General features: G+C 69.6%; 53 protein-coding genes (1 of these 53 running past the window's edge). 38 read left to right on the top strand and 15 right to left on the bottom strand.

Features of this window, described 5'->3' with window-relative positions:
• Positions 1-45: 45 nt before the first annotated feature.
• The 5 genes from ACFWBQ_RS00945 (at position 46) to ACFWBQ_RS00925 (ending at position 3,155) form a co-directional block, all read left to right on the top strand.
• A complete protein-coding gene (locus ACFWBQ_RS00945; RefSeq protein WP_385482539.1) occupies positions 46-906 on the top strand; it encodes a helix-turn-helix domain-containing protein in 861 nt (286 codons plus the stop codon).
• Complete coding sequence (locus tag ACFWBQ_RS00940; protein WP_030573999.1) at positions 906-1,142, top strand: DUF397 domain-containing protein; 237 nt, start codon at positions 906-908, stop codon at positions 1,140-1,142. The genes ACFWBQ_RS00945 and ACFWBQ_RS00940 overlap by 1 nt, the downstream gene beginning before the upstream one ends.
• A gap of 64 nt (positions 1,143-1,206) precedes the next feature.
• Positions 1,207-2,016: an SAM-dependent methyltransferase gene (locus tag ACFWBQ_RS00935; protein ID WP_385482536.1), complete on the top strand. Its 810-nt coding sequence runs from the start codon at positions 1,207-1,209 to the stop codon at positions 2,014-2,016.
• Positions 2,017-2,076: 60 nt separating this feature from the next.
• Positions 2,077-2,526 carry a YchJ family protein gene (locus tag ACFWBQ_RS00930; protein WP_385482534.1) on the top strand — a complete coding sequence of 150 codons (450 nt, stop codon included), beginning with the start codon at positions 2,077-2,079 and terminating at the stop codon, positions 2,524-2,526.
• Positions 2,527-2,597: 71 nt separating this feature from the next.
• Positions 2,598-3,155, top strand: coding sequence for a GNAT family N-acetyltransferase (locus tag ACFWBQ_RS00925; RefSeq protein ID WP_385483128.1), 558 nt, complete (start codon positions 2,598-2,600; stop codon positions 3,153-3,155).
• Positions 3,156-3,174: 19 nt separating this feature from the next.
• Here the strand turns inward: ACFWBQ_RS00925 and ACFWBQ_RS00920 are convergent, their stop codons facing one another.
• Both ACFWBQ_RS00920 and ACFWBQ_RS00915 read right to left on the bottom strand, forming a co-directional pair.
• Positions 3,175-5,247, bottom strand: a complete 2,073-nt coding sequence (locus tag ACFWBQ_RS00920) for an MDR family MFS transporter (RefSeq protein ID WP_385482532.1) — start codon at positions 5,245-5,247, stop codon at positions 3,175-3,177.
• 55 nt (positions 5,248-5,302) lie between these two features.
• On the bottom strand, positions 5,303-6,139 hold the full coding sequence (locus ACFWBQ_RS00915) for a hypothetical protein (RefSeq protein ID WP_385482530.1): 837 nt from the start codon (positions 6,137-6,139) through the stop codon (positions 5,303-5,305).
• 106 nt (positions 6,140-6,245) lie between these two features.
• On the opposite strand from ACFWBQ_RS00915, the gene ACFWBQ_RS00910 reads away from it, so the two are divergent.
• The gene (locus tag ACFWBQ_RS00910; RefSeq protein ID WP_385482528.1) at positions 6,246-7,472 is read left to right on the top strand and encodes a cytochrome P450; all 1,227 of its coding nucleotides are present in this window, start codon (positions 6,246-6,248) and stop codon (positions 7,470-7,472) included.
• Positions 7,473-7,625: 153 nt separating this feature from the next.
• On the opposite strand, the gene ACFWBQ_RS00905 is transcribed toward ACFWBQ_RS00910, so the two are convergent.
• The 4 genes from ACFWBQ_RS00905 to ACFWBQ_RS00890 form a co-directional block, all read right to left on the bottom strand.
• Positions 7,626-8,840, bottom strand: a complete 1,215-nt coding sequence (locus ACFWBQ_RS00905; RefSeq protein ID WP_385482526.1) for an acyl-CoA dehydrogenase family protein — start codon at positions 8,838-8,840, stop codon at positions 7,626-7,628.
• 4 nt (positions 8,841-8,844) lie between these two features.
• Positions 8,845-9,318, bottom strand: coding sequence for an SCP2 sterol-binding domain-containing protein (locus tag ACFWBQ_RS00900; protein WP_385482525.1), 474 nt, complete (start codon positions 9,316-9,318; stop codon positions 8,845-8,847).
• A gap of 69 nt (positions 9,319-9,387) precedes the next feature.
• On the bottom strand, positions 9,388-9,651 hold the full coding sequence (locus ACFWBQ_RS00895; protein WP_385482522.1) for a hypothetical protein: 264 nt from the start codon (positions 9,649-9,651) through the stop codon (positions 9,388-9,390).
• 207 nt (positions 9,652-9,858) lie between these two features.
• Positions 9,859-11,073 (bottom strand): helix-turn-helix domain-containing protein, encoded by a 1,215-nt coding sequence (locus tag ACFWBQ_RS00890; protein WP_385482519.1) that lies wholly within the window; start codon positions 11,071-11,073, stop codon positions 9,859-9,861.
• A 672-nt stretch (positions 11,074-11,745) separates the two neighbouring features.
• Here ACFWBQ_RS00890 and ACFWBQ_RS00885 point away from each other — a divergent pair.
• From ACFWBQ_RS00885 to ACFWBQ_RS00805, 17 genes are all read left to right on the top strand, one after another.
• Positions 11,746-12,381 (top strand): hypothetical protein, encoded by a 636-nt coding sequence (locus tag ACFWBQ_RS00885; RefSeq protein ID WP_385482516.1) that lies wholly within the window; start codon positions 11,746-11,748, stop codon positions 12,379-12,381.
• Between the two features lie 134 nt (positions 12,382-12,515).
• Positions 12,516-14,033 (top strand): DUF6801 domain-containing protein, encoded by a 1,518-nt coding sequence (locus ACFWBQ_RS00880; protein ID WP_385482513.1) that lies wholly within the window; start codon positions 12,516-12,518, stop codon positions 14,031-14,033.
• A gap of 83 nt (positions 14,034-14,116) precedes the next feature.
• Complete coding sequence (locus ACFWBQ_RS00875) at positions 14,117-15,061, top strand: hypothetical protein (protein WP_385482510.1); 945 nt, start codon at positions 14,117-14,119, stop codon at positions 15,059-15,061.
• 713 nt (positions 15,062-15,774) lie between these two features.
• A complete protein-coding gene (locus ACFWBQ_RS00870; protein WP_385482507.1) occupies positions 15,775-16,758 on the top strand; it encodes an ABC transporter ATP-binding protein in 984 nt (327 codons plus the stop codon).
• Complete coding sequence (locus ACFWBQ_RS00865) at positions 16,755-17,609, top strand: MlaE family ABC transporter permease (protein WP_385482504.1); 855 nt, start codon at positions 16,755-16,757, stop codon at positions 17,607-17,609. The genes ACFWBQ_RS00870 and ACFWBQ_RS00865 overlap by 4 nt, the downstream gene beginning before the upstream one ends.
• A gap of 9 nt (positions 17,610-17,618) precedes the next feature.
• Positions 17,619-18,416, top strand: a complete 798-nt coding sequence (locus tag ACFWBQ_RS00860; RefSeq protein ID WP_329214935.1) for an ABC transporter permease — start codon at positions 17,619-17,621, stop codon at positions 18,414-18,416.
• Positions 18,416-19,723, top strand: a complete 1,308-nt coding sequence (locus ACFWBQ_RS00855; protein WP_385482502.1) for an MCE family protein — start codon at positions 18,416-18,418, stop codon at positions 19,721-19,723. The genes ACFWBQ_RS00860 and ACFWBQ_RS00855 overlap by 1 nt, the downstream gene beginning before the upstream one ends.
• A complete protein-coding gene (locus ACFWBQ_RS00850) occupies positions 19,720-20,751 on the top strand; it encodes an MCE family protein (protein ID WP_385482498.1) in 1,032 nt (343 codons plus the stop codon). Before ACFWBQ_RS00855 ends, ACFWBQ_RS00850 begins: the two co-directional genes overlap by 4 nt.
• Entirely contained in the window at positions 20,748-21,764 is a 1,017-nt protein-coding gene (locus tag ACFWBQ_RS00845) for an MCE family protein (protein ID WP_385482495.1), read from the top strand. The genes ACFWBQ_RS00850 and ACFWBQ_RS00845 overlap by 4 nt, the downstream gene beginning before the upstream one ends.
• A 1-nt stretch (position 21,765) precedes the next feature.
• Positions 21,766-22,887: an MCE family protein gene (locus ACFWBQ_RS00840; RefSeq protein WP_385482492.1), complete on the top strand. Its 1,122-nt coding sequence runs from the start codon at positions 21,766-21,768 to the stop codon at positions 22,885-22,887.
• Positions 22,884-24,026: an MCE family protein gene (locus ACFWBQ_RS00835; RefSeq protein ID WP_385482490.1), complete on the top strand. Its 1,143-nt coding sequence runs from the start codon at positions 22,884-22,886 to the stop codon at positions 24,024-24,026. Before ACFWBQ_RS00840 ends, ACFWBQ_RS00835 begins: the two co-directional genes overlap by 4 nt.
• On the top strand, positions 24,023-25,294 hold the full coding sequence (locus tag ACFWBQ_RS00830; RefSeq protein WP_385482487.1) for an MCE family protein: 1,272 nt from the start codon (positions 24,023-24,025) through the stop codon (positions 25,292-25,294). The genes ACFWBQ_RS00835 and ACFWBQ_RS00830 overlap by 4 nt, the downstream gene beginning before the upstream one ends.
• On the top strand, positions 25,291-25,812 hold the full coding sequence (locus ACFWBQ_RS00825) for a hypothetical protein (protein ID WP_385482484.1): 522 nt from the start codon (positions 25,291-25,293) through the stop codon (positions 25,810-25,812). The genes ACFWBQ_RS00830 and ACFWBQ_RS00825 overlap by 4 nt, the downstream gene beginning before the upstream one ends.
• Positions 25,809-26,411: a hypothetical protein gene (locus tag ACFWBQ_RS00820; RefSeq protein WP_385482481.1), complete on the top strand. Its 603-nt coding sequence runs from the start codon at positions 25,809-25,811 to the stop codon at positions 26,409-26,411. Before ACFWBQ_RS00825 ends, ACFWBQ_RS00820 begins: the two co-directional genes overlap by 4 nt.
• 13 nt (positions 26,412-26,424) lie before the next feature.
• Positions 26,425-26,955: a nuclear transport factor 2 family protein gene (locus ACFWBQ_RS00815; RefSeq protein ID WP_385482478.1), complete on the top strand. Its 531-nt coding sequence runs from the start codon at positions 26,425-26,427 to the stop codon at positions 26,953-26,955.
• 43 nt (positions 26,956-26,998) lie between these two features.
• Positions 26,999-27,763, top strand: coding sequence for a hypothetical protein (locus ACFWBQ_RS00810; protein ID WP_385482475.1), 765 nt, complete (start codon positions 26,999-27,001; stop codon positions 27,761-27,763).
• 22 nt (positions 27,764-27,785) lie between these two features.
• A complete protein-coding gene (locus tag ACFWBQ_RS00805; protein WP_385482472.1) occupies positions 27,786-28,997 on the top strand; it encodes a lytic transglycosylase domain-containing protein in 1,212 nt (403 codons plus the stop codon).
• A gap of 4 nt (positions 28,998-29,001) precedes the next feature.
• Here the strand turns inward: ACFWBQ_RS00805 and ACFWBQ_RS00800 are convergent, their stop codons facing one another.
• Entirely contained in the window at positions 29,002-30,063 is a 1,062-nt protein-coding gene (locus ACFWBQ_RS00800; protein WP_385482469.1) for an ATP-dependent DNA ligase, read from the bottom strand.
• Between the two features lie 88 nt (positions 30,064-30,151).
• Here ACFWBQ_RS00800 and ligD point away from each other — a divergent pair, with 88 nt between their 5' ends.
• Entirely contained in the window at positions 30,152-31,162 is a 1,011-nt protein-coding gene (ligD, locus tag ACFWBQ_RS00795; protein ID WP_385483126.1) for a non-homologous end-joining DNA ligase, read from the top strand.
• A complete protein-coding gene (locus ACFWBQ_RS00790) occupies positions 31,159-32,229 on the top strand; it encodes an ABC transporter permease (protein WP_385482467.1) in 1,071 nt (356 codons plus the stop codon). The genes ligD and ACFWBQ_RS00790 overlap by 4 nt, the downstream gene beginning before the upstream one ends.
• A 13-nt stretch (positions 32,230-32,242) precedes the next feature.
• Here ACFWBQ_RS00790 and ACFWBQ_RS00785 read toward each other — a convergent pair whose 3' ends face one another.
• Entirely contained in the window at positions 32,243-34,480 is a 2,238-nt protein-coding gene (locus ACFWBQ_RS00785; protein ID WP_385482464.1) for an OmpL47-type beta-barrel domain-containing protein, read from the bottom strand.
• Positions 34,477-36,975, bottom strand: a complete 2,499-nt coding sequence (locus tag ACFWBQ_RS00780) for a ThuA domain-containing protein (protein WP_385482461.1) — start codon at positions 36,973-36,975, stop codon at positions 34,477-34,479. The genes ACFWBQ_RS00785 and ACFWBQ_RS00780 overlap by 4 nt, the downstream gene beginning before the upstream one ends.
• Before the next feature lie 221 nt (positions 36,976-37,196).
• Between ACFWBQ_RS00780 and ACFWBQ_RS00775 the strand changes: the two genes are divergently transcribed.
• The gene (locus ACFWBQ_RS00775; RefSeq protein WP_385482458.1) at positions 37,197-38,186 is read left to right on the top strand and encodes a multicopper oxidase domain-containing protein; all 990 of its coding nucleotides are present in this window, start codon (positions 37,197-37,199) and stop codon (positions 38,184-38,186) included.
• Positions 38,187-38,196: 10 nt separating this feature from the next.
• Here ACFWBQ_RS00775 and ACFWBQ_RS00770 read toward each other — a convergent pair whose 3' ends face one another.
• Together ACFWBQ_RS00770 and ACFWBQ_RS00765 are read right to left on the bottom strand one after the other, a co-directional pair.
• The gene (locus tag ACFWBQ_RS00770; protein WP_385482455.1) at positions 38,197-40,374 is read right to left on the bottom strand and encodes a DEAD/DEAH box helicase; all 2,178 of its coding nucleotides are present in this window, start codon (positions 40,372-40,374) and stop codon (positions 38,197-38,199) included.
• Between the two features lie 96 nt (positions 40,375-40,470).
• Positions 40,471-41,253 carry an IclR family transcriptional regulator gene (locus tag ACFWBQ_RS00765; RefSeq protein WP_385482452.1) on the bottom strand — a complete coding sequence of 261 codons (783 nt, stop codon included), beginning with the start codon at positions 41,251-41,253 and terminating at the stop codon, positions 40,471-40,473.
• Between the two features lie 197 nt (positions 41,254-41,450).
• Here ACFWBQ_RS00765 and ACFWBQ_RS00760 point away from each other — a divergent pair, with 197 nt between their 5' ends.
• The 9 genes from ACFWBQ_RS00760 (at position 41,451) to ACFWBQ_RS00720 (ending at position 48,687) form a co-directional block, all read left to right on the top strand.
• Positions 41,451-41,561 (top strand): putative leader peptide, encoded by a 111-nt coding sequence (locus ACFWBQ_RS00760; protein WP_385482449.1) that lies wholly within the window; start codon positions 41,451-41,453, stop codon positions 41,559-41,561.
• A gap of 177 nt (positions 41,562-41,738) precedes the next feature.
• The gene (locus ACFWBQ_RS00755) at positions 41,739-42,782 is read left to right on the top strand and encodes an ABC transporter substrate-binding protein (RefSeq protein WP_385482447.1); all 1,044 of its coding nucleotides are present in this window, start codon (positions 41,739-41,741) and stop codon (positions 42,780-42,782) included.
• Positions 42,779-43,792 (top strand): NrtA/SsuA/CpmA family ABC transporter substrate-binding protein, encoded by a 1,014-nt coding sequence (locus tag ACFWBQ_RS00750; RefSeq protein ID WP_385482445.1) that lies wholly within the window; start codon positions 42,779-42,781, stop codon positions 43,790-43,792. The genes ACFWBQ_RS00755 and ACFWBQ_RS00750 overlap by 4 nt, the downstream gene beginning before the upstream one ends.
• Positions 43,789-44,628, top strand: a complete 840-nt coding sequence (locus tag ACFWBQ_RS00745; RefSeq protein WP_385482442.1) for an ABC transporter permease — start codon at positions 43,789-43,791, stop codon at positions 44,626-44,628. The genes ACFWBQ_RS00750 and ACFWBQ_RS00745 overlap by 4 nt, the downstream gene beginning before the upstream one ends.
• Positions 44,625-45,401 carry an ABC transporter ATP-binding protein gene (locus ACFWBQ_RS00740; RefSeq protein ID WP_385482439.1) on the top strand — a complete coding sequence of 259 codons (777 nt, stop codon included), beginning with the start codon at positions 44,625-44,627 and terminating at the stop codon, positions 45,399-45,401. Before ACFWBQ_RS00745 ends, ACFWBQ_RS00740 begins: the two co-directional genes overlap by 4 nt.
• Positions 45,402-46,301, top strand: a complete 900-nt coding sequence (locus ACFWBQ_RS00735) for an ABC transporter substrate-binding protein (RefSeq protein WP_385482437.1) — start codon at positions 45,402-45,404, stop codon at positions 46,299-46,301. It abuts the gene before it with no gap.
• 5 nt (positions 46,302-46,306) lie between these two features.
• Entirely contained in the window at positions 46,307-47,380 is a 1,074-nt protein-coding gene (locus ACFWBQ_RS00730) for an LLM class flavin-dependent oxidoreductase (protein ID WP_385482434.1), read from the top strand.
• Positions 47,381-47,570: 190 nt separating this feature from the next.
• The gene (locus ACFWBQ_RS00725; protein WP_385482431.1) at positions 47,571-48,368 is read left to right on the top strand and encodes a VOC family protein; all 798 of its coding nucleotides are present in this window, start codon (positions 47,571-47,573) and stop codon (positions 48,366-48,368) included.
• A 64-nt stretch (positions 48,369-48,432) separates the two neighbouring features.
• Positions 48,433-48,687, top strand: a complete 255-nt coding sequence (locus tag ACFWBQ_RS00720; protein ID WP_385482428.1) for a WhiB family transcriptional regulator — start codon at positions 48,433-48,435, stop codon at positions 48,685-48,687.
• 53 nt (positions 48,688-48,740) lie between these two features.
• Here the strand turns inward: ACFWBQ_RS00720 and ACFWBQ_RS00715 are convergent, their stop codons facing one another.
• Complete coding sequence (locus ACFWBQ_RS00715) at positions 48,741-49,628, bottom strand: chitosanase (RefSeq protein WP_385483124.1); 888 nt, start codon at positions 49,626-49,628, stop codon at positions 48,741-48,743.
• 73 nt (positions 49,629-49,701) lie between these two features.
• Here ACFWBQ_RS00715 and ACFWBQ_RS00710 point away from each other — a divergent pair, with 73 nt between their 5' ends.
• Complete coding sequence (locus tag ACFWBQ_RS00710) at positions 49,702-53,091, top strand: hypothetical protein (RefSeq protein ID WP_385482425.1); 3,390 nt, start codon at positions 49,702-49,704, stop codon at positions 53,089-53,091.
• Between the two features lie 24 nt (positions 53,092-53,115).
• Here the strand turns inward: ACFWBQ_RS00710 and ACFWBQ_RS00705 are convergent, their stop codons facing one another.
• Together ACFWBQ_RS00705 and ACFWBQ_RS00700 are read right to left on the bottom strand one after the other, a co-directional pair.
• Complete coding sequence (locus tag ACFWBQ_RS00705; RefSeq protein ID WP_385482422.1) at positions 53,116-54,090, bottom strand: acyl-ACP desaturase; 975 nt, start codon at positions 54,088-54,090, stop codon at positions 53,116-53,118.
• 401 nt (positions 54,091-54,491) lie between these two features.
• Positions 54,492-54,905, bottom strand: a complete 414-nt coding sequence (locus ACFWBQ_RS00700; RefSeq protein ID WP_385482419.1) for an SsgA family sporulation/cell division regulator — start codon at positions 54,903-54,905, stop codon at positions 54,492-54,494.
• 212 nt (positions 54,906-55,117) lie between these two features.
• Here ACFWBQ_RS00700 and ACFWBQ_RS00695 point away from each other — a divergent pair, with 212 nt between their 5' ends.
• Complete coding sequence (locus ACFWBQ_RS00695) at positions 55,118-56,179, top strand: oxidoreductase (RefSeq protein ID WP_385482417.1); 1,062 nt, start codon at positions 55,118-55,120, stop codon at positions 56,177-56,179.
• On the opposite strand, the gene ACFWBQ_RS00690 is transcribed toward ACFWBQ_RS00695, so the two are convergent.
• Positions 56,172-56,486 carry a YciI family protein gene (locus ACFWBQ_RS00690; protein ID WP_385482414.1) on the bottom strand — a complete coding sequence of 105 codons (315 nt, stop codon included), beginning with the start codon at positions 56,484-56,486 and terminating at the stop codon, positions 56,172-56,174. The two genes, ACFWBQ_RS00695 and ACFWBQ_RS00690, sit on opposite strands and share 8 nt — an antisense overlap.
• Positions 56,487-56,536: 50 nt before the next feature.
• Here ACFWBQ_RS00690 and ACFWBQ_RS00685 point away from each other — a divergent pair, with 50 nt between their 5' ends.
• Positions 56,537-56,894, top strand: the 5' portion of a protein-coding gene (locus ACFWBQ_RS00685; RefSeq protein WP_385482411.1) for an endonuclease V. Its footprint extends 320 nt past the window's final position; the window shows 358 of its 678 coding nt (coding positions 1-358); it begins with the start codon at positions 56,537-56,539; its stop codon lies beyond the right edge, outside the window.

Here is a 56,894-nt window from a genome sequence, read left to right as displayed (position 1 = left end):
AGCGCGTGGCACACTGCTCGCAAACAGCGCATCGGGAGGTCTGAAGTGAGCGAACCGCGGTCCGCCCCGACCGTGGGTCAGGTCGTTCTCGGCAAGCGCCTGCAGGATCTGCGGGAGCGCGTCGGCCTGAGCCGCGACCAGGCTGCCAAGGTGCTCCGTGTCGCTCCCGGAACGATACGCAGGATGGAGACGGCCGAGGTCGGGCTGAAGATTCCCTACGTCCAGCTCCTCCTGAAGGCCTACGGGATCGCGGAGGAGGAGACCGACGCTTTCGTCGAGCTCGCGGAGGAGGCCAACAGGCCGGGCTGGTGGCAGCGCTTCCACGACGTGCTGCCCGACTGGTTCAGCATGTACGTCAGCCTGGAGGGCGCCGCGAGCCTCCTGCGCACCTACGAGCCGCACTTCGTCCCCGGTCTGCTCCAGACCGAGGACTACGCGCGCTCCGTGATGCGCACCGGAGCGGTCGGCCAGACCAGGCCCGAGGACATCGAACGCCATGTGGCGCTGCGGATGGAGCGGCAGTCGCTGCTCACCAGGGAGGACGCGCCGAAGCTGTGGGTGGTCATGGACGAGACGGTCCTGCGCCGTCCCGTCGGCAGTCCCGAAGCCATGCGGGGCCAGGTCGACCGGCTGCTCGAGGCCACGGCCCTGCCCAATGTGACGCTGCAGATCGCGGAGTTCGCAACCGGCCACCACCCGGGCACCTACGGCCCGTTCGTCCTCTTCCGCTTCGCAGTCCCCGAACTGCCCGACATGGTCTACAGCGAGTACCTGACCGGCGCCGTCTATTTCGACGCGCGCCCCGAGGTGGCTTCCTACCTCGAGGTCATGGACCGCATGGCGGCTCAGGCCGCAACTGCACAACGCACGAAGGAAATCCTCAGGGACTTCCGCAAGGAGCTGTGATGAACCACATATACAACGGTATGCCGGCCGCCGACCTCGGCTCCGAGGGCTGGTACAAGCCGTGGAGCGGTGGTAACGGGGGCAACTGCATCGAGGCCATGAAACTGGCCGACGGCAGAGTGGCGGTCCGCCAGTCGGCGGACCCCGACGGCCCCGCGCTCATCTACTCCAACGGCGAGATCGCCGCCTTCATCCAGGGAGCCAAGGCAGGGCAGGCCGACTTCCTGCTCACCTGACACATCGCCACATCGGCTTGTCCCATACGCTGTTCGCCGAATCCGCCGACCAACGGAGCGCGCTATGACCGGGCACGAATCCCAAGCCGTCGAGATCGACACCAGCAAGCCGCATCCCGCGCGAATGTACGACTGGTTCCTCGGCGGCAAGGACAACTACCCGGTCGACGAACAGATGGCCAAGCAACTGCTCGCGCTGGACTCCCGTGGCCGCGACATGGCGCGGGTCAACCGGGCCTTCATGCACCGCGCCACCCGCTGGCTCGCCGAGAACGGCGTACACCAGTTCCTCGACATCGGCTCGGGCATACCCACCGAACCGAACCTCCACCAGATCGCCCAGCAGGCTGCCCCGGACGCGCGCGTCGTCTACTGCGACAACGATCCGATCGTGCTCGCGCACGCGGCGGCCCTGCTGCGCTCCACCCCCGAGGGTGCCACCGAATATATCCAGGCCGACGCCCGTCGGCCCGAGACCATCCTGGAAGAGGCCGGCAAGGTCCTCGACTTCACCGAACCGGTTGCCCTGTCGCTTCTCGCGCTGCTGCACTTCCTGGACGACGAGGACGGCGCCGCCGAGCTCGTCGACCGGCTCGTGGAACAACTCCCCTCCGGCAGTTACCTGGTGCTCTCGCACACCACAGGTGACTTCAACCCGGAGGGCGCGGCTCAGGCGCGTGCCATGTACAAGGCACGGGGTATGACCCTGCGGCCCCGCTCGCGCACCGAACTCACCGAGTTCTTCCACGGGCTCGAGCTCGTCGAGCCTGGCGTCTCGCTCTCCGCCGACTGGCATCCGGAGCTCGGCGAGGTCATCGACGTCCCCGGCGACGAGCCGATCCCCGGCTACGCGGGTGTGGCGCGCAAGCCCTGACCGCCGGGCCCCGTCGCCCCGCCCCGGCGAGCACACCGGTCCGCGGGTCACAATGGAGGCATGTCACCACGCCCCTCACGTCCGCGGCGAACGGCCGCCTCCGGAGCGAGTGCCCCGGAGATCACCTCCGCATCCCCGTGCCCGTGCGGTCTGCGGGCCACCTACGGGGACTGCTGCGGCCGCCTGCACGCGGGCACGGCCGACGCCGTGCACTGCGAGGAGCTGATGCGCAGCAGGTACGCGGCCTTCGTCGTCCGGGACGCCGCGTACCTGCTGCGCACCTGGCACCCGGACACCCGCCCGCCCGTCGTCGACTTCGACCCGGCGATGCGCTGGGTGGGCCTGGACATCCTGGACACGACCGGAGGCAGCGCGTTCCACCCCACGGGCACGGTCACCTTCCGCGCGCACTACACGCACGACGGCAGTCCCGGCTCGCTCCACGAGCAGAGCAGTTTCGTCCGTCACGAAGGGCTGTGGGTCTACTCGGCGGGGGTCTTCGTCGACTGAGAAACCGTTGTACGCGGCCGTGCCGCCGCCCGTACGATCCGCGCACGAGCGAGGACACGGCGGATCCGGACATCGAACGAGCACGCTGCTGGCGAGGCCGGAACATCGCGTACACCCCGCTGGAGATCGAGGACGCCGAGCTGATCCAGCGCTGGCGCTCCGACCCGGTGGCCGCACACGAGACGGGTGTCCGGCCCCCTTCGCTCCATGGACTCCGCGAGCGCATCGAGCGCCACCTCGACGACGACACGCGTGACGACTTCCTGGTCCTCCTCCCGGACGGCACCCCGATCGGCCTCATAGCCCTGCAGGATCAGCAGCCGGCCGAGGGCACCGTCGAGGCCTACCTGATGCCGGCCCCCGAGCACCGTGCCAAGGGCCACGGCGTGGCCGCCCTCGACGCCCTCACCGACCTGGCTTTCGGTGAACTGCCGATGCACCGTGTCGAAGCGTTCACCCACACCGACAACACCGCGGCCCTCTCCGTACTCACCGCGGCGGGTTTCGTCCACGAGGGGGTATGCCGTTCGTCCTGCCTGCACCGCGGCCGTCGCCACGACATCGCGGCCCTCGCGCTGCTCCGCTCCGAGTGGGAGGTCCGTGACCGCCCCCGGTCCTGGGACCTGTGACCAGGACCTCTCGTCCGGATCAGACCGGGGCCCCGGTCCGTTCCTTCGGTGCCAGCTCATGCGTCAGATCCTCCGCGAGCAGCCGCTTGGCGATCACGTCGACCGCTGCCCGCAGCTGCCCGTCGTCGGGCCGGGCACCGTCCTCGGCCAGGCGTTCGTTGAGCCAGCGCCCCCAGGCGTCGGAAATGGTCGCAGCCTCCCGCCGGCCTGCCGCCGTGTGGGTGAAGAGGTGGCCGTCCCCGGTCAGATAACCCTCCTCGATCATCCGGTCGAAGACCGGCACCAGCACTTCGGGAGGGATCCGGTGCCGGGTCGCGATCAGACGGAGTCCCGCGTGGCCGACCATCCGGGTGAAGAGGTCGACCTGCATCACCGCCCAGGCTCCCGCCAGGTCCAGGCGTGTGTCGGAGGCGGCGACGATCCGCCGGGTCGTGTCCGGACCTGCCTCGTGCAGGATCCTGCCCACGGCGTACTCGAGCAGCTTCGCCGAGTCCCCGGTGCTCGGCTGGGCGAAGCCTTCGCCCATGTCGGTCGAGCCGGCCCGCGCGCTGTCGCGCAGCTTCACCTGCTTCAGGAAGAGCGACACGACGAATCCGATCAGGGCGACCGGGACCGTCCAGAGGAAGACCGTGTGCAGTGTGTCCGCGTACGCCTGTGCCAGAGGAGCCGACTGTTCGGCGGGCAGCGCGTGCAGGGCCTGGGGGCTCTCCGCCGCCCGTGCCAGTACCGCGGGGTCACCGCCCGCCCGCGCGGACTCGGCGATTCCCTCCGTCAGATTCGGTCTCAGCGCGTTGGCGTAGATCGTGCCGAACACCGCGGTACCGAATGAGCTGCCGAGGGTACGGAAGAAGGTGACGCCCGAGGTGGCCGTACCCAGATCCGAGTAGTCGACGGTGTTCTGCACCGCGATCGTCAGCACCTGCATCGACAGGCCGATGCCGAGCCCCAGCACCAGCATGTACAGCGACTCCCGCCAGACCCCGCTGTCCGGGCCCATCCGGGAGAGCAGGAAGAGACCGACTGCCATGACGAGCGAGCCGACGATGGGGAAGATCCGGTAGTGGCCGGTCTTGCTGACCACGTTGCCGCTGAAGATCGAGGCAGTGAGCAGACCGACCACCATCGGCAGGGTCCGCACCCCTGACAGTGTGGCCGAGTCCCCGTCCACGTACTGCAGATACGTCGGCAGGAAGATCATCGCGCCGAGCATCGCGAAGCCCACGATGAAGCTCAGGATGGAGCAGACCGTGAACACCGGGTTTTGGAACAGCCGCATCGGCAGCATCGGCTCCTTCGCGCGCACCTCCACCACACAGAACAGGGCCAGCGCGAGGAGACCCACGGCGAACAGGGCGATGATGACTGGGGAACCCCACGCGTACTCGTTGCCGCCCCAGCTCGTCGCCAGGATCAGCGCGCTGGCGCCGACCGCGACCAGGGCGATGCCCAGGTAGTCGATGACCGGCCGTCCGGCCGCCCTCACCGCCGGGATGTTGCGGGCGGCGGCGATGACGACCACGATCGCGATCGGCACATTGACGTAGAACGCCCAGCGCCAGGTCAGGTGGTCGGTGAACAGCCCGCCCAGCAGCGGTCCGACGACCGTGGCCACGCCGAAGACCGCTCCGATCGCCCCCTGGTACTTGCCCCGGTCGCGCAGCGGGATGACATCGGCGATCAGCGCCATCGACGTGACCATGAGACCGCCCGCGCCGATCCCCTGCAGGCCGCGCCAGATGATCAGCAGCAGCATGTTCGACGCCAGGCCGCAGAGGAACGAGCCGGTGATGAAGATGACCGCCGAAATCTGGAAGATCAGTTTCCGGCCGAACATGTCACCGAACTTGCCTACCAGGACCGTCGCCACGGTCTCCGCCAGCAGATAGGCGGTGACGACCCACGACATGTGTGCCGCGCCGCCGAGGTCCGAGACGATCGTGGGAAGTGCCGTCCCCACGATCGTCTGGTCCAGGGCCGCCAGCAGAATCCCGAGCACGATCGTCGCAAAGACGATGTTCCTGCGGCGGGGGTCGAGCACGGGGGGAACGGCGGCACTCTGCGCGGCGGGGGCGGTCTCGCTGGCAGTGGTCACGCTTGCACCTTCACACCGGTCCCCGCCCCACGCATGCGGGCGCAGTCCGGACGGGTCAGGCGAGCAGTTCCCGAACAGAGGTCTTCATCCTGGCCACGAACGCTTCCCGGACCGGCTCCGTGACACGGTCGAGCGAGAGATACGGATTGAGGTCCTCCAGCTCGACGAGCAGCAGCTCGCCCTCCGCCGTCCGGCAGGCGTCGACCCGCTGGATGCCGTGCGTGAGGGTGTTCCACTCGACGAAGCGACGCGCGAAGTCGAGATCCGCCGGGCTCGGGGTGTACGGCTCCAGCACCCAGCGCCGCTCCGGGTGCGGCGCGTTGAGCGCGTACTGGAAGTCCCGGTCGACGAAGTAGAAGGACACTTCGTAGCGGAAGTCGATCCTCGGCTGGACGAGCAGCGAGCCGTCGGTTCCCGCGGGCAGCACCGGGTCCTGCGTGAACCGCAGCCCCACCGAGTCCGCCCCCAGCTTCGGCTTGACCACGTACTCGGCGGCCCGGGGCAGCAGCCCGAGATCCTCCGCACGGTCCACGGTGGGGATCACCGGAAAACCGGCACGGCTCAGATCGACCAGATACTGCTTGCCGGCCATGTCCGCGCGCCCGTCCAGCGTGTTGTAGACCCGGGTCTGCCGTTCCCGCGCGCGGGCACAGAACGCGTCGTACGCCTCCTGGTAGTGCAGTACCGGGCCGCTGTTGCGCACGACCACCGCATCGAACCCGTCCAGCAGCGTCTCCGCGTCCCGGGGGTGACAGAGCGCGACATCGAACTCCTCGCGGAGCCTGGACGTCAGGAAGATGTCCTCGTCGCAGTAGCGGCGTCCGCGCGCCTCGTAGGCGAGATCGGTGACGAACAGGACGGACGCGCGTGGCCCGCCGGATGCGGTGTACATGACGTTCCCCCGGGGGGTGTGGATCGGACAGCCGGTCAATAGCCTTGTCGGCGAAGCTCGTTCATGACCCCGGAACGCAATGATGTCTGCCCCACAGGAGTCACACGTGTCCCAAGCGTCGCCACTGCCCGATATTCTCTCTCCCGCCTTCGCCGCCGACCCCTACGGGGCCTACCGCACCATGCGCGAGAGTGCTCCCCTGATCCGGCACGAGGCCACGAGCAGTTACCTCGTCTCCCGGTACGAGGATGTCGAGCGGGTCTTCAAGGACAAGGCCCAGGAGTTCACCACCGAGAACTACGACTGGCAGATCGAACCCGTCCACGGCCGGACGATTCTCCAGCTCAGCGGCCGGGAACACGCCGTACGCCGGGCCCTGGTCGCCCCCGCATTCCGCGGCGCGGACCTCCAGGAGAAGTTCCTGCCCGTCATCGAGCGCAACGCCCGCGAGCTGATCGACGGGTTCCGGGACAGCGGCGAGGCCGACCTCGTGGAGGCGTTCGCCACGCGCTTCCCCGTCCTGGTGATCGCCGACATGCTCGGCCTGGACAGGACGGACCACGAGCGCTTCCACGGCTGGTACACCACCGTCATCGCCTTCCTCGGCAACCTCGCGGGCGATCCCGCGGTCGCGGCGGCCGGCGAGCGGACCCGTCAGGAGTTCGCCGCCTACATGATCCCGGTCATCCAGGAGCGCAGGGAGTCACCCGGCGACGATCTGCTGTCCGTCCTCTGCGCCGCCGAGGTCGACGGCGTCCGGATGAGCGACGAGGACATCAAGGCCTTCTGCAGCCTGCTCCTCGCGGCGGGCGGGGAGACCACCGACAAGGCCATCGCTTCGATCTTCGCCAATCTGCTGGCCCACCCCGAGCAGCTGGCCGCAGTGCGCGAGGACCGTTCCCTCATCGACCGGGCCTTCGCCGAGACCCTGCGCTACACCCCGCCGGTCCACATGATCATGCGCCAGACGGCGCACGAGGTGGAGCTGACCGGCGGCACCGTTCCCGCAGGAGCCACCGTCACCTGCCTGATCGGGGCGGCCAACCGTGACGCGGACCGTTACCGCGAACCGGACCGCTTCGACATCTTCCGCACCGACCTGACCAGCACCACAGCGTTCTCGGCCGCGGCAGACCACCTGGCGTTCGCACTCGGCCGGCACTTCTGCGTGGGTGCGCTGCTGGCCAGGGCGGAGGTGGAGACCGGCGTGAACCAACTGCTCGACGCCATGCCGGACCTCCGGCTCGCCGACGGGTTCGTCCCGGCCGAGCAGGGGGTCTTCACCAGGGGCCCGGGTTCGCTCCCGGTACGGTTCACCCCGGTCGGTGCCTGAGCCGGGACGGCTCGGCCGATGTGAGTACCCCGCGCGTCTGCCGCACCCTCACCGCACTCGGACGCCCGCTGTGAGCCGTGTCGTGCAGGGGACGCGCGTGACCGATGATGCCGGGCGGCCCGACAGGGCGCCCGGCATCGCGGTGACAGGGCCTCAGCGGATGTGGCGACCGGAGATGGCCCGTGCGATGACGAGGCGCTGGATCTCGCTGGTTCCCTCGAAGATCGTGTAGATCTTGGCGTCGCGGTACATCCGCTCCACCGGGTGCTCCCTGCTGTATCCGGCGCCACCGAGTATCTGGACGGCCTTCTCCGTGGCGGACACGGCGAGTTCGCCCGCGCGCAGCTTGGACATGGAGCCCTGGCCGGCATCGAAGGTCCGGTCGTTGCGGGCCATCCAGGCGGCCTGCCAGATCAGCAGACGTACGGACTCGATCTCGGTACGGATATCGGCGAGCGCGAACGCGATCGACTGGTTCTCGATGATCGGCCGGCCGAACGCCTCCCGCTGTCCCGCGTACTCCAGCGCGTACTCGAACGCGGCCCGCGCGATGCCCAGCGCCTGGGCGCCCACGGTGGGACGGCTGACCTCGAAGGTCGCCATCGCCGCCTGTCCCTTGGCGCCCGCGCCCTCGCGGGCACGGGCGAGCCGGGCGTCCAGCTTCTCCTTGCCACCCAGCAGACAGTGGCCCGGCACGCGCACGTCGTCGAGGAAGACGTCCGCGGTGTGTGACGCGCGCAGGCCGAGCTTCTTGATGGTGCGGCCCGCTTCCAGACCCCTGGTGCCGGGCGGCACGATGAACGCCGCCTGTCCGCGGGCACCGAGCGCGGGGTCGACGGAGGCGACGACCACATGGATCTCGGCGATCCCGCCATTGGTGATCCACGCCTTCTGGCCGGAGAGCACCCATTCGTCCTTGGCCTCGTCGTAACGGGCTTTCGTGGCCATCGCGGAGACGTCGGAACCGGCCTGTGGCTCGGAGACGCAGAATGCCGCGACCTTCGGGTCGTCCTCGTCGCCGAAACACTGAGGGACCCACTCGGCGAGCTGGTCAGGTGTGCCGGAGGCGAAGATCCCGGCGACCGCGAGGGAGGTGCCGAAGAGCGCCATGCCGATCCCGGCGTCGCCCCAGAACAGCTCCTCGTTGGCGATCTGGAGGGAGAGGCCGCTGGGATCCCCGTACATGTCCGCCAGCGATTCGAATCCGTACAGACCGATCCGGGCGGCTTCCTGGATGACGGGCCACGGGGTCTCCTCCCGGGCGTCCCATTCGGCCGCCGCGGGGCGCACCACCTGGGCGGCGAAGCCGTGCACCCAGTTACGCAGATCCTGCTGTTCCTCGGTGAGGGCGAGGGAGAAATAGCTCATCGGCTCAGGCCTTCGGGATGTCGAAGTAGCGGGTGAGCCCCGAAGCCAGGCCGACGTCACCGGCGATCCTGAGTTTGCGCATCATGAACATCGTCACGGGGTTGCCGTTGCCGGAGACGAGCTTGAGGAAGTCCGCATCGCCCAGCACCAGGGTCGTACGCGGCTCTCCGTCGGAGCGGCCGTCGCTCACGGTGCACCGGCCGTCGGCTATGGAGGTCTCGTAGACCTCGTCGGTCTCGCCGGTGATCTTCCAGCGGATCAGGGCCTTGAGCGGTCCGGCCGCCTCGGGCCGGAACTGCTGTCGCATCCGGCCGAAGACCTCGCTCAGCACACGGGTGCGCAGTTCTCCGTGCATGACCTCGCCGAGCTGCTTGGCGGACAGGCCCTTGATGATCCGCGCGAACTCCTCGGGGGAGACGGCTGCGAAGTCCAGCCCGGCCAGGTCGTCGGTGAGGTTGCCGCTGGTGTTGTCGGCCACGCCAGTTCCTTACTCCGGAGTAAACTTACTTTTGAGTAAGGTAAGGGTGTCGTCGCCTCTTCGCAAGGACTACCAGGCGCCGCCCGGCAGCACCGCGAGCCGGGGGTGGTGGGCGGCGAGTACCTTGTTGGCCCGCGCCAGCTCGGACAGCGCCTGCTCGCGGTCGGCCTGGTCCTCGATCCCCAGGCGAGGTCCACGGAACCTGCGGACCTCGCGGGCGGCGCAGTCGGCGTCGAACTCCGCCTGCAGGATGCGCGGCGGGATGCAGGACCCGATCAGTGCGGCGACCCGGTCCGGGATCGGTACAGGGACGAGTAGGTGCGAGGCGGTCATGGGGTCCCTCTCGGTTGGTCGGCCAGGAGGCGGTGCTCGTCGGCTGCCGGGTGGGCTGCCGACTCCTCCATATGTACGGGACGCAGTTCCGCGTTTCTCGTTGAGAACGTCTCCGTGTCGCAACCGTTTGGGACTGACCGTCTATTTCGCTTTACCTGCAGGTAAGTTGACTCGCCGGGAAGGCTGTGAGCAGGGCTCTTCGCGGCGTCAGGTGAGGGTCTCCTCACCGCGCGAGCGCAACTGCAGTGCGCGCAGTACGGCTTCGGTGGAGAACCTGCTCCGGGGGTCGATCAGCTGCTCGCCGAAGATGGACTCCAGATTGCGCATGCGGTAGCGGACCGTCTGCGGATGGACGTCCAGGAGCTCGCCCATCTGTGCCGCGGTGCCCCGGGTGTCGAGCCAGATCCGCAGGGTCTCGACCAGCCGCTCGCGCCGGGTGGTGCTGATCCCGGAGACCGGCGCCAGTTCGCGCCGGGCGAGCTGGTCGAGGAGGGCGGGGTCGGAGAGGAGCCACAGAGTGATGAGGTGGTCCTCGCACGGGACGGTCGGTGTGTCGTCGATGATGCCCGAGTCGATGAGCTCGACGACGCGGCGGGCCCACCGGATCGAGTCGCACGCGAAAGCCGTCGGCACGGTCAGCCCGATGACGGCGCGAGCACCGGTCAGCGCACGCTCGAGCATCTGGCGTCGCGCGTCGTCCAGCGGCCCCGGGACCAGTAAGTGCGGCTGCGGGTCACCGAGATCGGCCAGCACGTCACGGGCGAGGTCGGCCAGGTCCACGCCGGCGGGCGCGCGAACGGCGATCAGCGTCACCTGTTCCGGCAGCGCCCAGCCGGTCTGCTCGCACAGCTCCGAGATGGCGGTCCGCGGCACCGGGCGGCCGGCCAGGATCAGGTGCAGGAGCCGGCGGCGCATGGCTTCGCTCTGCTGGTCGGACTGGGCCTGCACCTCCACGTAGCCCTCGCGGGACAGCGACTCCAGCTCGTCGACGTAGGCGAACAGCGCGTCGGCGAAGCTGAGCATCAGGGTCGGGGAGAAGTTGTAGCTCCGGCCGACCTTCTTCGCCCGGCGCAGAGCGATGCGCGCGCCCAGCCGGTAGGCGCCCTGGAGGGTGTCCATCGTGCGGCCCTCGTACGCCTCGAACCGCCCGAATCTTCGGCACATGTCGTCGCGGAGTGTGGTCGAGGAGGAAGGCTCGGCGACCAGGTCGACGAACGAGGACAGGCTCTGTTCCACTCCGACCCGGATCGTCTTGCCGTTGGGTCCGTTCAGCAGTCGCGCGTACTCGGGATATGCCCGAGTGACCTCCATGCCTATCTCTTTGATCAGGCTGGGCAGTTCGGGTCGCATGATCGCGGCGAACTCCTGAGGGAGCGGTCCCAGCGGATCACCGGTGTCCGACGGCTGTATGAGTCTCGGCATGACTGTCCCCTTGCTCTCCGGTGCACGCGTGGGTGGGGCAATGGGGGAAGCGCTCCCACGGACCGAACCGGTGTATACCGACGTCGGCGACGAAGTTAGACCAAGTAAGCCGACGTGCACACCACTTGAACGGGATCGTCATGCAAGGGGCACTTACTTTCGCCTCATTGTGGGGCTGCGGTGCAGGTGGGGGCGGCATTGCTCACTTCCGGACAATATTTTCGGACGCGTGCTCTCCCGAGGACAGGAAAGTAACCCTGGGTAACGAGCGGCAATGGAGGCTGCGCGGCGGGAGTTGATAGCGCCGACGACGCCCGGTGAGGGATATGTGCCGCCCTGTACGTGCCCGCCGGAGCGGCCGCCGGGGGGAGGGTCACGGCGGTGCCCCGTCCCCCGGCGGCGGATATTGCGCACCAAGTGATAAGCGGTCCATGCCGATTAGTGACCTGCGGACGAGGAAAAAGAATGGCCCGAGGCAATTTCGGCGCCGGGATTGTGTTCTAAGTTTCCCGCAAGTAACGTCACGCCCTGTCACAGAATGTATGTGGCTGACTCAACAGCACGGCCCCCCACGCAACTCGGTTCACTGCCGCGCTTCCTGTGCCTATGCAGGATCTGTCGCGCGAATCCCCGCAACAGTGCACTCGCATTGTCGAATCGGAGGAACTAACTGTGCGTAACACCCTCAAAAAGCTTGCCGTCACCACCGGCGTCGCTTCCGCCGCCCTCGCGCTCGGCGCGACTCAGGCTATGGCCTTCCCCGCCACCACATGGACGGTCACGTCCAACCCCGCTGCGTTCACGGCCTCGTCGACCAGCGTGATCCTCTCGGTGAACAGCATTCCGATGACGTGTACGACAGCGGCCGCGAGCGGCAGCGCGTTCAGCGCCACGGGCAACCCGGCCAACATCGCCAGCATCACCGCGGCGACCTTCGGAACCACCGCCGCCCCCTGCACGAGCAGCGTCGGTCCCGTCACGCCGGTCACCACGATGCCCTGGGGTATCTGGGCGGAGGACTACGACACCGCCGCGGGCAAGACCGTCGGCCACATCAAGAACATCAAGGCGAAGCTCAAGGTCCTCACCTGCGAGTTCACCGTGGAGGGCTCGGTCTACGCGTCCTACGTCAACAGCACCAAGAAGCTCACCGCCACGAGCACCAAGATCCTCTCGTCCCAGGCGACGCAGGGGCTGAAGGTGACCACCGTGACCACAGGGTGCACGGGTCTCATCGGCGTCGGCATGGTCCCGACGTTCAACGCCGTCTACTCGGTGAACGGCATCACCAGCATCGTCGGCACCTGAGGTCAGTGCGGCACCTCTGATGACGGCCGGTTGCACGGCGGGGGCCCCCGCCGTGCAACCGCACCACCGATGGAAGGGATCCACGAGGGATGACGACGCGCGGCAGATGGAGGCGGGGTCACGGGCGAGCGGCCGTGCGGGGCGGGGCCGTTCTGGCCGGGGTCCTCGTCGCGGGGATGATCCCGGGTGCGCAGGCATCCGCGGGCAACCGCGAAATCGATGTCGAGCTGGCCTATGCCTGTGCCTTTCCCTCAGGGGTGAGGAAGATCGAGGCGCGGATCTCGGCCGTCGCCCCCGAGGGAGGCCGTGCCGGCGAAGCCGTGCAGATCAGTGAAGTGACCACGGAGTTGACCCTGCCCGCCGACGCCGTGGCGGATCTGATGACGGCTGCTGAAAGTACCGATTCCACGCCCGCGGCCGAACCTGCGGTTGGTGGCGTGGTCGCCGATGGAGTGGAGAGCGTCGCGGCGGAGACCCGCCTGACGGTCGACGTGACGCAGGAAGACCATTCCGCGGAGGCCGTGTGGATCGGCACCACCGAGGGCCTGGTCGCCGTCCCCGCTACGGGGGACCTCACGCTCCCCGCCTCCGGCGCGGTCCCCTCGGTGACAGCTTCCGCCGCCGGAGGTCTGACCTTCACCGCCGAGCAGTTGGCCGTGAAACTGACTCCGGTCGGTGCGGACGGAGCCCTGGCCAGCCCTCTGCCTCTGGACCTGACCTGCACCCCGGTGGCCGACCAGGATCAACTGTTGGCGAGCGTGGAGATAGGCGCCGGCGCCGAGGAGACCGCGCCCTGGCCGTCGGAGCCGGGTGAGCAAGAGGGCGAGGACGGCGACGGAACCGATCTGGCGGCGCCGAGGGTAGGGGCCCGAGAGGCCGCGCCCGCCGCCGAGGCACCGGAGTGCGTGGGTGACAGGGAAAACTGGGCTCATCTGGTCGCCTACATCACGGGGTACGCGAACGTCACCAAGCTCAAGGGTGCGGCGAAGTTCCCGGTGGCCTGCGCGAAGATCCTGCAGGGGCCGCAGAAAATCGTGCCACCCGAGGAAACCGCGGACGGACTGGCGCATCTGATCCAGGACTCCACCGCCATGGTCGACCACCTCGGCCGACCGCAGCTGCCGCCCGCCACCGCGACCTTCCTGACCTTCGGCTTCATGCCCACCACGGCCACGATGGAAATGACGCAACAGCCGGTGGAGAAAGGTGCCGACGGTCTCCCGATCTACAACGTGCATTCGGATTTGACCCTCAACGGCCTCGACACCTTCGGGTCGACCGTCATCACCATGGACTTCTCACTTCGCCTCTTTGACGTCAAGGTCAATGGAGTGGGATTGGACGTCGGTCCCAACTGCCGTACGAGTAAGCCGTTCCGGCTCACTCTGTTGGGGAAGGTATTCATGAAGGACTTCATATTCACGGGGTACACCCTCACGGGAGGGGGCCCACTCACCTCGTCGGTCACTGTGCCGCCGTTCTCCGGCTGTGGAGTCGGGGAAGACCTCGACGATCTCTTCACCGCCTCCATTTCCGGGGAATCCGGATATGTGAAGCAGATCCAGGGTCCGCCCTGCGCGGCCCAGGTGTACGACGAGAGCGTGTGCACCGAAGACCGGCAGCCTCTGAAGGTTCCTGTGGCGGAACGCTGACAGTCCCTCCGCCGTACAGCACTTCACCCGGCCCTATGTCGATTCAAGAAATTCCGTGAAGCTGACCAAGAATTGAGGAAGCAATGAGATCTGTCCCGAAGAGATGGCGCGCCGGACTTGCCGTCAGCGCGATCGCGGTCGCCCTTCCGCTGAGTACCACACCCGCCTCGGCGGCGTCCGCCACGGCGACTCTCAACGGGGACTGGGCACCCTTCTCCCGCTGTCCGGTCGACGCCCCTGCCATGCTCGCAGCCGACGGGCAGGACCTGGTCGCATCCTGTGTGTCCTCCTACTCGCCCGGCGGTTCCATCAAGCTCGGCAAGACCGATGTCACCACCGGCTTCAACGACTTGCAGTTCGGAGTCGTCCAGAACACGGGGGCCGAGACCTTCACCGTCGTTCCGCCGGCGGGCGGCGCGCTGGTGGGTGCCCCGGCGGAGATCCCCGGTGGTCTGCTCGGGCTGATGTGTGACGACACCCCGGTGATCTCCATCATCTGCGGCCAGATCACGAACGCGAGCCTGAACAGGATCACGGCCACGGTCGAGTCTGCAGGCACGCCCACGGAGTTCAACCTCATGGCGGGACTCACCACGGACATGCAGATTGTGAAGCTGCCGATCCGGATCCACCTGCAGAACCCGCTCCTCGGCTCCAACTGCTACATCGGATCGGCTGCCGACCCGATCGTCCTGCGCCCGCAGAACATTTCCGCCCCGAACGTCGCCGTACAGCGGTTCGACGGGAACGGCACGCGCAACGAGGAGGGGGACATGCTCAGGTTCGCCCTCACCGGGAACCAGCAGGGCGACAGCACCTTCTCCGTGCCGAAGGCGACCGGCTGTGGTCTGGCCGGGAGTCTCAGCTGGGCCGTGAACCTGAAGACCGGCCTGCCGTCGGCCACGGGGAACAACCGCCTGGTGCTGAACAACGCGTCGACCCACAGTGCCGCTCTCACCGCCCCCGGCCTGTTCCTGCCCAACGCCGGCAAGGTGCTCGCGCAGAACTGGCACTCGGCGGTCAAGTAGTAGATCACCCCAGCGCCCGGACTGCAGCACTCCGCCTTTTGTCAGGTCCCGCGTAATTGCCGCACGACGCTTCCCCACGCCCGCTCCGGTCGGATCATTCCTGATCGGGGCGGGCTTCGGCATGCCGATAAGACCGATGCCGATGCCGGCGCCGCATCCGGAAGGCCTCACTTTTCGACAGGTTTGGCAGGCCGACTACTCAGTCGTCAACAAGAAATCGGCGATATGAATTCAGGGTGCAGAAACTTCATGAACCCCTATTGCGCAGTCAGGTTACTGGCCCGTAGCGTCCCATCTGAGCGGCGCGGGAACGCCTCCGTACCTGCTTGTTCGGCGTACGTGGAGTCCTGGTCGCGCCCCCTTGACCGGGACTCCTCCGGGAGTTCCTCCGGCAGCGGACCGTCCCGACGGGACGAGGTTCTCCCGCCATCGGGGTCTCGTGGTTCCGGCCCCCTCGGAGCCGCGGGGTCCCGGTGCACCCGGAGAGCTTGCTCAGAATCCGACAAACCCGGGAAGCGGGTTTGTCACCTGGTGACAAGTGATCCATCCAGAGATCGAAGTCCGACGATTTCCGCTGCTCAACGGCTTGTCCTGGCGGTTTCGGCGGACATAACGTGCGCCTCCTGGTGCATGCGTGACGAGCCGCCATTGGATTTCTCAGAGCCGGAGCGATGACAGATGACTTCGTTCACCGACATGTCGAAGGAGGGCCGATGGGAATCGAAGTAGTTGTCGAGGGCCTGACGAAATCCTTCGGTAAGCAGAACATCTGGCAGGACGTCACCCTCACGCTGCCGGCCGGAGAAGTGAGCGTGATGCTCGGTCCGTCCGGAACGGGAAAGACCGTTTTCCTCAAATCCATCATCGGTCTGCTGAAGCCGGAACAGGGCCGCGTCCTCATCAACGGCGTCGACATGGTCAACAGCTCCGAGCGCGAGATCATGGAGACCCGTAAGCTTTTCGGCCTCATGTTCCAGGACGGCGCTCTCTTCGGGTCCATGTCGCTCTTCGACAACATCGCTTTCCCCCTGCGTGAACACACCCGCAGGAAGGAATCCGAAATCCGCCGCATCGTCATGGAGCGGATCGACATCGTCGGACTGCTCGGCGCGGAGGGAAAGCTCCCCGGCGAGATCTCCGGTGGCATGCGCAAGCGGGCGGGCCTCGCCCGCGCCCTCGTCCTGGACCCGCAGATCATCCTCTGCGACGAGCCGGACTCCGGACTCGACCCGGTCCGCACCGCGTACCTCTCCCAACTGCTCATCGATCTCAACGCCCAGATCGACGCGACGATGCTGATCGTCACTCACAACCTCGACATCGCGGCCACCGTGCCCGACAACATGGGCATGCTCTTCTGCCGCAACCTCGTCACTTTCGGTCCGCGCGAGGTCCTGCTCACCAGCGACGTACCCGTCGTCTCCCAGTTCCTCTCCGGACGCCGTGAAGGCCCCATCGGCATGTCCGAGGAGAAGGACGCGGCCACCCTCGCCGCGGAACAGATGAACGGCTACGACTACGCCCCCGGGCCGCGCACCGTCGTACCGCAGCTGGAGCCCTCACCCGGAATGCCCGTGCGGCAGGGCGCGCTGCGCCGCCGGGAGCGGGTCATCTCCATGATGGGCCAGCTGCCGGAGGCCGCCCGTACAGCCATCCTGAACAGCTACACGCCGACCGCGGGCGGTGCGCGCCCATGACGGCACCGCTGCCCGTGCGGCCGCCCGAGCCGCCCACATCGACACCGGCCCATGAGGACAAGGCACCGCAGCAGAGACAGCCGACGCGGCTGCTCGCACCCCTGCGCGAGACCGGAAAGCTGTTCGCGCTCGCCGTCGCGGTATCCCGTGCGATCTTCCGCCGGCCCTTCCAGGTGCGGGAGTTCATCGAGCAGTTCTGGTTCGTCGCCAGCGTCACGATTCTGCCCGCCGCTCTCGTCTCCATCCCGTTCGGCGCGGTCATCGCCCTCCAGGTCGGCTCGCTCACCGAGCAGCTCGGCGCCCAGTCCTTCACCGGCGGCGCCAGCGTCCTCGCCGTCATCCAGCAGGCCAGCCCGCTCATCGTGGCGCTGCTGATCGCCGGGGCCGCAGGGTCCGCCATCTGCGCCGACCTCGGCTCCCGCAAGATCCGCGAGGAACTCGACGCGATGGAGGTCATGGGCGTCTCACCCGTCCAGCGGCTCGTCGTCCCGCGGGTCCTCGCCACCATGTTCGTCGCCGTACTGCTCAACGGACTGGTCTCCGTCGTCGGCACGCTCGGCGGCTACTTCTTCAACGTGATCATGCAGGACGGCACACCGGGTGCCTACCTCGCCAGCTTCTCCGCCCTCGCCCAGCTGCCCGACCTGTACATCGGCGAACTCAAGGCACTGATATTCGGCTTCATCGCGGGCATCGTCGCCGCCTACCGAGGGCTCAACCCGCGCGGCGGCCCCAAAGGGGTCGGTGACGCGGTCAACCAGTCCGTCGTCATCACCTTCATGCTCCTGTTCTTCGTGAACATGGTCCTCACGGCGATCTACCTCCAGATCGTCCCTCCGAAGGGGGGCTGACCGGTGTCGATGCTCAGCTGGCTCGATCGGTCGGGTGACCAGCTCACCTTCTACGTACGGGCTCTCATCTGGATCCCCAGGACCCTGCGGCGCTATCTCAAGGAGGTGCAGCGGCTCCTCGCCGAGGTCGCCTTCGGCAGCGGCGGCCTGGGTGTCATCGGCGGCACCATCGGGGTGATGATCGCGATGACCCTCGCCACCGGTTCGGTCGTCGGTCTCCAGGGCTACGCGGCCCTCGACCAGATCGGCACCTCGGCGTTCACCGGCTTCATCTCCGCGTACTTCAACACCCGTGAGATCGCCCCGCTCGTGGCCGGGCTGGCCCTCTCCGCCACCGTCGGCGCGGGCTTCACCGCCCAGCTCGGTGCGATGCGGATCAACGAGGAGGTCGACGCCCTCGAAGCGATGGGTGTGCGGTCCATGCCCTACCTCGTCACCACCCGGATCATCGCCGGGGTCGTCGCGATCATCCCGCTGTACGCGATCGGGCTGCTCTCCTCCTACCTCGCCTCCCGCTACATCACGGTTCTGTTCAACGGGCAGTCCGCGGGCACCTACGACCACTACTTCAATCTGTTCCTCTCGCCGGACGACGTGCTCCTGTCGGTGCTCAAGGTGCTGATCTTCAGCGTGCTGGTGATCCTCGCCCACTGCTACTACGGCTTCCACGCCACCGGCGGCCCCGCCGGAGTCGGCGTGGCCGTGGGCCGGTCGGTGCGCAACGCCATCGTGCTGATCAGCGTCACCGACTTCTTCCTCTCGCTCGCCATCTGGGGCGCGACGACAACGGTGAAGGTGGCCGGCTGATGCATTCGCCCAAGGCGTATACGGTGCGCCGCAGAATCGCCGGCGTGGCCTTCGTGCTCGTGCCCGCCCTGCTCGTGTGGGTGTCGGTCTCGGTGTACGAGAAGGACTTCAGCGACGACGCCACCGTGACCGTACGCACCGGGAGCGTCGGCAACGAGATGCACGACAACGCCGATGTGAAGCTGCGCGGTGTCGTGATCGGACAGGTACGCGACATCGCGGCCGAGGGCGACGGGGCGCGCCTCACCCTCGCCATCAAGCCCGACAGGCTCGGGCAGATACCCGCCGACGTCACCGCCCAGATGCTGCCGACCACCCTCTTCGGAGAACGGTTCGTCGCCCTCGTGCCACCGCGCGTCCCGTCCGCGCAGACCCTGCAGGCGGGTTCCGTGATTCCGCAGGACCGCTCCAGCAACGCCATCGAGCTGGAGGAAGTCCTCGACAACGTCCTGCCGATGCTGACCGCGGTCAAGCCGGAGAAGCTCGCCGCCACGCTCAACGCCGTCTCGCAGGCACTCGAGGGACGCGGTGACAAGCTCGGCGACACGCTGGTCACGCTCGACGCCCACCTCAAGGAGTTCAACCCCCAGCTGCCCACGCTCAACGCGGACATCAAGGAGCTCGTCAAGGTGAGCGCCATCTACGCGGACGCCGCCCCCGACGTCCTGGACGCGCTCACCGACTTCACCACCACCAGCGGCACCATCGCCGAACAGCAGGCGGAACTCGCCGATCTGTACGGCTCCACCACCGCGTCCGCCCAGGACGTCACGTCCTTCCTGCGGCGGAACAAGGACAACCTCATCCGGCTCTCCGCCTCGGGCCGGCCGACGCTGGAACTCCTCGCCGAGTACGCGGACGCGTTCCCCTGCACCCTGCGCACGATGGCGGGATTCGTCCCCGCCATGGACAAGGCGCTGGGCAAGGGCACCGACCAGCCCGGCCTCCACGTCACTGTCAAGGCCGTGAAGTCGAAGGGAAAGTACGTGGCAGGCAAGGACACCCCGGTCTACAGCGCGACCGGCGGCCCGCACTGCTACTCGGTGCCGTACGTCGGCACAGCGGCCCCGACCGCCGACGCCCGTCGGGCCGCCGGCACGGACACCGGCCAGGCAGAAGGCGAGGAGGAGGCCACAGCGCCTGCCGCCACCGACAGCGGGCTGGGCATGCCCAACTCCCCGCAGGAGAGCCGCCTCGTCAACGAACTCGTCGCCCCCTCATTGAAAGTCCAGCCGCAGTCCCTGCCCGACTGGAGCAGCGTGCTCATCGGTCCGGCCTTCCGCGGTGCGGAGGTGAAGCTCAAGTGAAGCGCCGCTCCCTCGCGGGACCGCTCGCGAAATCCATCGTCTTCGTCGTGGTGACCGTCCTGGCCACCACCGTCCTCGCCCTCTCCATCGCCAACACGGGCGTCGGCGACACGACGACGTACAGGGCGAGGTTCACGGACGCCACCGGACTCGTCGTCGGTGACAGCGTCCGGATCGCCGGAGTCAAGGTCGGACAGGTCGAATCGATCGAGGTGGCCGACAAACGGCTGGCCGAGGTCGGCTTCGCCGTCCGCAAGGGCCGAAAGCTGCCCGCCTCGGTGACCGCGTCGATCAAGTACCTCAACATGGTCGGCCAGCGCTACATCGACCTGGACCAGGGCGCCGGACCCGTAGGCAGGAGTTTCGCCGCGGGGGCGACCATCCCGCTCTCCCGTACGACCCCGGCGCTCGACCTCACCCAGCTCTTCAACGGATTCCAGCCCCTCTTCGAAGGGCTGTCCCCACCGGACGTCAACCAGCTGGCGGGCTCCATCGTCCAGGTGCTCCAGGGCGAGGGCGGCACCGTCGACAGCATCCTCTCCCACGTCGGATCGCTGACCGGCACCGTCGCGGCCAAGGACAAGGTGATCGGCGAGGTGATCAAGAACCTCAACACGGTCCTGAAGACCGTCAACGACCGTGAGGCGGGCTTCAACGACCTCGTCGTCACCCTCCAGAGGCTCGTCACCGGGTTCTCCGGCGACCGCAAGCCGCTCGGCGAAGCGGTCACGGCCATGGGCGCGCTGACGACCGTCACCGCCGGTCTCCTCGAGGACGGACGCAAGCCGCTCAAGGAGGACATCAAGCAACTGGGCCGCCTCACGGGCCAGTTGGAGAAGGGTACGCCGCAGATCGAGAGCTTCCTCGCGAAGACCCCCGCCAAGATGGAGGCGATCACCCGTCTCACGTCGTACGGATCGTGGCTCAACCTCTACCTGTGCGAGGCCAAGGTCTCCGGAGTGAGCACCGAGGACGGCAGCGCCCCGCCCACCGGCATCGAGATCACCCGACCGAGGTGCCTGGCATGAGAATCAAGCCCGTACGGGAACGCAACCCCGTGGCCGTCAGCATCGTCGGACTCCTCGTCCTGTCCCTCCTGGGCCTGGCCGCCTACCGCGCCGACGCGCTGCCCTTCATCGGCGGCGGAACCACCTACAGCGCCGACTTCACCGAGTCGGCCGGACTCGACAGCGGCGACGAGGTGCGGATCGCCGGCGTCAAGGTCGGAGAGGTCACCGGCGTTTCGCTCGACGGCGCCAAGGTGAAGGTCGACTTCAAGGTGAAGGACGCCTGGATCGGCAACTCCTCCACCGTCGGGATCGCCATCAAGACCCTCCTCGGGGAGAAGTACCTCGCCGTCGACCCGCTCGGCAACGCCCCGCAGGACCCCGGTTCCCGCATCACCGCGAGCCGCACCACCTCCCCGTACGACGTCACCCAGGCGTTCAACGGACTCGGCGAGACCATCGGGGAGATCGACACCGCCCAGCTCGCCCAGAGCTTCGAGACGATCTCCGAGACCTTCAAGGACTCCCCGCCCGACGTACGCAGCGCGGCGAGCGGGCTCTCCGCACTCTCCAGGACCGTCTCCGAACGCGACGCCCAGCTCGCCACCCTCCTCAAGGGCAGCAAGCAGCTCACCAAGACGCTCGCCGACAAGAAGAGCAGCTTCGAAACCCTGCTGGAGGACGGCAACCTGCTCCTCGGCGAGATCCAGGCCCGCCGTGACTCCATCCATCTGCTGCTCACCGGAACCCGGAACCTCGGCACCCAGCTCACCGGGCTCGTCACGGACAACAACAAGCAGCTGAAACCCACCCTGGACTCGCTCGGCCGGGTCACCGCCGTCCTGGTGAAGAACCGCAAGAGCCTCGACAAGGTGCTCTCGATGGCCGGCTCCTACAACCGCCTCGTCGGCAACACACTCGGCAACGGCCGCTGGTTCGACAACTACGTGTGCGGAGTCGTGCCGAAGGAATACCTGCCCGTCGACACGCTCCCCAAGGACGACTGCATGCCGCCGAAGCAAGGGGGCCGCTGACATGAGACCCACACGCATCATCGGTATCGGCGCCGGACTCGCCGTCGTCGTCGTGGCCGCCACCTCGGGTGTGATGGCGATGGACGAAGCGGGAAGGACGACGGTCACCGCGTATTTCGACCAGGCCACCGGGGTGTACCCCGGATCGGACCTGCGGATCCTGGGCGTGAAGGTCGGCACCGTCGAATCCGTGAAGCCGCGGGGCAAGGAGGTCGCGGTCACCCTGCGGATCGACGAGGGCATCAAGGTCCCCAAGGAGGCCCACGCCGTCGTCGTCGCCCCCAGCCTGGTCGCCGACCGCTACGTCCAGCTCGCGCCCGCGTACAGCGGAGGGGCGCAGATCGAGGACCACGCCGTGCTGCCCGCCGCGAACAACGCGACACCCATCGAGGTCGACCAGCTGTACGAGTCGATCACGGAGCTCTCCACAGCACTTGGCCCGGACGGGGCCAACGCCGACGGAGCGCTGGCCGGACTGCTGGAGACCGGGGCGAAGAACCTCGACGGCAACGGAAAGGCCATCGGGGACTCCATCGAGCAGTTCGGCAAAGCGACGAAGACGCTCGACCGGAGCAGTGGGAACCTCTTCGACACCCTCTCCTACCTGCAGACCTTCACCACGATGCTGAAGGAGAACGACGGCAACGTGCGTGCCGCCGAGCAGCAGCTCAACTCCGTCACCGGATTCCTCGCCGACGACAAGAAGAACCTCAGCGCGGCGCTGAGGGAGCTCGGCAAGGCGCTGGGCCAGGTCAAGGGCTTCATCCAGAAGCACCGCGGCGCACTCAAGGAGAACGTGGACCTCCTGGTGCCGCTCACCCAGACCCTGGTCGACCAGCGCGCCTCGCTCGCGGAGTCCCTCGACACGCTGCCGCTCGCGGCAACCAACGTACTCAACGCCTACGACCCGGCGAACCGCACCCTCAACGGCCGTACGAACCTCAACGAGCTGTCCATGGGCGGCCCGCTCACCGAGGCCGAGGCGGCAGGCCTGGAGGGGCTGGCACCGGTGGACGCCACCCGGCAGAAGGCGCTGCCCGTGCTGCCGCTGCCCGCGATCGGCACCGTCTACGGCACCCCGGGGAAGACCGGGACGGACAAGAAGGAGGAGGCGAACCGATGAGCCGTGCCCTGCGCAGACCCGGAGCCCGCGCGACCACGGGCCTCGCCGCCCTGCTCGCCGTCGGTGTCGGCCTCGCACTCGTCGTCACCGGCGTCGACATGCCCTCGTTCACGGGCATCGACCAGGTACCGCTGCCCGGCGGCGCCGACCTCGGCGACCATCCGTACGAGATCACCGCCGAGTTCGGGGACGTCCTCAGCCTCGCGCCGCAGTCCTCGGTCAAGGTCAACGACGTCGCGGTCGGCAGGGTCACCAAGATCTCCCTCACCCCCGGCGGCTGGACCGCGAGAGTCACGATGCGGGTCAACGGGAAGATCAAGATGCCCGCCAACGCGTACGCCCACCTCGAACAGTCGAGCCTCCTCGGCGAGAAGTACATCCAGCTCTCACCGCCCGCCGCCGGCACGGCCGAGGGCGCACTGGCGGACGGCGACCGGATCCCGCTCACGCGCACCAACCGCAACCCGGAGGTCGAAGAGGTCTTCGGCGCACTGTCGATGCTCCTCAACGGCGGGGGCATCAACCAGCTCAAGACCATCACCACCGAGCTCAACAAGGCGCTGGCCGGACAGGAACCCCAGATCCGTTCGATGCTCAGCCGCGTCGACACGCTCGTCACCAACCTGGACGACCACAAGGAAGACATCACCGAGGCGCTCGACGGCGTCAACCGCCTCGCCGCCACCCTCGCCACCCGCAAACAGGACGTCGGCACCGTACTGACCGGGCTGAGCCCCGGAATGAAGGTCCTGGAGAATCAACGCGGTTCGCTCCTGACCATGCTGCGCTCGCTCGACACGCTCTCCACCGTCGCCGTCGGGACGATCAACAAGAGCAAGGCCGACACGATCGCGGACCTCAAGGCGATCGCCCCCACCCTCCGGGCCCTCGCCGACTCGGGCCAGGACCTGCCCGACTCCCTCCAGGTGCTGCTCACCTACCCGTTCACCGACGAGGTGCTGCGCGGAGTGAAGGGCGACTACCTCAACGTCTACCTGGATGTGACGGCCATGCCCGGTACCCAGATCATTCCGGCGCTCACCCCGGACGGCACCGCGCCACCGGCCCGGCAGGAGGCTGCGCTGCCCCTGCCCCTTCCTTCGATCACGACACCGGGGACGGAGGGCACCAGCCGATGATCACCCTCGCCGTCCGGCTCAAGAACATCGCCTTCCTCATCATCGCGGTACTCGTCCTCGGCTACCTCGGTGTGCGGTACGCCGACCTCGGCCACTACCTCGGCCTGCGCAGCTACTACACCGTGACGGTCCAACTGCCGCAGACCGGCGGCCTGTACACCCACTCCAACGTCTCCTACCGGGGCGTGTCCGTCGGCAGGGTCGGCCCGATCGAACTGACCGACGACGGTGTCGAGGCCGAGCTGCGCATCGAGAACGACGCACCGCGCATCCCGGACAGCCTGGAGGCCGTCGTCGCCAACCTCTCCGCCGTGGGCGAGCAGTACATCGACCTGCGGCCCACCCGTGAGGACGGTCCCTTCCTGGAGAACGGCTCGGTCATCGACCAGGCCGACACGACCATCCCGGCTCCCGTCACCAACGTCCTCACCAGCGTCAACGACCTGACGGCATCCGTCGACGCGGAAGCGCTGCGCACCGTCGTCGACGAATTCGGTGCGGCCTTCAACGGGCGCGGCGACGACCTCCAGGTCCTGCTGGACACAGGCAGCGAGTTCGTCGAAGCGGCGGACGAGGCCCTGCCGACCACCACGAAGCTCATGGCCGACGGCGAGACCGTGCTGCGTACCCAGGCCGAACAGGGCGACGCCCTCAAGGGCTTCGCCTCCGGTGCCGAGGAACTCGCCGCCGAACTCAAGGGATCGGACGGCGACCTGCGCCGGCTGATCTCCAGCGCGCCCGACGCGACCGCGCAGATCAGCGGGCTGCTGCGTGACGTGGAACCCGGCTTCGGCGTCGTCGTCGCCAACCTCCTCACCACCTCCGAGGTCGCCGTCACCCGGCAGCGCGGACTGGAGGAACTCCTGGTGAGAGTCCCCGCGGTCGCCGCGGCGGGAGCGAGTGCGGTCGACGAGGACGGTGCCCGGTTCGGTATGTCGGTCACCTTCTTCGAACCGCTGCCCTGCACCGCCGGATACGGCTCCACGACCTACCGCGAGGGCACCGACCTCTCACCGGCCCCCGCCGTCAACACCAAGGCCCGCTGCGCCTCTTCGCCCGGTACCGGGATCAATGTCCGAGGCAGTGCCAACGCCCCCAGGGGCGGCCCCGTGCCCGTGCCCGTGCCGGCCGTTCCCGGCCCGCTCCTCACCGGAGCCGGCACCGGCAGCGAGGGGGACCGGCTCCCGGGCGCGTTCGGCACCACCGGCGACACGTCGCCGGCGCCCCAGGGCATGGCCGGCCTGCTGGGCCTCGGAGGTGGCCGGTGAACGCCCGGACGAAGAGCCTGAGCGGCTGGGCCGTGCTCCTGGCCGCCGTACTGATCTGCGCGCTCGGCGGCTGGTCGTACGCGCAGGCGCGGGGCGACGACACCCTGTCGTACGCGAAGAGCCGCGACGCCGCACTCGACGACGGGAAGCGGCACCTCACCCGGCTGAACACCATGGACGGCAAGGACGGCACGACCGTCGCCTCGGGGCTCGACGCATGGCTCGCCTCCTCGACGGGGCCGCTGCACGACGGGCTGAGGAGCAGCCGCAAGAAGGACGCGAGCGAACTCGCCAAGTCCGGTGCCACGGCTCGCGGGAAGGTCACCGACGCCGCGCTCACGGCGCTCGACGAACGATCCGGGACCGCCGCAATGATCGCGACCGTCGACGTCGAGGTCACCCCGCGCACCGGGAAGGGCGGCACGGAGCGCAAACGCTTCGAGGCGAGCCTCGCCCGGACCGGCGACGGCTGGAAGGTCAAGGCACTCGAGGCGATACCCGTCGGGAGCGGAACATGAAGCAGACCGGAGGGACCACGGTGCCGATCAGCACCATCGACACCGATCCGGATACGGGTACGGCGGAGCCCGGGGCGGACGAGAGGGCCGCGCCGAACCGCCGGCGTCCGGCCCGCACCGTCGCCGCAGTCCTGGTCGTCGCCCTGCTCGTGGCCGGCGGCGCGTTCTTCGTCGCCGGGCAGCAACTCCGCGACACCCCCGCCACATCCAACCGCGCGCTGACCGACACGGCGGCGACCACCCGGGTCGCGGGCGATGTCAGCAACGCGCTGGGCAAGGTCTTCTCGTACAGCCCGCAGGCCACCGCCGTGACGAAGGAGTCGGCGAAGCAACTGCTGGCAGGCAAGGCGCTCCAGCAGTACGCGGCACTGTTCGGCCAGGTCGAGAAGCAGGCCGCCGACCAGAAGCTGACGCTCACCACCCACGTCGTACGGGCCGGAGTGACCCGGCTCAGCGGCAGCAGCGCCCACCTGCTCGTCTTTCTCGACCAGGTGTACGAGCGCGAGGGGAAGGCCGCCACCACCGCGGCAGCCCAGCTGTCCGTCACCGCCGAACTGCGGGACGGACGCTGGCAGATCGTCGAGATCACCTCCAGGTAGGGGAGAGGCACCGATGGCACGGGTACGGACGACCAGGAATCCGCTGGTGGCGGCAGCGATCGCGCTGACCGCCGTGGCGGCGGTCGCGGCGGGCTGGGGCGGCTGGTCCCGGTACGACGCCGCTCACGACGACTCGGCGGCCTACGCACAGGCCCGCGACGACGCGCTGGCCGCGGGGGAGCAGGCGGTGCAGAACATGAACACGCTCGACCACGCGAAGCTCGACCAGGGTCTCGACAGCTGGGAGGACTCGACGACGGGTGACCTCCACCAGCAACTCGTGGACGGGCGTGACGGGTTCGCCGACCAGATCGAGGCGGCCGGGACCGTCAGCACGGCCGAGGTGATGTCCGGAGCGGTGACCGAGCTGGACGAACGGGCCGGCAAGGCCGGCGTGATGGTCGCGCTGCGGGTCACCGTGACCGCGCCGGAAGGCAAGACCGCGGTGAAGGAGAGCCGGATGCTCGGGCAGCTCACCCGCACCTCCGAGGGATGGAAGCTCAGCGCCCTGGGGCAGGCGCCCGTCGGCAACACCGCCGGCTGACACCGCCGCCCCGCCCCGCACCGCCTTCGAGAGGACCCAAGAGATGTCGACGACCCGTCACCTCGTGAACCGCCGACGCCGGTTGGCCTCCGCCGCGACGGCGACCGCCCCGCCCCGGGGGCCCGTCACCCCTGACCGGCAGCCCGTGGGGAACGGGCCGGCCACGGACGACGCGTCCACGGACGACGCAGCCTCAGGCCCAACGTCCCTGGAGGAAGCGGGCGTTGAGGATTCCGACGCGGATCAGGAGCCCGCGGGGGAGGAGCCCGGGACCAGGCGCAAGCGCCCGCCCCGGCTCCGCATCCGGCTCCCCGCCGTCCTCTGCGCCGCCACCCTGCTCCTCGGCGCCTTCGCTGCCTGGGCGTTCGCCTCGGCCGGCACACTGCGCGAGGACCCGAGCCGGCAGAACACCGCCCTCACCGACATCAGCCGGACCAGCGAGGTGAAGGGCCAGATCACCGAGGCGGTCGGCGCCGTGTTCTCGTACAACTACGCCTCGCCCGCGAAGTCCGACCGGGCGGCACGGACCCATCTGGTCGGCCGGGCGGTGCAGCAGCACAAGGACATGCTCGCCGAGGTACGCGCCCAGGCGCCGAAGCAGAAGCTCGTGCTCACCACGACCGTCACCCAGAGCGGCGTGGAACGGCTCGACGGCGACCGGGCCCGGCTCCTGGTCTTCGCCGACCAGAGCAACACCCGTACCGGCAAGGCGGAAGAAACGACGTACGCGGCGGCCATGTTCGCAGTGGACGCGGTTCGCCGCGGCGACACCTGGCGCATCTCGGCCATCGATACGTTCACCCGGTGACCCGAGGGGAGAGGGAGCACGCATGAGGTTCAACGGAACAATGCGCCGCGGACTCACCGGCACGGCCACGGCCGTTGCCGCCATGGCCGCGCTCACCGCGTCGCAGGCGCCCGGGCTCGTGGGAGGGTCCGACGACAAGCAGGCCGTGGCGGCGGACGACGTCGTCTGGACGCAGGTACCCAGCGACGACAGCTACCACACGGAGCTGCCGCCGCTGACGTCACCCGAGCCGCCGAAGGCCGGCACGAAGCCGAATCCGGTGGTCGTCCGTGCCTGGGCCGAAGCAGGCATCCCGGCGACGGTCTTCTCCGCGTACCGCACGTCCGAAAGATCGCTCGGCCGCACCGACCCCGGCTGCCGGCTCCCCTGGCAGTTGCTGGCGGCGATCGGCAAGGTCGAGTCGGGGCAGGCGCGCGGGGGACAGGTCGACGCCGGGGGCACCACGTTCTCCCCGATACTCGGCCCCGTCCTCAACGGTGCGGGCTTCGCCGACATCCCGGACACGGACGGCGGTGCGTACGACGGCGACACCCGGTACGACCGGGCCGTCGGACCGATGCAGTTCATCCCGTCCACCTGGGCGCACTGGGGGAGGGACGGCAACGGCGACGGGCGCAAAAACCCCCACAACATCTTCGACGCCGCGCTCGCCGCCGGGCACTACCTCTGTGCGGGGACGCGCAATCTGTCGGTGCAGCGCGACCTCGACCGGGCGATCCTCAGCTACAACCACTCGGACACCTATCTGCGCACGGTGCTGTCCTGGCTCGATTTCTACCGCAAGGGCACCCACCCGGTGGCCGACGGCAGCGGTGTGATCCCCAGGAGCCCCGGAGCGGGCGGCCCGATCCGTCCCGAGGCCCCGGTCGGCGGCCCGGGCGGCCCACCCGGTGGCGGCGGCATCGTCGTCGGTCCGCAGCCCACCCGTACACCCGGTCCCTCGACCTCGCCCGGCCCCTCACCCTCGGACTCCGGCACCCCGGATCCGAGTGGCTCCCCGACGGACCCGGGGCCCAGCCCCGACCCGACCGACACCGGCCCCACGGACCCGACCACGGACCCCGACCCCAGCACGTCACCCGACCCGACCACGGACCCCGGTACCTCGCCGGACCCGGACCCCAGCACCTCTCAGCCGGGCTGCCCGACGGAGTCCGCGGAGCCCGGCCCGTCGCCCACCACGACGCCGTCGGACGCCCCCACCGACGATCCCTGCGCCACTCCCGCCGCCTGATCCGTCATCCGGCCGGAAGCACCTCGGCCAGGTCGTACCGCACCACTTCCTCCAGCTGCCCGTAGGTGCAGCCGGCGGGGGTGCGGTCCGGCCGCCACCGCCGGAACTGGGTGGTGTGGCGGAAACGGTCGCCCTCCATGTGGTCGTAGGCCACCTCGCAGACCCGCTCGGGGCTGAGGGCCACCCAGGACAGGTCCTTCTTGCCCGACCAGCGGCTCGGCGCCCCGGGCAGTCGTGACCCCTCGTGCGCGGCCGCGTCCGTCCAGGCCGCCCAGGGGTGCTCGCCGGGATCGATCCGCAGGGGTTCCAGCTCCTCGACGAGTTCGGCGCGCCGCTTCATCGGGAAGGCCGCACAGACCCCGACGTGCTGGAGCACACCCTCGGAGTCGAACAGGCCCAGCAGCAGGGAGCCGACCACAGGGCCGCTCTTGTGGAAGCGGTAGCCCGCCACCACGCAGTCGGCGGTCCGTGCGTGCTTGATCTTGTACATCGCACGCGCGTCGGGCCGGTACGGCAGGTCGAGCGGTTTGGCGACCACACCGTCGAGCCCCGCGCCCTCGTACCGTTCGAACCACTCCTGGGCGACGGCGGGATCCGTCGTGGCCGGAGCGAGATGGACGGGAGCCGACGCACCGGAGAGCGCCGTCTCCAGCAGGGCCCGCCGTTCGGTCTGCACCGTGCTCAGCAGGGACCGGTCGTCCAGGGCGAGGATGTCGAAGGCCACCAGACTGGACGGCGTCTGCTCGGCCAGCATCCGCACCCGCGAATCGGCCGGATGGATGCGTTCGCTCAGCCGGTCGAAGTCCAGCCGCCCTCCGTACGCCACCACGATCTCCCCGTCGATCACACAGCGTTGCGGGAGATTCTCCCGCAACGCCGCGACCAGCTCGGGGAAGTAGCGGGTGAGCGGCTTTCCGGTCCGGCTGCCGATCACCACCTCGTCGCCGTCCCGGTGCACGATCGCCCGGAAGCCGTCCCACTTCGCCTCGTACTGCATACCCGGCGGAATGGCGGTCACGGACTTGGCGAGCATCGGTTTCACAGGAGGCATCACCGGCAGGTCCATGGCCCGATTCTGGACCGTCGCGCAGAACGTGTCTCCCGATATGCGGCATATGTGGGCCCGGCCTACGGTGGCCGACATGGGAGCAGCGGTGGAGCTGGAAGCAGACGGGCGGGCCGTACGGCTGTCCAACCCGGACAAGGTGTACTTCCCCGAGAAGGGCTACACCAAGAGGGACGTGGCCGAGTACTTCCTGGCCGTGGGACCCGGGATCCTCCGCGCCCTGCGCGAGCGGCCGACCACCCTCCAGCGCTTCGTCGACGGTGTGGAGGGCGACTTCTTCTACCAGAAGCGTGCACCCAAGAACCTCCCCGACTGGACGCCCACCGCCCGGATCGAGTTCCCGAGCGGCCGTCACGCCGACGAGATGTGCCCCACCGAGCTCGGGGCCGTCCTCTGGGCGGCCAACCTGGGCACCCTGACCTTCCACCCCTGGCCCGTGCGCAGGGCCGACACCGACCACCCCGACGAGCTGCGCATCGACCTCGACCCGCAGCCCGGCACCGATTACGCCGATGCGGTGAGGGCCGCCCACGAACTGCGGTCCGTCCTCGACGACCACGGTCTGCGCGGCTGGCCCAAGACCTCCGGCGGGCGTGGCATCCACGTCTTCGTGCCCATCGTGCCCGAGTGGACCTTCACCCAGGTCCGGCGTGCCGCCATCGCCGTGGGGCGGGAACTCGAACGCCGTATGCCGGACCGGGTGACCACCGCCTGGTGGAAGGAGGAGCGCGGCGAGCGGATCTTCGTCGACTACAACCAGACGGCCCGCGACCGGACCATCGCCTCCGCCTACTCCGTACGCCCCCGCCCGCATGCCCCGGTCTCCGCTCCGCTGCGCTGGGAGGAGATCGACGACGCCGAGCCGCGCGACTTCGACATCAGGACCATGCCCGTGCGGTACGCCGATGTGGGCGACCTGCACGCGGACATGGACGACCACGCCTTCCGGCTCGACCGGCTGCTGGAGCTGGCCACGCGCGACGAGCACGAGCACAAGCTCGGCGATCTGCCCTATCCGCCGGAGTACCCGAAGATGCCCGGTGAACCGAAGCGGGTGCAGCCCAGCCGTGCCCGGCACGACGACGGCAACGAGGCATGAACGCCGGACAGACGGCTGAGCACGGAGCGCACGGCAGGCCCCCGACACGGCGCGAGAAATGGGAAGCGTACAAGCAGTCGCCGTACTTCCCCGCGCTGGTCCTGCTCTTCATCCTGGCCGCCGCGGCGGGACTCTTCGCCGGCTCGTACACCTACGCGATGGCCAACCCGACCCCGCACCGGATCCCGGCCGCCGTGCTCAGCGGCGCCGACGTCGCGCGCGGCAAGGCGTTCGTCGCCGGCATGGAGAAGGCGCTCGACACCTCCCTGGAACTGCACAGGTACGGGACTCCGGCCGAGGCCCGCCAGGCGCTGGAGGAGCAGAGGGTCTTCGTGATCCTGCGGACGGCCGGCAGCGGGGTGGCGATGGACGTCGCCGCGGCGTCCGGCGCCACCGTCGCGGAACTGCTGGGCGAGACCGGGGTGAAGGTCGCGGACACCCTCGGCATCCCGCTCACGGTCACGGACATCAAACCCCTGCAGAGGGGTGACCCGCGCGGGCTGGCCCTCTTCTACATCTCGCTCGCCGCCGTCATCATCGGCTTCGTCGGGGCGATCCAGCTCAGCGTGCACGCCCGCGAGCTGATCCCGCTGGAGCGCATCGCGTTCACCCTGGGGTACGCGCTCCTCGGCGGCTTCGCCATCGCGGCCGTCGTGGACTGGGGACTGGGCGCAGTGGATCTGCCGTTCGTCCAGTCCTGGCTGATCCTGTCGTTCACGATGTTCACCTCGGGCATGGTCTTCACCATGTTCAACACCCTCATGGGGCGCTGGGCGATGATCCCCACCTGGGGTGTCATGGTGCTGCTCGGCAATCCCTCGTCGGGCGGCGCGGTGTCCTGGCCGCTGCTGCCCTCGCTGCTCGGGCACATCGGACGCTGGCTGCCGCCGGGCGCCTCGGTCAACGCCCAGCACACGGCTGTCTACTACCAGGGCCACCAGTTCGTCTTCCCGTATCTGGTGCTCGCGGCCTGGTCGCTGGTGTCCTGCACCGTGTTCTGGGTGTGGCGCCACCGGCACCCCGGAGGCCGCGGTCACATGCCTGAGCATGCGGCCGCGGCCTCCTGAGTGCTCCCCGGTGCTACAGCTCCTGGATGCGGATGTCGCGGTAGGAGATGACGTCCGTGGTGCTGTGGACCTGGAGCCCGATGTAACCGGTGCTGTACCGCCGGCCGTCGGTACCCGGGTCGTCGCCCCGCGGCGGCTCGAAGAGCTGACCGCCGTTGTTGTCGAACTCGTTCAGCAGGACACCGTTGCGGTAGACCGAGTAGTGCTGGTCCACCACCCGGATCTCGTAGTCGTTCCAGGTGCCCTTGGGTGTGACCCCGGCGCCGCCGAGGCCCACGCGGTCGAAGCCGTAGACGGATCCGGTCTTGTACATGTCGCCGTCGGGACGGTCGTTGACCTGGATCTCATGGCCGTACTTGATGGCGACCCATTCCGGTCGCGACTCCTCCGGGTGGTCATGGACGTCCGGGAAGCGGACGAACACTCCGCCGTTGGCGTTGCCCGCCCCGGGAGCGTCGTCACGCCACTGGAGCTTCAGCGAGAAGTCGCCGTACTGCCGGGCCGGGAACCACAGCATTCCCATTCCGTCCACCGAGGTGGAGCTGGTGATGGAACCCTCCTCCGCGTTGAGCCCGAACTTCCCGCCGCCGACGTGCTGCCACGTGGCGAGGGACTCCGCGGTGCCGTCGAACAGCTTGCGGTAGCCCTCGACCTGGCCCGGCTTGCCGATGCCGGACTGCTTGGCCGCCCTGTAGATCTTCCTGTGCTCACGGGCGTCGATCGCACCGTCGGCGAGCAGCTTGTCGAGGACCTTGTCGACGTGCTTGAGGAACAGCGCGTGCGAGGACCAGTCCTTCTCGTCCTCGATCAGCTCGTTGATCGTGCAGCGGTTGCCGGTGACCCGGTTGGGGACACCTGTGTCGACCGTGCCGACGATGACGGTGAGCCGCTCGTCGAACTCAGGACAGTTCGGCGCCGGGACACCGCCGCTCTCCGCGATGGTGAACGACGCCTGCTCGGCCTCGGAGGTGTTGCCCGCCTTGTCCGTCGCCCGGTGGGCGAAGGTGTGATAGCCGACCCGGTCCACGATGACGGGCGCGGTGTACGCGAGGTACGGGCCCCCGTCCAGGGAGTACTCGGTCCTCTCCACACCCGAGTCGGCGTCGGTGGCGGTGACCGTGGCCCTGGCGCTGGTGATGAACGCGCCGTCCGAGTTCTTGTCGCCCGTGACCGCCACGGAGGTCTCCGGCGGTGTCCGATCCTGCGACGGGGGTTCGACGACGGTGAAGTCGGCCGACTTCTCGGCGGCCACGTTGCCGGACTTGTCGGTGGCGCGGTAGCGAACGGTGTGCGTCCCCACCTCGTGCACCATCACGGGGGCGGTGTACGCCTGCCAGGCACCGTCCGCCCCGATCGCGTACTCGATGGTGTTGACGCCGGACCCGGTGTCGGACGCGGTCACGGTGACCGTGGCCATGCCCAGGTAGGCGCCCGCGTCGTCCTTCTCGCCCGAGACTGTGGCAGAGGTCTCCGGCGGAGTCCTGTCGTCCGTGGGCGGTGCGGCGACCGCGAAGTCGGCTGACTTCTCGGCGGCCACGTTGCCCGACTTGTCGGTGGCGCGGTAGCGGACCTTGTGCGTCCCCACCTCGTCGACCACGACGGGCGTCGTGTACGGCTGCCAGGCGCCGTCGGCCCCTACCGCGTACTCGACGGTGTCCACTCCCGAACCCGCGTCGGTCGCCGCCACGGTGACGGTGGCCTGACCGATGTACGCGCCGTCGGCGTTCCTGTCGCCGTCGACCTTCGCGGAGGTCTCGGGTGCGGTGGTGTCCTCACCGCCGCCGTCCTCGGTCACGGTGAGGATGCCCTGCATCGATCCGTGGCCGGGAATGGTGCAGTGGTAGAAGTACCGGCCGGGTGTGAGCGTGACCTCGACGCTGTGCTTGCCGCCCGCGCTGTCGCTCGGGTTGGCCAGGATGTTCAACGGGACGTCGTTGTTGAACTCCACGTCCGACACACTGAAGGTCAGGGTGTGCGGCATGCCCGTCGTGTTGCCGGTGGCCGTGCTGTTCTCGAAGACGATCGTCGCCTTGCCGGCCACTGCGGTCGTGGGAGCCGACAGGTAGTGGTCGATGGGGTCGCCCGCGGTCCAGGTGAGGACCTGGTCGGCCGCGGCCGCCGGACGGTTGTCCGACCGCCCGTACGCGGCCGTCGACGTCAGCCCCAGGACCATCAGGAACGAGCCCAGCAGGGCCAGCCACAACCGGGCGGGTCCGTAGCGCTGTCGCGCGAGGAGTGAACGGTGTCTCACTGCGCTGCCGCCTTCCTGGCAAGGTCGGAGGCGGCCGGGGTCGGCCCGCCGCCCTTGTACGTCACGCGCCACAGCGCGGACTTGGAGTCGGAGGTGAAGAAGCCGCGCCCGTAGTCCAGGACGTAGAGCGAACCGTCCGGCGCGAACTTCCAGTCCATGAGATTGCGGATACCCTCCGCACCGACCGGAATGATCTTCTTGAGGGACTCGGCGTGCGTGGGGGTGCCGCCCTTGCCGACCGTCTTCGGGTCGGTGAGCACGGCGTGCCGCGGCTGGGTGTCGTCGTAGAAGTCACCGACGAACCACTTGCCGTCCCAGTACGAGGGCCACTTGGCCTCGCTCGTGCTCGCCGCGTCGTAGCGGTACACCGGGCCGTTCATCGTGGCCTGGCCGCCGCCCTTGAGCCAGGGCAGGAGCTGCTTCTGGTCCTCCACCTTGTAGCTCGGGATGCCGTTGGCGTCGCGCGGGTAGTCCACGCCGCCGCCCTGGGGCGAGTACCAGATGGTGTTGGACGTGATCGGCGGCAGATTCACCAGGCCGTTGTTGTTCGGCGACTCGTTCTTGGGGGCGTCGCAGTCGTACCAGCCCAGCGGCTTGGAGGGATCCGGCAGATTGCGGTCCCGGTAGGGCTGCTTGTTGCCCATGCAGTACGGCCAGCCGTGGTTGCCGGCCTTGGTGATGGCGGCGAACGTGTCGTACTTGGCCGGGCCCCAGGTGGTGCTGGGGGCGCCGGCGTCCGGGCCGACCCAGCCCGCGTACAGCGTGTCGGTCGCCTTGTCGACGGAGATCCGGGCCGGGTTGCGTACACCCATCACGTAGATCTCGCCGCGGGTCTTGCCGCCGCCCTCGTCCGGCTCCTTGCCGGTGAAGAGGTTGCCCTCCGGCAGGGTGTAGGTGCCGTCGTCCTCGGGGTGGATCCGCAGGATCTTCCCGTTGAGGTTGTTCGTGTTGCCCGCGGTGCGGCGGGCATCGGCGAACGAGACGCCCTTGTAGTTCGGCTCGGGGTTGTTTCCGGAGTAACCGCCGCTGAAACCGGAGGAGTTGTTGTCACCGGTGGCGATGTAGAGGTTCTCCTTCGAGTCCCAGGCCAGGCCGCCACCCGCGTGGCAGCAGCTGTGGATCTGGACCGGCCAGTGCAGCAGCACCTTCTCGGAGGCCAGGTCCAGCTTGTTCGTGGCGGGGTCGAAGGTGAAGCGGGAGACCTGGCGTACCGCCATCTGCTTGTCGCGGTCGATCTTCGCGTGCGGTGTGTAGTGCAGATACACCCAGCCGTTGGCCGCGAAGTCCGGGTCCAGTTCGATGCCGAGCAGGCCCTCCTCGACCTTGACCAGTTCGTCGCCGCCGCCCTTGTTCCCGAAGACGGTCAGTCTGCCCGCGAGTGTGACCTGCTTCGTCGCCGGGTCGTAGACGTGGATCTCGCCCTGGCCCTTGCCGATGTCCGGGTTGTTCCAGTCCGTGACGACCGGCTGGTCACCGTCGGCGCCACCACGCCCGATGTAGAAGACCCGCCCGTCCTTGGCGGTGACGAGGCCGTGCGGCTCGCCGATCTGGTCGTTCTGGCCGGGCTGGTTGGGCCGGGTGAGGCGCTCGGCCGTGTAGTTGGCGTCGATGCTCGCCCTGCAGTCCGCCTGGGAGATGCGGCTCGTCCAGGCCAGCGCACCCCGCAGATGGTCGCGGAAGTCCGTCTCGGCGAAGCTGCTGACCGTACCGCCCATGCCCGTGTAGAAGGACCGGCCGCCGTCGTAGTCACGGCACCAGGAGACCGGGTGGTCCCAGCCGTTGGCGCTCGCGCCGGGCGTGTACGTGATCTCGCGGACGCGGGCCACGGTGTGCACGTCGCCGGACGGATTGTCCTTCCAGTTCAGCCACGTGTCGGGGCGCTTCCACTCCAGCGGGAGGTTCTTCGTCGCCGGGTGCTGCCGGTCCCCGATCTCGACCGTGGCACGCTGGACGTTCGCCGGGCTGTCCGCCGAGGGGCGGGCGCCCACCAGGCCGGTGAACCAGTCGGAGTACGGCTCGGTGCGCGCCGCGTCATGGATGCCGAGGAAGCCGCCGCCCGCCTCCATGTACGCCTCGAGACCCGCCTCCTGCTCCGGGTCGAGGACATCGCCGCCGCCGGTCAGGAAGACGACCGCGTTGTACTTGGCGAGCTGCTTGCCGTTGGTGAAGACCCCCGCGTCGTCGGTGGCGACGGTCTTGAAGCGCCCGGCCGTCGGGCCACTGAGGCCGATCTTCTCGATGGCCGCGATCCCCGCGTCCACGGTCGGCGACTCCTCGCCCGCCGAGGCGTGGAAGACCAACACCTTGACGTCGGCCCCGCCCGGCGGCGAGGGAAGGGACAACGTTGTCGCCACCCGTTCCTTCAGTCCCGGGTCCGGGTAGGGCACGGCGCCGGCTGCGCTGCCGCCCAGCAGGGACGCGGTCAGTGCGCCGGCCGCCACGGCTGCCGCAAGGCCGCGTCGCGATCTGGACCTGTGATGTGGTGTGCGCTGCATGTGGTCACCCACCCCTCTCTGGTCACTTCTCTGGTCACTGCAACTCTGTGGTCACTCCAACAGCGCATGAAGCTATTCCTCTTTTCGCGACTCGCCAATAGGTATGGCAGCATTCGAACTAACTTTGTCCTGAGTGTGGATAAACGCGGTTCCCGCGGCTACGGTGTGGGCCGTCCCGGGGAACAGTGCGTCAGTTTCCGTATCGCAGTGGGGAGTTCGACATGGACCGAAGGACCTTCAACCGGCGGATGCTGGTGGGCGGCGGTGTGGCGGCGGCGACCGGGGTGACATCGATGTCGCTCGGCGCGGTGCAGGCGAGTTCGGCGGAGAACCCGCCGAGGACCGCTCCGGCGGGAGGAGCGGTCCGGCATCTCAAGCTGTACGCCGAGAAACTGGCGGACGGCTCGTTGGGATACGGCTTCGAGAAGGGCAAGGCGTCGATCCCCGGACCGCTCATCGAGATCACCGAGGGCGACACCCTGCACATCGAGTTCGAGAACACCACGGACATGGATGCCAGCCTCCACGTCCACGGCGTCGACTACGACATCGCCAGCGACGGCACCCGCCTGAACCGGAGCCATGTCGAACCGGGCGGCACCCGTACGTACACCTGGCGCACCCACGCCCCGGGCCGCAGGAAGGACGGCACCTGGCAGGCGGGCAGCGCGGGCTACTGGCACTACCACGACCATGTCGTCGGCACGGATCACGGCACGGGCGGCATCCGCAAGGGGCTCTACGGGCCCGTCGTCGTCCGGCGCGAGGGAGACGTCCTGCCGGACAAGACGATCGCGATCGTCTTCAACGACATGACGATCAACAACAAGGCCGCCCACGACAGCCCGAACTTCGAGGCCACGGTGGGCGACCGGGTCGAGGTCGTGATGATCACGCACGGCGAGTACTACCACACGTTCCACATCCACGGGCATCGCTGGGCGGACAACAGAACCGGGCTGCTCACCGGCCCCCACGACCCCAGCAGGGTCATCGACACGAAGATCTGCGGACCCGCCGACTCGTTCGGCTTCCAGATCATCGCGGGCGAACACGTGGGGGCGGGCGCCTGGATGTACCACTGCCACGTCCAGAGCCACTCCGACAGGGGAATGGCCGGACTGCTCCTGGTCGCCAAGGCGGACGGCACGGTCCCCGGCTACGACCCGCCGCACCACGCGGCCGGCGCGGCGGACGCCCACACGCACTGAGCCGACAGCCTCACACCGTCAGCCGCCGCTGCTCCTCCTCGACGATGCGCCGGGCGAGCGCCCCGTCCGACACATCGACGGCATCGGGCGTCGCCTCGGCGACATCGCTGCGCCGTGCGTACGCGTCGAAGAGGCGGTCCTTGCGCGCAAGGATCTCCAGCATGCGCTGGTCGACGCTGTCGGCCGCGAGCAGCCGGTGCACCTGGACCGTCCGTATCTGCCCCATGCGGTGGGCCCGGGCCACGGCCTGGTGCTCCATCGTGGGCTTGATCTGCGGTTCGCACAGGATGACCACCGAGGCCGCCTGCATGTTCAGCCCTACGCCGCCGGCCTGGATCTGGCTCAGCAGGACGGCATGCCCGTCCGCCGCGCCGAACGCGTCGACCAGTTCCTGCCGGCGCGCGGCCGGCTGGCTCCCGGAGACCGGACCGAGCACACCACTGCCCAGAGCTTCCCTGACAGTCCGGAGCACTTCGCGGAAGTACGAGAACACGACGACCTTGAGCCCGTTGTCCTCGGCCTCCGTGACCAGCTCGCACAGCCGATTCAGCTTCGCCGACGTCTCCGGGCGGGCGTACGCGGCACGGCGCATCCGCATGAAGTGCCCGGCGGCGACCGCCTCGCGGTACGCCTCGAGATCGCCGTCGGAGAACTCCTCCCACTCGTCGGCCTGGACCAGCGCGGGGAGTTCGCTCAGGACATCCTCCTGATTCCGCCGCAGGTAGGCGGGAGCGACAGCCCTGCGGAAGGCGTGCGAACCGGCGACGCCGTGCGTGGTCGTCACGGACGGCGCCAGTTCGGGCCGCAGTTGGCGCACGAGGCTCCGGAACTCCTCCACCCGGTTCTCCATGGGGGTGCCGGTGAGGAACAGAACCCGTTCGGTGTGCCCCGTCCAGCCGGTCACGGCACGGGAGCGCCGGGTGGCGGGATTCTTCACGAAGTGCGCCTCGTCGACCACCACCATGCCGGGCCGGATCCCGCAGGCCGGTCCCTCGGGCAGGGTGTGCAGCGCGTCGAACGTGGTCAGGGCGACGCCGCCCTTCTCGCGCCACTCGGCGAACGCGTCCTGCCGCTCGGGGCCGTGTACCGGCACGGCCCGCAGAGTGGAACGGGCACGGATCTCCCGGCTCCAGTTGATCAGCACGCTCGCCGGGCACACCACCAGGAAGTGGGTCTCGTCCCGCGCTGCGAGATGGGCCAGCACCGCGATGGCCTGCACCGTCTTGCCGAGCCCCATCTCGTCCCCGAGGATCACCCGCTTCTGGGCGAGGGCGAAGCGTGCACCGAAGGACTGGTAGCCGCGCAGCGACACCCGAAGATGTGTGTCGTCGAGTCGCAGCCCGCGCACCCGGTCCGCGATTCCGGTCGGCAGGAAACCCTCGGCGGCGTCCCGGTCGGGTCCGGCGGCGGACATCTCTGCGAGCAGGCTGTAGTACTCGGCCGACCGCAGCTCGAAATCGACCCATGCCTCGGCCTCGGACGCAGGTCCGCGCAGCAGATCGACGGACACCTGTCCGAACAGCAGTGGGAGTCCGCGCGTGGCCGCCTCGTCCACGGCGGTCCGTACGGAGGTGACGGCGGCCAGCACCTCTGCACGGGCCGCCCGTCCCGTGAACAGCATGCGCAGCCGGCTGCGCGCCGGTGCGGCTGCCGCGAGCGACGGTTCCAGCTCCGTGACGAGCCGCCGGGCGGCGGTCGTCGCCCGGCGCACGTCGGGACCCGCCTCGACGAGCCGGTGCAGGGCGATGAGCAGCGCGGTTGTGGCCGCGTCCGAGGCGTCCACGTCTATCCGTACGGCGACGGTGTCCCGGACCGCGTGCGCGATCTGCCGTGTGGCTGCTAGGGCCCGGTCCGCCGTCTGCGCCCCGACGCCGGGGATCTGGCGGAGCTCGTATCGCCCGGTTTCGTGTACCTGGCCCACCGTCAGATAACCGGCCTGTTCCAGCGCGCCGAGCCGCAGCCGGCCCTCGGTGACTTCCCCGAGCCGGGCGAGGGGGATGCCGGCCAGCTCCCGGTCCACGAGGGAGTCGAGAAGGGGGGTCAGTGCGATGCGTGCGGTATCGACGGCCCGGAGGTGGTCGTCCAGGACCGCGCGGGCCGTGCTGAGGAGCCGGTCCGCGTCCTCGATCAGCTCACGGGCGGCTCTTCCCGTGGGCGCGTCAGCACCCGTGGGTCCGGCCTGTGTCATGTACGTCCTTCTGTCCCGCAGCCCCTCCGTGACCGAGCGCCCGTCGCCTTCCCGGGCGGGTCCCATCGTCGCACGGGCACGGGGCGGCGTTGCCCATCACGGGGCGGGCGGCCTGCGCTCGGCCGGCGTCAACAGCAGGACCTCCAGCGCGCGCGCACAGGACCGGGCCTGATCCAGGAACCAGTCCGTCCGTTCGTCCGTGATCACGGACGGCGTGGCGCGCACGGCGAGCGCGAAGCGCGCGTAGCCGGCGCCGTCCAGCACGGGGACGGCCAGGGTGCGCACCCCGAGCGCCGACTCACCGTCGTTGAGCGCGTACGCCTCGGTCCGTACGCGTGCCAACTCGGCCTGCAACAACACGGGTTCCACGATCGTACGGTCGGTGAAGGCGCGCAGGGGCGGGAGTGCGGCCGGTCCGCTCTCGCCCGGCCGGGCCCAGGCCAGCAGGACCTTGCCCAGGGCCGTCGAGTGCAGCGGCCTGCGCAGCCCCGTATGCGGAGTGACCGAGCCGCCCGCGACGATCACGGCGTGCGGGCCGCTGCGCAGCGCCAGGTCGGCCGTCGCCCCCGTGCGCTCGGCCAGGTCGGTCAGCTCGGGGGCGGCCAGATGGAGCCCCCGCTGGTGGTACGAGAGCCGGCCCAGTTCGGTCACCGCGGGGCCCAGCCGGTAGCGCGACGTGCGCGCGTCCTGTTCCAAAAAGGCGGCGCCGAGGAGGGTACGGGCCAGGCGGTGGGCTGTGGAGACGGAAAGCTCCAGTCGCCGGGCAAGGTCGGAGGCGCTCAGATCGGGGCCGTTGTCGTGGAAGCAGTGCAGGACGTCCAGCGCACGCAGCACTGCCTGAGCTCCGCCGGGTGCGCGCCCCGCAGCGGCCTCGGTCATGTCGTCTCGCTTTCCGCTCGCGAAGGGGGAAGGGACCCACATGGTTGCCACATTACGGGAGCGAAGAGGGTGCCGAACGCGGTCATGAAACACTCTGTTCATAACCAATCCCACATGATGGGAAGACAGTTGTGAGCGAAGGCCGGCCCGTGGCAGGCTGCAGCCCTCACCACCGGCGAACGGAAAGGAGCAGTGCCATGGCAGGCCCCCGCGCCACCACTCCGGGCACCACCGCTCCGGTCCTGCTCGCCCTCACGCTGCGCCGTCACATCGACCTGGCGCGCGTCTCCAGCGCTGCCTGTCGCTGACCACCTCAGCTCCTCAGCTCCCTTCGCCGACGCTCCCCGCCGACCGGCAGACCGCTCTCCCGCCCCGCCGCATCCGGTGTTCCTTCCGGAGCGCGCCCCGCGGTGCCGCGGCCCGCGCCGGTGCCGGACGCCGTGCCCGCGCGCCCTCCTGCTTCGCCGATCCTCCGGGAAGAATCCATGACGCATTCCGCCGTCCTGCCCAGGACCCTCTGGTTCACCCGCTGTCCCGTACCCACCGCGACCGGCATAGCTGCCGACCGGCACTGGTTCAGCGACGAGTTCGCCTCCGACGGCATCACCGTGCGCTCCCTCCAGGACGCCGGCCCCGACGCCGACCGTGCCGCCCACTTCACCCACGCCCTGCCGGGACTGTTCCGCGAGGGCGGCAACGTGCCTGCCCTGTGGGCCCGTTCGCGAGGTGAGCGGACCCGGCTGATCGGTCTGACCTGGATCGAGGAACGCCAGGCCGTACTGATCGCTCCCGGATCCGGGATCAGGGGTGCCGAGGCCCTGCGCGGACTGCGGCTTGCGGTGCCCTCCCACAGCCTCGCCATCGACTTCTGGCGGGCCATGGCGCTCCGCGGATTCGAAGGCGCTCTCGGCTCCGCCGGTCTGACCCTGGACGACGCCGAGCTCATCGACGTGCCCGCCGGCACCCACGAAGGCCAGTGGGCCGCCGAACTCGACTCGCTGCGGCGCGGCGACGTGGACGCGGTGTACGTCAAGGGAGCTCTCGCCGTCGAGGCAGCCCGCAGGACAGGGGCCGAGGTCGCTGTGGAACTTGACGAGCTGCCCGACCGCCGGTTCCGCGTCAACAACGGAACGCCCCGCCCCATCACGGTCCACCAGCAGTTGCTGGACGACCACCCCGAGCTCGTCGACCGCTTCCTCGCCGTCCTGCTCAGAGCGGCCGACTGGGCCACCGGACAGCCCGCCGAAGTCGACCGCATCCTCGGCGCCGAGACCGGAGCGGGCGCCGACGGAGTTGCGGGCGCCTACCGCCCCGGTACCCATCTCACCCTGCACCCCGACCTGTCGGCCGAGCGACTTGCCCTGCTCGCCGAGCAGGAGACCGCGCTGCGCGCCCACGGCTTCCTCCCGGAGCCGGTGGACATCGCGGCGTGGGCCGACCCCGCGCCACTGCGCCGGGCCGCCGCACTCGCCCGGCTCCACCCCGTCCCCACGTCCATCCCCGAACCCCGAGGACCACTGTCACCATGAACCCGCACCGACCAGTCCGTACAGCCATCGCGCCCGCACTGCTCACGGCCACCGCCCTTCTCGCCCTCAGCGCCTGCGGTACGTCCGAGGCCGACAGCGGATCCGGCGTCGCGAGCACCGTCACCGTGCGCATTCCCGACCCCGGCAACTCCGGAGTCCTCGCCGTCGGCAAGAAGGACGGCAGCCTCGACAAGGCCCTCGGCAAAGTCGGCGCCAGGGTGCAGTGGACCGGCAGTGCGGGCCCCTTCGCGCCCGCCGCCCAGGCCATGAACGCCGACCAGCTCGACTTCGCCACCGGCTCCATCACCTCGGGTGTCACCTCGCTCTCCCAGCGCCCCGGCTTCAAGTTCTTCACCGCCGTCGACCCCGACGCGGCGGGCGAGGGAATCCTTGTCCGCAACGGTTCGGGCATCGGTTCCGTCGCCGATCTCGTGGGGAAGAAGGTCGCCGTCAACCAGGGCGGCACCGGGGAGTACCTGCTGCTCAAGGCGCTCGCCAAGGCGGGCATCCCGGCCGGCAAGGTGGAGCGGGTCTATCTGCGTCCCGACCAGACCGCCGCCGTGTTCAACTCGGGCAAGGTCGACGCCTGGGCCGTCTGGGCCACCTACGCCGTGGCCGAGATCGGCAGCGGCAAGGCCCACTTCGTCGCCGACGGCGCCGCCATCGGCTCCGACAACTACAGTCTGAACGCGGTGCGTACGGGCTTCGCCGACAAGCACCCCGAGATCGTCAAGGCGCTCTACGGGTACCTCCACGACGCCAGCGCCCGCCAGAAGAAGGATCCCGCCGCCTATCTGAACGTCTTCACCGATGTCGGCCCCACCGCCGTCACCGGCAAGGCCGAGGAGGTGCAGACCGGGATCATCGCCAAGGGCGGCACGGTCGACCCGATCGGCCCGGAGGACATCGCACGCTTCGAGGCCGTCGCCGCCTTCTACGCGGAGCAGAAGGTCACCAAGGGACAGGTCGATGTCGCGGCGCACCTTCTCGACATCGAGAAGCTGACGTGAGCGCGGTCTCCGAGGCGGCCGCCACCGAGGGCCTGGTCGTCCCCCGACCCCAACTCCGTACACCGCGCAGCCGTTCCTTCGCCCTGACCGTCCGCGCGCTGGGACCGGTGGCTCTGCTCGTCCTGTGGTGGGTGGCCTCGGCCACCGGTGTGCTCACCCCCGACGTGCTGGCGTCGCCCGCGCAAGTGCTGCGAGCGGTCGGGGAGCTGTGGGGGAACGGACAGCTGCCCGACGCGCTCACCACCTCCCTGACCCGGTCCGGGATCGGCCTGCTCCTCGGGCTCGCCGCCGGGCTGGTCCTCGGTATCACCACCGGATTCACCCGGCTCGGCGACGAGCTCCTCGACTCCTCGCTCCAGACCCTGCGCACCATCCCCTTCCTCGCGCTGGTCCCGCTCTTCATGGTCTGGTTCGGGATCAACGAGACCGCCAAGATCCTGCTCATCGCCGTCGCCACCACGTTCCCGATGTACGTGTCCACGTCGAGCGGCGTGCGCAACACCGACCCCAAACTCGTCGAGGCCATGCGCAGCTTCGGGATGAGCCGGCTCGCCATCGTGCGGGAGGTCGTCCTGCCCGGAGCCCTGCCGTCCCTCCTCGCCGGACTGCGTCTGTCCATGACGCTCAGTGTGATCGCCCTCATCGCCGCCGAGGAGATCAACGCCACCGCGGGCATCGGATACCTGATGTCGCAGGCCCAGAGCTACGCCCGCACCGACATCCTCGCCGTCTGCATCCTGATCTACGGCCTCCTGGGCCTGTCCGCGGACATCCTCGTACGGCTGCTGGAGCGCGTCCTGATGCCCTGGCGGTCCCCGCAGGGAGGGACACGATGACCGACGGAACACAGCGACCAGCCGTACGGGTACGCGGACTGCGCCGGGTCTTCGGTACCCGGGCCGTGCTCGACGATCTCCGGCTCGACATCGCCCGGGGTGAGTTCGTCGCCCTGCTGGGTGCCAGCGGCAGCGGCAAGACCACCCTGCTCCGCATCCTGGGCGCACTGGACGGCGCCGACGGGGGAGAGGTGCTCGTCCCCGAGGTCCGCACCATCGTCTTCCAGGAGCCCCGCCTCGTACCGTCCAAGAAGGTCCTCGCCAATGTGACCGTCGCCCTGCCGCGCAGCCGCTCCGCGCACGGGCTCAGGGCCCTGGCCGAAGTCGGCCTGGAACGGCACGCCGACGCCTGGCCCGGCACGCTCTCCGGCGGCGAGGCCCAGCGCGTGGCGCTCGCCCGGGCGCTGGTGCGGGAGCCCGAACTGCTCCTGCTGGACGAGCCGTTCGCGGCGCTGGACGCCCTGACCCGGCTGAAGATGCAGGATCTGGTGGGGGAGCTGTGCCGCAAGCACCGCCCCGCCGTCCTCCTGGTCACCCACGATGTCGACGAGGCGGTACGGCTCGCGGACCGCGTCGCCGTGCTCCGCGACGGGAGGCTCGTCACCGACGAGACCGTCGACGTCGACCGGCCGCGGGACCCCGGCGATCCCGCGTTCGCGGCACTGCGCCGCCGGCTGCTGAACGACCTCGGGGTCGACGCCGCCCCCGCCGCTCCACCGCTCTCCCCCTCGCCGTCACCTTCCCCCGCCCCTGCCGAAGTCGGAGTGATCTGAATGACCATCACCATCGGTGTCCACAGCAGCAATCCGTCCCTCTTCCACCTGTACCACCTCTCCCGCCTCGGCATCGCCCAGGAGGAGCTGGCCGCTCTCGGCGAGACGGTCGCCTTCCACCCGTACACCAACGGAGTCCGCACCGGCGAGCTCCTCACCCAGGGCGTCATCGACTTCGGCGGCACAGGCTCCACCCCACCGGTCACCGCCCAGGCAGCGGGCCACGATCTCGTCTACACCGCCGTGTCCGCCCCGCGCCCGGACCACGGCGCGGTCCTCGTCCCCGTGGACAGCCCGGTCCGCACGGTCGCCGACCTCAGGGGCGCGACCGTCCACCTCGCGATCGGATCCTGGCAGACCCATCTGATCGCCAAGGCACTGGACGACGCCGGACTCTCGTACGCCGACGACATCACCGCGGTCCGCAGTACCGACGACAGCGAACAGCTGCTGCGTTCCGGGGCCATCGCCGCATGGGTCGCCCAGGGACCCCAGCTGGCGGCCGCGCGCAGGATCGGCGGACTGCGCACCCTCGTCGCCACCGGCGACGTGATCACCGACCGGTCCGTCTTCTTCACCCGGCGCGAGCTCGCCGAGAGCCGGCCGGAGATCATCGAGGCGCTCACCCGCGCACTCCGGCGTGCGGACGACTGGGCGGCGGCCAACCCCCGTGCCGCTGCCGAGATCGCCGCCGCTGACCTGGGCGGGAGCGCCGACGACTGGGAGACCGCTCTGCGCGCCCTGCCGTGGAGGATCGAGGCCGTGAGCGACGCGTTCATCGCCGAACAGCAGGACGCCGCGGACATCTTCCACCGCACCGGATTCATCGAGCGACCGGTCAGTGTCGCCACCGCCCGGGCACACGCGGCCACCGCTGCCTCCGGCCCGAAGGCGGCCTGAGCGGCATGGCGAGCGAAGTCCTCTGGTACATCATCCCGCGCGAAGGCGCCTACCCCTGGGAGCCGGAAGGCCGGCGGACCGCCGACCTCGGCTACCTCAGCCGGCTCGCCGGAACCGTGGAACAGCTCGGTTACAGCGGCGCCCTGCTCGCCACCGACCTGTACGACGTCTGGCCGCTGGGCAGTGCCCTCGCCGCCTCCACCAGCACCCGCTTCAAGCCGCTGCTCGCGGTCCACCCCGGACTCATCTCACCCACTCTGCTGGCCAAGATGGCGCTCAGCTTCGACCAGCTCTTCGGCGGCCGGCTGCGCTTCAACGTCGTCAACGGCTCCACGAAGTCGCTGCAGGAGTACGGACTCCACGTGGAGCACGACGAACGGTACGAACTCAGCGCCGAGTACTGGTCGATCGTGAAGCGGCTGACGGCCGGAGAGGTCTTCGACCACAAGGGCCGCTTCTACGACCTGAAGAACGCGGGCGCCTCGTTCCGTGAGCTGAAGCCCGTCCAGGACCCGCACATCCCGCTCTGGTTCGGCGGCTCGTCCGCCCCCGGCATCGAGATGGCGGCCGAGCACGTCGACGTCTTCCTCACCTGGGGCGAACCGCCGCACCTGCTGAAGGAGAAGCTGGATCGGGTCCGGGCGCGGGCGGCCTCGTACGGCCGTACCCTCCGCATCGGGCTGCGTCTCCACCTCATCGTCCGCGACACGGAGGACGAGGCATGGGCGGCAGCCGACCGGCTGCTGGACGTCACGAGCGCTGCGACGTACGCCCGTCAGCTCGGCGACCGGGCCGGCGAGGACGGGGTGGGCTGGCAGCGTCAGTTCCGCCAGCACGGCGGGAAGGTTCCGGCCCGGGCGCGGGAACTGGAGACGCACCCCAACATGTGGCCGGGCATGAGCCTCTTCCGGCCGGGCCCCGGCACGGCGGTCGTCGGTTCGACAGCCCAGGTCGTCGAGCGCCTCAAGGAGTTCGAGGACCTGGGGGTCGACACCTTCATCCTGTCCGGGAATCCGCTGCTGGAGGAGGCCTACCGGGTGGCGGAGACGGTGCTTCCGGCGCTCGGCGTCACCCGCTGACGCCACGCCCGGCCGAACCGGGGGGCACTCGCCGGTCCGGCCGGGCACGTACGGGACGGGGCTACGGGGACGGGTACCCGGCCGGCCTGTGCGGGCTGCGGTTGTCGGTGCCCGGTGCAAGACTCGGTGGGTCAGGGAAATGCCCGCACGATGAGCGAGCGAGACATGCGACTCGCCCGAGGAGCACACCATGCTCGACCCCAGTTTCGTCACCGGCGCCCCCAACTGGACCGACCTCGGCACACCCGACCTCGACGCGGCCACGGCCTTCTACCAGGGCCTCTTCGGCTGGGAGCTGGTGCCCGGCGGCCCCGAGACCGGTGGCTACGGGATGTATCAGCTGAGGGGCAGGACGGTCGCCGGCGTCATGACCGTGCCCGAGGACCAGGGAAAGCCCGCCTGGTCCGTCTACTTCCAGACTCCCGATGCGGATGCCACCGCCCGGACGGTGGAGAAGGCCGGCGGGGCCGCGGCGTTCCCTCCGATGGACGTGCTCGACTACGGCCGCATGGGCGGTTTCAAGGACAACGCCGGGGCGTACTTCGGCGTATGGCAGCCGGGCACGAACACCGGCCTGGGCATGATCATGGAGCCGGGTTCGCTGATCTGGTCCGAGCTCTACACCCCGGATGTACCCGCAGCTGCCGCGTTCTTCCACACGGTCTTCGGATGGGAGACCGAGGACATGACGTTCCCCGAGGGCTCCTACACGATGGTCCGTCCCGCGGGCAGCGCAGGCGCCGACTCCTCGTTCGGCGGGCTCGTGCCCATCGACGACGTGCCCAGCGAGGCGGCCGCGGGGCCGCACTGGCTGCCGTACTTCGCGGTGGAGGACTGCGACGCGACGCTCGCCGAGGCGAAACGGCTGGGCGGTAGGGTGACGCAGGCGCCGATGGACGTGGAGAACGTCGGCAGGATCGCCAATCTCGCCGATCCCGCGGGCGCGGCGTTCGCGGTGATCAAGCCGGCGCCGATGCCGCCGAGCTGACCGGCGGGAGTGCATTGATCGTTCATTGATCACTTGTTTATCGGCATGGGGCACCGTGTGCCCCATGCCGATCAACACCATGACCGACGACGCACTCTCCTGGCAGGAGACAGCGCTGTGCGCACAGACCGGACCCGAGTTCTTCTTTCCGGCTCCCGGCAGCTCGACCCGCGAGGCCAAGCAGTTGTGCAACGCCTGCGACGGGCGGCTGGCCTGCCTGGAGTACGCACTCGCCCATGACGAGCGTTTCGGCGTCTGGGGCGGGCTCTCGGAGAAGGAGCGGGACCGGCTCCGCAGAGGCCGTCGGGACGAGGCCTGACGGCCCGGCCGAACAGCGGGTGGCGTGCGTGCGGTTGTCGTGCCGCCGTGCGCCTACGGGATGCGGAACGTCTCGCCGTACACCTGCCACACCAGTGGCGGCTTCAGCTCGAGATTGCCGTCCCGAAGGAACACCCGCTGCGCGGTGTCGATCCGGGTCGTGTCGCGCTGGACCTTCCTCGCCCTGATCGCCGACCGGCTCCCGTCGAGGAACGCGCCGAGGTACTCCGCCTCGTCGCCGCCCTCCGCCGCCGTGTCCGCCGAGGCCATCGCGGCGTCCCGGATGCCGTAGAAGCCGTCCGCCTCGACACCGGGTCCGTGGAGCACCATCGCGTCGTAGTAGATGAACTGCCCCAGGGTGCTGAGACCGTCCAGCTTCGCCAGTCGCACCGCGGGTTCGAAGTAGAGCCTGTCCCGCGTCGTGTCCTGAGCCGTACGGAACGCCGGGTCCTCGGCGGCCGTCGTCCACGCGTCGGTGAAGCCGGGGTCCAGGCCCTTGTGCGAGTCCGTGCCGTCCACCTCGCGCAGCGCCGGGAGGAACGGGGCGAGCGGATTGTCCGGATGATCCTTTGTGTAGGCCTCGACCAGCTGCAGCATGTCGTTCGTACCGGAGCAGAAACCGATGATCCCCGCGGTGTAGCCGCTGCCGTCGCCGATGTCCTCGATCGTCCCGTACTGGCTGCGCCAGTCCAGGGTCGAGGCCTCCGCGCTGCCCACCAGCTGGGAGGCGATCTCCTTCATGGCCGGAGCGGCGAGCCCGGGCGGCAGTCCGGCGATCTTCTCGTCGTTCTCGGCGCTTTGGCCGGCGCTCTCCGGCCGTGCGGCGGTCCGAGCGGTTTCGGTCGGCTGCGGGGAGCTGGGGGGCAGCTCGGAGTCGCCGCTGCTGAACAGAACAGAAACGACGATGGCGATAGGCGCACCGAAAAGAACAAGACGCGTCACTGGTTTCACCCGGCACAGAGTACGTTCCGTAATCCTGTGGGGTCAGCCTGCCCTCGCACGGCAGAATCGCCGCATGACCGACGCCCGGCCCGTTGCCCTTGTCTGCGCACTCCTCGACGCCGTGGATTCCCTTGCGCATCCACAGCGCATGAGGGAACTGGCGGTGCACGCCCGGCGCTTCACCGCGGACGGGGTGCTGCGTCCGGTCCTGGAGGAGCTGGAGACCGGAGGCCCCTACGAGCGCGGGCTCGCCGTCGTCGCCGCATCCGTGGGCCGCGACCGTGACTGGCTGGCTGCCCGCATCGCCGACGAGGACTCCTATGTGCGGGGACACGCCCTGCGGGCGGCGCTCTCCGCAGGCGTACCGGACACGGCGTACGAGGCTGCGCTGGCCGATGCCCCGGCAGCCGTTCGCCGCCAACTCCTGCAGGCCGTCGTCACCGACCGCCGCACCGAGCTCGCCGACCGGCTGATCGAACCACTGCGCGAGAGATGGGGCGACACCGAGGCGGCCCGTCTGCTCCGGGGCTGCTCCGCCGCGACGGTGACCGGGCTCCTGCCCGGCCTGTTCCCCTCGGTGACCGGCTGGGCAGCGCTCGGACGCCACCATCCCGGCCCGTTCCTCGACGCCGCGGAACGCGACCTCGCCGGCCGGCCCGAGTCGATGCGCGACGCCTGGTGGCAGGCGTACGGGCACGAGCGCGGCGTCGCCACGGCCGCGGAGCGGCTGCCCCATCGCGTACTCGACCTGCTCGAACGCTACGGCCCGACGAACCTCCCGACACCGCTGCGCAAGAGGCTGGGCGTCCTGGCCTCGGCCGATCCGGCCCGGACGATCCAGCTGCTCCGCGGACCGGACAGCTTCGCGATCGCCCGCAGCGGCGCGCTCAGCGGGACGCTGCTGCAACGCCTGGCGGCCACGGCGCCCGAGGCGCTTCTCACCGAGTTCGGCAGGTCGGTGCTGGAATTCGGCGGCGTCCTCGACCGCCTCGTCCGCGCACTCCCGCCGTCCCGTCGCGGCGCGTTCCACGACGCGGTCGTCGCCGGGCAGGGAGAGGGTTCCGTCCTCACGGTGGACGCGGTACTCCTCGGCGCACTGCCCCGCAGCCATGTGGCGGGTCCGGCCCGGCACATGGCCGACCGGGCGAGGAAGCGCGGCGCGCCCTGGAGCTCCGTCCTGCTGGCGGAGTCGTTCCTGCCGGTCACGGAGGTACGGGAGCGCCTGCTCGCGGCAACACACCGGCCCGCCGCCGAGGACCGTGCCGAAGCCTGGCCACTGCTCATACGCAACGCGGGCCGTTCCGGCGATCCGGCAGCCGTCGCCACCGTCCTCGACGACATGCTGCGGCTGCGGGCAGAACAGGATCCGGTCAGGGCCGCTGCACTGTTCGCACTCCTCAGCACTCCGCCCGCGCTCTTCACCGACGAGGTGGAACCGCTGCTGGACCGGATCGCCACCGACGCGGTCGAGGCCCGCGACTCCTCCGAGAACACCCGGGGGAATCTGAGCAGCCTCGCCCTGGGCGTCCTGCGCGAGCACGCCACCACCGGACAGCGCGCCCTGCTCAACTGGGCGCTGCGCACCCTCGTCCGGCTGTACGGGAACGCCGGTGACGCCAACCTGGGGAGGCTCGACCGCACCTTGCGGCGGGGGCAGGAACACACGGTGTTCGAGGCCCTGCGGCCCTGGCTGGAAGCGGGCGCGGAGAAGGCCGACTACGCCCTCGTCTTCGCGCTGACCCGGGCCGTCGGGCGCCGTGCCGCGGCCATGCCGGAACTCCAGGAACTGCTGTGGCAGGCGGTCCGCTACGGGAGCGCCGGCACCGCACGTACCGCGATCGGCCTGTGGCTGGAGCCGGCTGCCCACCGTGACGAGCGCGTCGAGCAGATCCTGGCACGCGAACCCTCGGCCGCCGCGCTTCCCGCGGTGATGGGCGTACTCACCCGGCGGCGCACGGACCTCCTGGACCGGGTGCTCGGCGAGACCCCGCCGTACGGAAGGTTCCTCACCCCGGGTGCGCCGTGGCACGTGCCGGTCGGCGCGGACGTCGTCCGCTGGACGCCCGAGCAGCAGAGCGCCGCGGCGCGAGGGCTGGAGCGGACCGCACGGGACGAGAAGCTGCCTCTGTACGCCCGGCAGGCGGCGATCGAGCAGCTGGCCCGCATCCCGCAGACCGGGGCCGACGCGATACGCGGGTGGGTGGCGTCGTCGGACGTCGTGCTCGCCGAAGCGGCGCTCGCCGCACTGGCCCGCACCGACCGCCCTGCCACCGTGCTGCCCGATCTGCTCGCACGCCTCGGCGAGGACGACGCGCGGGTCGCGGCCTTCGCGGCGAGCCGTGCCTCCCGGCACGTCCGGCCCTCCCGCCTTGCCGCGCTGCTGCGGGAGCGGACGGCACCCGGTACCGGCAAGGTGACCAGCCGCAAGGAGATGGTCCGGCTCGCGGCGGCCCGGCTGCCCTCGGCGCAGGCCGCACGGGTCCTCGCAGAGACCTACGCGATGCCGGACCAGCACCCCGATGTGCGGGCCGTCTGCGTGGCGTTCGGCAGGGATCTGCTCGGCGACGAGGCGATGTGGGAGGTGATGGCCGACGCCGCGCGCGGCGAGCGGCGCCTGCGTACCGCCGTTCTGCGGGCCCATCCGGTCCATCTGCCCGAGCGGCACCGGCCGCGCTATGCCCGGCTGGTGCAGGAGGTGTGCGCGACCGACGACGAGGAGCTGGCCGCCCTCGCCCACCGGGCGCTGGCCCAGTGGGTGCCCTGGGCGCCCGCGGCGTGCGAGGTGCTGGTGGACGCGGTGAGTGACCTCGGCCGACGCGGCACCTGGCAGTCGGCCACCGACGCGCTCGTCGGCGCCGCCATGGCGGGAGGGGAGGCCGCCGCCGCGCTGAACCGTGCGCTCCTGACCCTGTCCACCAACGACACCGCGGATGACGCGGGAGCGGAGCGGGACCGGCCGGCCCGGCAGCGGATCGTCCGCGCAGTGGACTCACTCACGGCGCCGACCGTGACCCGGCGGGCCTCGGAGCGTCCCCTCCTCGCGGCGGCCGGGGACACGCTCGCGCGCCACCGGGACTTCGTACCGCAGGCGGCCCGGCTGCTGGTCTGCGCCGTGGATCTCGACACCGGCCCCGACACCCTGCACGCAGAGCTCGTCCGGCTGGCCGGGCTGCTCGAAGGGCGGCCGTTCCAGGCCGCCCGGATCGCACAGACGCTCGGCAGCCGGATCGGTGAGGTGAACCGTTCAGGGGCGGGTGACACCGACGTCCTGCTCGCCGTCGCCGGACGGCTCACCGGGAGCGGCGGGCCGGCCGAAGGGCTGTTCGCCACCGCGATCACCGCGGCGGCAGGGCGGCGCACCGACTGGACCGGGCCCTGGCGGACCCAGCTGCGCGCGCTGCGCCAGCACCCGGTGGCCGATGTACGCGATGCCGCGTACGCGGAGGTGACGGCGCCTGAGTGAGCGCGCCGCCACCGTCCGGCGGGGTCAGGCGTTCGCGCGCGCAGCCATCCGCGCCTTGCGCAGGGCCAGCTTCTCGTCGAACTTCGACGCCTCGCTGTCCAGGCCGCTCATGTACAGGCCCAGCTCTTCCTGCGCCTTGAGGCCCTCCGGGCCGAGGCCGTCGATGTCGAGGACCTTGAGGTAGCGCAGTACGGGCTGGATCACGTCGTCGTGGTGGATGCGCATGTTGTAGATCTCGCCGATGGCCATCTGTGCGGCGGCGCGCTCGAAGCCGGGCATGCCGTGACCGGGCATCCGGAAGTTGACGACCACATCGCGTACGGACTGCATCGTGAGGTCCGGGGCGAGCTCGAAGGCGGCACCCAGCAGGTTGCGGTAGAAGACCATGTGCAGGTTCTCGTCGGTCGCGATCCGGGCCAGCATCCGGTCGCACACGGGGTCGCCCGACTGGTGGCCGGTGTTGCGGTGCGAGACGCGGGTCGCCAGCTCCTGGAAGGCCACGTACGCGACGGAGTGCAGCATCGAGTGGCGGTTGTCGGACTCGAAGCCCTCCGCCATGTGCATCATGCGGAACTGCTCGAGCTTGTCCGGGTCGACGGCGCGCGAGGTGAGCAGGTAGTCGCGCATCACGATGCCGTGCCGGCCCTCCTCCGCGGTCCAGCGGTGCACCCAGGTGCCCCAGGCGCCGTCACGGCCGAAGAGGGAGGCGATCTCGTGGTGGTAGCTGGGGAGGTTGTCCTCGGTCAGCAGGTTCACGACGAGCGCGATCCTGCCGATGTCGGTGACCTTGGACTGGCTGGTCTCCCACGCTTCGCCGTCCTCGAAGATGCCGGTGAAGTTCCGGCCGTCGGAGAACGGTACGTACTCGTGGGGCATCCAGTCCTTGGCGACCTTGAGATGGCGGTTGAGTTCCTTCTCCACCACCTCTTCCAGCGCGTACAGCAGCTGGGCGTCTGTCCACGCCTTCGAACTGCCGAGGTGGGGAGAGGTGATCGTCACGGGGGCTCCTGGGGACGGGAGAATTACCTACGGCTTCGTAGGTTACGTGACCGTAGGTTAAGGCGGCAGTAAGGCCCCAGCCAAGCCCGGCCCTCGCAGTGCCCGCTTACGTACCGTTATATGCGCAGGCCGTGGACGGATACAGAGGGGTAAGTCATACCTCATCGCCCCGGATCCGCGGAAGTCTCCGGGGAGACGCGACGCAGCTCGCCGCCGTGCGGCGGTGGCTACCGGGTGATCCCCAGCGACTCCAGGACGGCACGTCGTGGATCGCCGTGATCAGCTCTCCCGGCGCGCACCGCGCCCCGTTGTCCCTGGGCGTGGAGCACGTCCGGGCGCCGGTGCAGAAGGCCGGCCGGCACCTGAACGGCTGCCTCGCCGTCCTCGGGGCCGCGGCCCGGTCAGGACCCGCCCAGCAGATCCGTCAGATCGCGGTCGAGGTCGAGGAAGCGGTACTCGTCGCCCACCGGGACCAGTTCCTGGGCCCGTTTCAGGAAGCGGCGCAGATCCGCCGTACGGACGTGCACCATGGCGATGCCTTCCACGGCGTGGAACTCCAGGACCGTGCGGTCGTAGCCGAAGGGCCGCACCCTGACGTCCCCGACACCGGCCGGTCTGTCCATCCCCGCCGTGAGCAGCTCACGGGAGAACTCCCAGGACACCTCGGTACCTTCGAGGGTCGCCGGGGCCGGGAAGGCCATGCGGACGGCGAAAGGGTCCGTGCGGTCGTAACTCAGGGTTGCGGGCAGGGTTTCCATCCGCGGAGCGGATGCGACCATACGGGCCTGCACGGACTGCTCGATAACGCTGGACAAGACCTGCTCCCTCTCGCGTCGGATGAACGGTTCCCGGCATTGGAGTAGACGACGGAACTCCTCGATCCGTGCACTGGCAGGCGGCGTGAGCTGCGTCACCGCGAGGCTGCTTCCGGCCGACTGCCCCGTTTCGTCCGATGCGCCCTGGACGGCCGTCCGCCCGTGGACTAGCTTCCAGCGCCATGAAGGCCATGGGGAAGACGAGACGACTGATGTCACTGGGACTGTGCGGTGCGGCCGTGACCGCCGCCCTGACCGTACCGTCGGCGCAGGCCGCACCGGGGGAGCAGCACGAACCGGGCCACCGGCCGGCCTGGGAGCTCACCGATACGGGTACGGCCGCGCGCTTCCGTGGCCTCGCCGCCGTCAGCCGCAACGACGCCTGGGTCGCGGGATCCGGGGGCACGGTACTGCGTACGACCGACGGGGGCCGGCGATGGCGCGATGTCTCGCCGCCCGGAGCGGCGGAGCTGGAGTTCCGCGACATCGAGGCCTTCGACGGGCGGCGGGCGGTGGCCCTGGCCATCGGCGAGGGCGAGGCGTCCAGGGTCCTGCGTACCGATGACGGCGGCGCGACCTGGACCGAGTCCTTCCGCAACACCGACTCCCGCGCCTTCTACGACTGTCTGACGTTTTTCGACAGCCGTCACGGACTGGCGATGAGCGATCCGGTGGACGGGAAGTTCCGCATCCTGTCGACCTCCGACGGCGGTCGGAAGTGGAAGGTGCTGCCCGACACGGGTATGCCCGCCGCCCTGCCCGGCGAGGCCGGCTTCGCGGCGAGCGGCCAGTGCCTGGTCAGTTCGGGCCGCAAGGACGTCTGGCTCGCCACCGGCGGTGCGGCCGCCGCGCGGGTGCTGCACTCCGGTGACCGCGGCCTGACCTGGTCCGAGGCCGCGTCGACGATCCCGGCCGGGGACCCCGCGCGCGGTGTCTTCGGCCTTGCCTTCCGTGACCGTACGCACGGCATCTCGGTCGGCGGCGACTACCGCGCGGACCAGGCATCGCCGGACGCCGCTGCCGTCACCGGCAACGGGGGCCGCACCTGGAGCGGGGCCACCACCCCGCCCCCCGCCTACCGTTCGGGCGTCGCCTGGCTCCCGCACAGCAGGTCGGCGGCGCTGGCGGTCGGCCCTACGGGCACGGACCTGACCCGGGACGGCGGCCGCACCTGGAGCACGGTGGACACCGGCTCGTACGACACGGTGAACTGTGCGGCCGACGGGGGCTGCTGGGCGGCGGGCGAGAAGGGCCGCGTCGCCCGGCTCAGGTAGCCGCGCCCTGTCCGGGCAGTTGCTGCCGGTACGGGGCCAGTGCCTGCGACGTCTTCGTTGCGAGGAACTCCGTGATCCGGTAGGCGCACACCCCGTGTGTCGCGAAGGGGTCGGTCGCCGCGATCTCCTCGATCCGCGCGCGATCGTCCCCGACAGCGAGAATCACGCCGCCGTCACGCGGGTTCTTGCGCCCGGAGGCGATGAACACCCCGGCCGCGTACTGCGTGTCGAGCCAGGCGACATGTTCCTGCAGGAGTGCGTCGACGCGCTCGACCGGTGCGGTGTAGGTCAGCTCGAGTACGAACATGATCGCCAGGCTACGGGACTGCCCGGAGCCCTCCTAGACTGAACGGCACCATGACGACTTTCCGGATGCCCGCCGACGAGGCCGAAGCCCGTGCCGTCCAGGACGTGCTGCGCGCCCGCGTGGTGCTCGACGAGCCGGGGCCGCAGCCCGGCACCGGCCGGGTGACCGGCGTCGATGTCGCCTACGACGACGAACGGGACGTCGTCGTGGCGGCGGCCGTCGTTCTCGACGCCGCGACACTTCAGGTGGTGGCCGAGTCCACCGCGCGGGGCCGGGTGTCCTTCCCCTACGTCCCCGGGCTCCTGGCCTTCCGGGAGATCCCGACCGTGCTCGCCGCACTGGAGGCGCTGCCCGTCGATCCGGGGCTCGTCGTCTGCGACGGCTACGGGAGGGCGCACCCGCGCAGGT

This window comes from Streptomyces sp. NPDC060035 (genome assembly GCF_042736635.1).
Taxonomy (GTDB): domain Bacteria; phylum Actinomycetota; class Actinomycetes; order Streptomycetales; family Streptomycetaceae; genus Streptomyces.
The sequence above is the reverse complement of the archived record's forward strand: the minus strand, read 5'-3'. Positions and strand labels throughout refer to the sequence as shown.

Excerpts from the sequence above, each read along its gene's own strand:
- ACFWBQ_RS00930 (WP_385482534.1), top strand. The coding sequence starts at position 2,077 with ATGTCACCACGCCCCTCACGTCCGCGGCGAACGGCCGCCTCCGGAGCG.
- ACFWBQ_RS00740 (WP_385482439.1), top strand. The coding sequence starts at position 44,625 with ATGACCGACGGAACACAGCGACCAGCCGTACGGGTACGCGGACTGCGC.
- ACFWBQ_RS00890 (WP_385482519.1), bottom strand. The coding sequence starts at position 11,073 with ATGCCGAGACTCATACAGCCGTCGGACACCGGTGATCCGCTGGGACCG.
- ACFWBQ_RS00835 (WP_385482490.1), top strand. The coding sequence starts at position 22,884 with ATGAGCCGTGCCCTGCGCAGACCCGGAGCCCGCGCGACCACGGGCCTC.
- ACFWBQ_RS00735 (WP_385482437.1), top strand. The coding sequence starts at position 45,402 with ATGACCATCACCATCGGTGTCCACAGCAGCAATCCGTCCCTCTTCCAC.
- ACFWBQ_RS00875 (WP_385482510.1), top strand. The coding sequence starts at position 14,117 with ATGAGATCTGTCCCGAAGAGATGGCGCGCCGGACTTGCCGTCAGCGCG.
- ACFWBQ_RS00940 (WP_030573999.1), top strand. The coding sequence starts at position 906 with ATGAACCACATATACAACGGTATGCCGGCCGCCGACCTCGGCTCCGAG.
- ACFWBQ_RS00805 (WP_385482472.1), top strand. The coding sequence starts at position 27,786 with ATGAGGTTCAACGGAACAATGCGCCGCGGACTCACCGGCACGGCCACG.
- ACFWBQ_RS00870 (WP_385482507.1), top strand. The coding sequence starts at position 15,775 with ATGGGAATCGAAGTAGTTGTCGAGGGCCTGACGAAATCCTTCGGTAAG.
- ACFWBQ_RS00770 (WP_385482455.1), bottom strand. The coding sequence starts at position 40,374 with ATGACACAGGCCGGACCCACGGGTGCTGACGCGCCCACGGGAAGAGCC.
- ACFWBQ_RS00905 (WP_385482526.1), bottom strand. The coding sequence starts at position 8,840 with ATGAGCTATTTCTCCCTCGCCCTCACCGAGGAACAGCAGGATCTGCGT.
- ACFWBQ_RS00710 (WP_385482425.1), top strand. The coding sequence starts at position 49,702 with ATGACCGACGCCCGGCCCGTTGCCCTTGTCTGCGCACTCCTCGACGCC.
- ACFWBQ_RS00915 (WP_385482530.1), bottom strand. The coding sequence starts at position 6,139 with ATGTACACCGCATCCGGCGGGCCACGCGCGTCCGTCCTGTTCGTCACC.
- ACFWBQ_RS00780 (WP_385482461.1), bottom strand. The coding sequence starts at position 36,975 with ATGCAGCGCACACCACATCACAGGTCCAGATCGCGACGCGGCCTTGCG.
- ACFWBQ_RS00800 (WP_385482469.1), bottom strand. The coding sequence starts at position 30,063 with ATGGACCTGCCGGTGATGCCTCCTGTGAAACCGATGCTCGCCAAGTCC.
- ACFWBQ_RS00895 (WP_385482522.1), bottom strand. The coding sequence starts at position 9,651 with ATGACCGCCTCGCACCTACTCGTCCCTGTACCGATCCCGGACCGGGTC.
- ACFWBQ_RS00790 (WP_385482467.1), top strand. The coding sequence starts at position 31,159 with ATGAACGCCGGACAGACGGCTGAGCACGGAGCGCACGGCAGGCCCCCG.
- ACFWBQ_RS00690 (WP_385482414.1), bottom strand. The coding sequence starts at position 56,486 with ATGTTCGTACTCGAGCTGACCTACACCGCACCGGTCGAGCGCGTCGAC.
- ACFWBQ_RS00730 (WP_385482434.1), top strand. The coding sequence starts at position 46,307 with ATGGCGAGCGAAGTCCTCTGGTACATCATCCCGCGCGAAGGCGCCTAC.
- ACFWBQ_RS00720 (WP_385482428.1), top strand. The coding sequence starts at position 48,433 with ATGCCGATCAACACCATGACCGACGACGCACTCTCCTGGCAGGAGACA.
- ACFWBQ_RS00935 (WP_385482536.1), top strand. The coding sequence starts at position 1,207 with ATGACCGGGCACGAATCCCAAGCCGTCGAGATCGACACCAGCAAGCCG.
- ACFWBQ_RS00765 (WP_385482452.1), bottom strand. The coding sequence starts at position 41,253 with ATGACCGAGGCCGCTGCGGGGCGCGCACCCGGCGGAGCTCAGGCAGTG.
- ACFWBQ_RS00855 (WP_385482502.1), top strand. The coding sequence starts at position 18,416 with ATGCATTCGCCCAAGGCGTATACGGTGCGCCGCAGAATCGCCGGCGTG.
- ACFWBQ_RS00725 (WP_385482431.1), top strand. The coding sequence starts at position 47,571 with ATGCTCGACCCCAGTTTCGTCACCGGCGCCCCCAACTGGACCGACCTC.
- ACFWBQ_RS00775 (WP_385482458.1), top strand. The coding sequence starts at position 37,197 with ATGGACCGAAGGACCTTCAACCGGCGGATGCTGGTGGGCGGCGGTGTG.
- ACFWBQ_RS00845 (WP_385482495.1), top strand. The coding sequence starts at position 20,748 with ATGAGAATCAAGCCCGTACGGGAACGCAACCCCGTGGCCGTCAGCATC.
- ACFWBQ_RS00810 (WP_385482475.1), top strand. The coding sequence starts at position 26,999 with ATGTCGACGACCCGTCACCTCGTGAACCGCCGACGCCGGTTGGCCTCC.
- ACFWBQ_RS00695 (WP_385482417.1), top strand. The coding sequence starts at position 55,118 with ATGTCACTGGGACTGTGCGGTGCGGCCGTGACCGCCGCCCTGACCGTA.
- ACFWBQ_RS00865 (WP_385482504.1), top strand. The coding sequence starts at position 16,755 with ATGACGGCACCGCTGCCCGTGCGGCCGCCCGAGCCGCCCACATCGACA.
- ACFWBQ_RS00815 (WP_385482478.1), top strand. The coding sequence starts at position 26,425 with ATGGCACGGGTACGGACGACCAGGAATCCGCTGGTGGCGGCAGCGATC.
- ACFWBQ_RS00820 (WP_385482481.1), top strand. The coding sequence starts at position 25,809 with ATGAAGCAGACCGGAGGGACCACGGTGCCGATCAGCACCATCGACACC.
- ACFWBQ_RS00760 (WP_385482449.1), top strand. The coding sequence starts at position 41,451 with ATGGCAGGCCCCCGCGCCACCACTCCGGGCACCACCGCTCCGGTCCTG.
- ACFWBQ_RS00750 (WP_385482445.1), top strand. The coding sequence starts at position 42,779 with ATGAACCCGCACCGACCAGTCCGTACAGCCATCGCGCCCGCACTGCTC.
- ACFWBQ_RS00830 (WP_385482487.1), top strand. The coding sequence starts at position 24,023 with ATGATCACCCTCGCCGTCCGGCTCAAGAACATCGCCTTCCTCATCATC.
- ACFWBQ_RS00840 (WP_385482492.1), top strand. The coding sequence starts at position 21,766 with ATGAGACCCACACGCATCATCGGTATCGGCGCCGGACTCGCCGTCGTC.
- ACFWBQ_RS00860 (WP_329214935.1), top strand. The coding sequence starts at position 17,619 with ATGCTCAGCTGGCTCGATCGGTCGGGTGACCAGCTCACCTTCTACGTA.
- ACFWBQ_RS00755 (WP_385482447.1), top strand. The coding sequence starts at position 41,739 with ATGACGCATTCCGCCGTCCTGCCCAGGACCCTCTGGTTCACCCGCTGT.